Below are 57,671 nucleotides of genomic sequence, written 5' to 3' on the forward strand. Positions count from 1 at the left end.
CTCCATGCAAGGGAAAAATTCGTTCAAGGAGGCAAGTACGATGCAACCAAAAACAATAGTGAAATTTAATGAGGATGTATTTCAAAACTTGAAACGAACGATTAAGAATATGTCGCGAGCTAGTCGCGCCAGAGCTCTAGACCCCCGTTATGCAATGGACATCCCCGAAGATATAGGAATCAAGCTTAATAATGGATGCAATCTTCGGTGCAAACATTGCTATGAATGGAACGAGAACGGCTTCCACTGGGACATGGAGAAAGCGGAGCAGAAGAGAGAAATCGATATAGAAATGATTGATCAGATTCTCGCCTTTTCACGTCCGAAAAAATCAAAGCTTTATTTATGGGGGGGTGAACCTCTATATTACACACAGTTTCATCTGCTGGCTGAACGTCTAGAGAAAGATCTGAGAACAACTACCATTTGTACCAACGCGATTCTGATCGAAGAGAAACTGGACTCCATTCTTAAATTTTCAGATGATCTTGTGCTGCTGATCAGTCTTGAAGGATTCGAGGAGGAAAATGACGCCATACGCGGCAAGGGAACATTCAGGAAAGTGATTCATGCCATCGATTTATTGTTGGAGCTGCAAAGAAAGCAGATCTATCGGGGTAAAATCTCGGTCAGTCTGACGATGAATGACCAAATGATCCCAAAGATGTTTGACTTTATGAAGTTTTTCGAAGAGAAAGGCGTTGATTCCGTCTACTTCGTCTATCCCTGGTATATCTCATCGGAATCGGCAAAAGAGATGGATCACTATTTCCTTGATCATTTCAACTGGCTTCAGCCCTATCAGAGCCAACAATGCAGCTGGCATTCATTTAATTACCGGATTTCACCGGAGAACATACCCCAATTGAGGGAAGAGGTACGAAGAATCTCCGAGCATACTTGGGATATTCGCATTCGCTTCATGCCTGCTCTGGAACAGGATGAAATAGAGTCCTTCGTTAAGGGAGAGCCTCAAACAGGTATGAAGCGAACAGAATGCCTGTCGATCTCGACCAGAATGGATTTTTTACCGAACGGAGACGTCACGCCATGTAAGTTTTTCCCGGAATTCGCAGTCGGAAACATTCGGGATCAAGGGGTTAAAGAGGTTTGGCATGGTGAGCTTTTCGGAAAACACCGGGAAACCGTATCCTGCGGATTGATGCCTATATGTTCGCGCTGTGGTTTGTTATATCACTACGGTCGATAATGGGGTGCTGCATTTTTATGAATTCTTCTTAGAATAGGGTGAATAAGGATTGGAAGCGATCAAAGTGGAGGGTTTATCCAAGGAATTTAAGTATTATACCAAAGAGCTGGGGGTAAAGAACTCACTCAAAAACCTGTTCTACCGTAAAACGTTGACAAGGGAAGCGGTCAAGGAGGTTTCCTTTTCTATTGACGAAGGCGAATTTGTTGCCTTCTTGGGGCCTAATGGCGCAGGCAAAACCACTACATTAAAAATGCTTTCTGGAATTCTTTATCCTACTGACGGTTTTGTTTCCGTGCTGGGGTATAAACCTTACGAAAGGAAGAAAGAGTTTAAGAAGAAGTTCTCGATTGTCATGGGACAAAAAAGTCAATTGTGGTGGGATTTACCCGCCTCCGAATCGATCCTGCTTAATAAGTATATCTACCAAGTAGAGGATGACATTTATAAGAAAACACTGGCTGAACTGGTGGATTTACTGAATACGAAGCATGTAATGAATGTTCAGGTTAGAAGATTATCGCTTGGCGAACGCATGAAGATGGAGCTTATTGCAGCACTCATACATAGGCCGACTCTCCTGTTTCTAGATGAGCCTACCATTGGACTGGATATCGAAACCCAAAAGAGGGTTCGAGATTTCTTGAAATATTATAATGAATATCATAAAACAACGATTGTCCTGACTAGTCATTATATGAAAGATATTGAGGATCTTTGCAACCGAACGTTATTGATTGCCGAAGGTAAATTGATTTATGACGGAAGCTTGAAACAAATCAATGAGGCTTTAAATCAAAACAAAATTATTAAGCTCAAGTTCTCCAAGCATGTTGCACCTGATCAGCTCCAAAATTTTGGTGCGATCCGTTACTCTGATAGTTATCAGGCCACATTGGAAATACCTAGGGAACAAGTAAACATCCGTTCCAGAGAGCTGCTGCACCAGCTTCCGATAGAGGATATTTCTATTGAGGACATTCCAGTTGAGGAGATGATCATTTCTTTATATCAAAGGAACCGTACACCATGAAGGCATATCAAAAATATAATCACGTGTTCAAGCTTGGCTTTCAATCGGCGCTGGAATACCGGATGGATTTTTTATTTTCTTTGGCCGCCGCTTTTTTTCCCATTATGATTCAATATTACATATGGTCGGCCGTGTATGGTAAATCTGATTCTTCGCAGTTCTTCGGCTATTCATACAAGGAAATGATCTTATACACGATAATCGCTGCAGTCGTTACCCGAATTGTAATGACGAATGTGGATCATGAGATGGCAACAGATATAAAGGATGGAAATTTGAATAAGTATCTTGTTCAACCGCTGCATTATTTCAGCTTTCGAATATTTAATTTATTTGGGCAAAAGTTGTTTTTTTATTCCGTCATGATCGTTGTCATCTTTTTCGTACTTATCTTTTTCACCCTATATTATGGAACCCCGCTGCAATTTCAGCGCATTTCACTTTTTTTCATTACCATTTTTCTTGCCTTTTTATTAAATTTCATGATTTCGTACACGATCTCTGCCATTGCTTTCTGGCTTTCGGAAATTTCTTTCTTCTTCGAAATGACAGGCTTGTTAGTTATCATTATCAGCGGCGGTATGTTCCCGATTGATGTGTTCGGTCCTACAATGAATGCGATATTAACGTATCTCCCCTTCAAGTTTACGATTTATTTCCCAACCAACGTGATAAATGGAAAGCTTGATATGGGTGAAATCCTGCAAGGCATCGGATGGCAATGCTTTTGGATTGTCGTGATGTATCTTGTTTCTCGCGTGGTTTGGAATAGGGGGATGAAACGATATCTCGGGTTAGGAGGATAACCTTTGCAGGCATGGTTGGGTACTCTTAAGAATTACTTCATCGTTTATGGCTTGTTCGTAAAAAATTGCTTTATGGCTCAAATGGAATACCGGTTCAACTTTTTTCTCGGTATAGGAGTTGAGATTGCCTATCTGATCTCCAAATTACTGTACGTGCTTGTTGTGTACAAGACGGATCTACACATTGGCGATATATCACCGGACGGCATCCTCATGTTTGTGGGAACCTTTACGCTGATGACAGGCATTTATTCCGGTTTCTTTTTTTATAACTCCCTTAAAATTACGGAGTATGTTAGAGAAGGAACCTTGGACTTGCTGATGGTGAAGCCAATCTCGCTCCAGTTCCTCGTTACTCTGCGATATATCCATTTTGGTACTCCCATTCCAAATGTTCTAGCCGGTATTATTATGATATCCATCGGTTGGGAGGCTATGGGTATCCCGATAACATTCCTTAATCTATTAGGCTACTGTTTATTTATTGCGGTCGCAACAATCCTTACGTATTGTTTGATGTTTTTGCCCGCATTGCTTTCTTTCTGGTTTGTCAATACAGGAGGACTGGCTATGATTTTCTATTCGATCTGGGATGCCAATAATATGCCGATGGCTATTTACGCGCGCTGGGTACGTAGAATTGCTGTCTTTGTACTCCCCTTTATGATTATTACGAATTTTGGGCCATTATGGGTTATGGATAAGTTGAGCGTATACGAACTCGCATGGGGATTAAGTGTCCCGGTCTTCATGCTGGTCTGTTTTCGCTTATTGTGGAAATCGGCCATTAAAAATTACAGCAGTGCAAGCAGCTGATACCGGGAGGAACCCTCATGTTTTCTAGTGTCGAGCTAAGATGTCCTGAGTGCAAATGTGCATTGGATACGGGAGAGTTTGAGCTGCAATGTACCTCCTGTTCGAATGTATATAACCTGCATAACGGAATTCCAATCATGATTCCCGATCGGAGTGACGAACGCAAAGAAGAAGTAAAGCGAATGTTTACGGCAATGAATCAATCCCTCGAAGAGAATGGGTTATCGAGATTCTCTACCTTCATCAACTGGGGCTATGTTCCAATTGGCGACCCATATCCTGTAATGTCTAAGTCAAATTCATTGCGTCTACTGAATGAAATTATGGATAGTGTTGACTTGAATGGCCAAACCGTACTGGAGGTCGCATGCGGCAGAGGTGGAAATATCCATGCATTGTGCAAAACATTCAAGCCTAAAACCATTATCGGTCTTGATTTAACCGAATCTAATATCACCTTTTGCAGTCGAAACAATCGACATGAGCAAGCCTTTTATTGTGTTGGTGATGCCGAAATGCTCCCATTTGCTTCTGGATCTTTTGACATTGTATTGAATATCGAATCGTCCGATCTTTACACGAACATTGAGCATTTTTTAGACGAAGTTCATAGGGTTCTAAAACCAGGTGGGGTGTTCCTCTACGCAGATGATCTGCCGTCAGAGAAATTCAGGAAAGTGAAAGCATACATGCGGGAACTTGGATTTGTGATTCATTTGCACCGTGACATTACAATGAATACCATTCTCTCATGTGAATCGTCGCTTAACACTCGTTTAAAGACGCTGAATGATGTGGCTTCCAGTGATGGTGAGATCATGGCGTCCATGGGTGCCCCCGGCACCGCCCTGGTTGAGGAAATGAAAGATGGTAGACGTTTATACCTGATCCTTCATCTCGTTAAACCACTTTAATCCATATGAACTATGAACATGTAATGAGGATGTGTGCGAATGAAGAAATTGTTACCTATTAACTTGGATACGGGAATCACAACGGACTGTTGGCATTTTATGAAACTCGCTCCTATACTATCTGATGAACGATTTACCCCTTGGTATATAGAAAGGTTTATTGAGCTGGAAATGGGGATCAAGGAAGGCGACCCCCTCGGGGATTTCTGGGTCCAGTATTACCGACTGGAATATATAGACCTTGAGCTTCTATATCAAGGTGTCCTAGAATTCAATAGATTTGACATGTCGGAATCGCTAGATATTGTGGCGGAATCCATGGATAACATTGATCGCGGAGGTTATGTACTGCTGGGCTGTGACAATTATTATGTACGCAAGTCCATGTACTATCAAAAACATCACTGTATGCATGAGTATTTATTGTTTGGTTATAACATGCAGGAGAAAATATTCCACATCCTGTCGATGAAAGAGAATAAATGGACGACAGATACCATTACTTTTGAGGAGATTGAACAAGGAATGCAGTCAGGCTTGAGCTACATGCGTAATGAGTTTGATGGCCACTACCGTTTATTTCGCTTCGATATGCCGGCAACCTCATTTTTTCTTAAGCATCATTTTATTAAGAAACCGAATTTACATAAAGTGCTAGAGTCCATTCAAAATTATTTAACAGGTGGAATAAGGACGGTTGACACAGGATTTGGTACTACCCGTGCATCATCAACCGAATGGATAGGAATCTCAATTTATGATGGGCTAATAAATCGAATATGTGAACTAGTAGAATCGGACCCTTCTTTGCTTATGGAACGCAACATCATACTTGGTATCAAAAAGATCGGTGAGAACAAACGGGGAATGTTATTTCGTATGAAGTATTTGCATGATCATCAATTCATACATTTACCTGATCACGTTGTTGATACGTTCCAACTACTAAGCGAAAGTCTCGACAAATTATTATCTTTGGTTATTGTTTATCATTATCGTCCTGAAAAAGAACACATGAGCTCTATAAAAAAATGGATCCTACAGTCCGAGCAATTGGATAGGGCAGCTATGGAAAGGGCTTTTCAAGTGATCTATGACGGTTTATACAAATCTTTATACCTTGGGGTTAACGGTTCTGTTGCAGAGAGTTTTACATCCCAATAAAACACCTTATAAAAAGGGATACTCGGCCACATTAAATGGGGAGTATCCTTTTTTTTGTATTCTCACCTGCACTCTGTTTTTTTTCGCTGATAAGTGGACAGCACTACACCTCCGACAATGAGTAGAGAGCCTACTAGTTCAACCCCCGTGATTGGCTTGTACAGTAAGACTAATCCCATTACCATAGCGACAAAAGGCTCTAAATTAGATAAAATAGATGCTTTGGACGCATCCACATGGCGTATATTTTGATTCCAAATTAGCGTAGCTATCCCATGAACAACAACGGCTGTTCCAATTAAAAAAGCCCAATCATTTAAATGGAGGCTTATCCGGATGGGATTGTCTAAAATAAATACGAACGGTATCCCTACGACAAAGCCGACTAGATTTGAATACAAAGTAATGGCAAGGGGATTCATTCTTTGAGAAAGTACTCTCGTCATAACAATCATAATGGCAAATGTCACCATAGTTACAACGATCCATAAAAGCCCTTTATCCACATGTATCGTTGAAAAATGTCCTTTCGTTACTACAAAGTAAATACCTATTATGGCAATCGTCGATCCGATCACCATGCGAATCGTAAATTTCTCCTTTAAAAATAAAGCTGCTAACCCCCCTGCTAAAATAGGAGTTGTCGCCAAAATTAGTGCAGACGTTGTCGGATCAGCGGTTTGCAGTCCCTCGAAAAAAGACCATTGATTAATGAATACACCAACAACCCCTAGAACAAACAGTAATATGAAATCTGCTTTATTTATACGCCAAACTTCTTTTTTATTAGCGGCTAGTCCGACTAAAAATATAACAATAAACAATAGTCTCAATTCGGTTAGCATCGTTGGAGAGAAATCTTGAACTAACATTTTTCCAAATACAAAATTGCTCCCCCATACTACAACACATAAAATGAGCCATGAATAAGCCTTAATCATATCATCATTCGCTCCTCGCTCAAATTCCAAAGGTCTATTTTATACGAAGGAGCTTCTCATGTACACTTTTTTGTGTAGAGATAGGATTAACTTAAGCTCATCCATTACGTTGCTGGAAATCGATAAGAAAATCGGCTAATGATTTGCAATGCTCAAACGGTACCGCGTTATAAATGGAAGCACGCAGATGACCTGCATCTCGATGTCCTTTTAAGCCCATAAATCCTTCTTGCTCCAGTTCAACAAGCAACTTATTTTCGATGTCCGGGCTGCATGCACCGAAGGTAATGTTCATCATGGATCTGCTGTCCTTATGAGCCAACCCTCTATAAAAACCGCCGCTATGATCGAGTACATGATAAAGCACATCCGCCTTCTGCTGATTACGCGCGGCCATCCCCGGTAACCCACAGTGATTCAAAATCCACTTCAACACAAGGTTCATCATATATACAGAAAAAACCGGCGGTGTGTTAAACAACGAACGATGTTTGGCATGCACGTTATAACTCAACATATCCGGAATTGACCCGGGAATGCTCTCCAACAAAGAGCGGCGGACGATGACTAGGGTGACGCCAGCCGGCCCTATATTTTTCTGCGCGCCTGCGTAGATCAATGAGAATTTGGATGCTTCTATCGGCCGCGACATGATATCGCTGGACAGATCTGCAAATAGCGGAACCTCCCCGGTATCAGGGAAGCTCTTATATTGGATGCCGCCAATGGTTTCGTTGGAAGTGAGATGGACATAAGCCGAATCCTTCGGAATATCCAGGTTGTTTAAATCAGGCAACCGTTTGAAGCCTTCTTCCTCCCCGCTTGCCAAAACAAGGGTCTTCCCTATTTTCTGCGCTTCTTTCCACGCCTTCCCCGACCATGTTCCGCTGTGTACATATCCCGCTGTTTTCCCTTCGGCCAAAAAATTGAGGGGCACCATAGAAAATTGCAAGCTTGCCCCTCCATGCAGGAATAGTACCTCATAATCGGAAGAAAGGACCAGCAGTTCCTTAATCAATAGCTGTGCTTCATTATGAATAGCTTCGTATGGGGAACTCCGATGGGATATTTCCAGAATCGATGCACCGATCCCATGAAAATTTCGCAATTCTTCCTGCGCTTCATGCAATACCTCCGGCGGCAACGCTCCCGGGCCGGCATTGAAATTATACGTGTACGTCATACATGATCACTCCTGTAAGGAACCGATTTCGCGGGCTTCGTGTTGCATAAGCAACGATTGCCATGATAGTATATCAATCAATGGACGGCCAATTTCGTTGCATATACCATTAATTCAACCAATCCATAAACACTGTAGAAACACTGGAGGTGAAGGAATGCTCAAGGTAAATCGAGATGACGACCGTCCCATCTGGCAGCAGCTTCTTGACCAAGCGATCCATAATATAACAACCGGAAAATGGCCGCCAGGTGAATTGCTGCTCCCATCCCGTGAACTCGCGCCATTGATCGGCGTTTCCCGTTCGACCATACAGATTGTGTACGAGGAGTTATTCAGCCGCGGCTATACCGTCACCTCACGTCGAGGAGGGACAAGGGTTAGCGATTGGACCTATGCGACTCGTCCTTCTGAGGATGCTGCGGAACAAGGACCAGTCCTCCCCGACTTGCCATTATTAGACGGGGCAATCGGCCATTTGCAGAGTTGGTTCGGAGACAAGGCGAATCGCCGAGCAATAGAGATCGATTTCAGCCCCCATGAGCCTTATTTGGACGAACATTTTCAAAAAAATTGGAGACATTCCTTTTTACAGGCCTCCACAGAAACAAACCTGGACAGCTGGGCTTACGGCGACGCCTATGGATATGTGCCGCTGCGAGAACAGATTCAGCGTTATTTGTCACTGGAACGAGGCGTTCATGTAGGCGTCGATCAAATTCTGTTAACCTCAGGCGCACAACATAGCATCGACTTGATGGCCCAAGCCCTTTTGCAGGAAGGAGAAACGGTTTCGGTTGAAGATCCCGGTTTCCCTGCTGCCTGGATGGCCTTGAAGTACCGGCGTATGCAAGTTGTATCTGTCCCGGTTGACGAGTACGGGCTATGCGTAGACCGCGTTCCCCCCGAGTCCAGGCTTGTGTATGTTACTCCTTCGCACCAGTGTGCGGTTGGCGTTATTATGTCGGAGCCTCGCAGGCAGCAATTGCTGCATATGGCTGCCGAGCAGCGATTCTGGATTGTGGAGGATGATTACGACAGCGAATTTCGCTATCGCGGCGACCCGCTTCCCACCTTGTTCAGTCAACGACCGCAGAACACGTTATATATGATGAGTTTTTCCAAAATGATCGCTCCCGGTATTCGGATATCGGCCATCGTCGGTCCCAAAGAGACTATTCGTCAACTCGCCCGAGTCCATGAATTAACCTATCGTCATCTTCCGATTATGGAGCAATTAACGCTCACTCATTTTATCGAGCACGGTCATTTCATGCGGCATATGAGACGCGTTCGAAATGTATATCGGCGCAGGCATGAAGCCATGACGAAGGCCATCATCGCGACAGGTCTGAGCGAGCGCTTCACGCTAAGCGGTGTAGAAACGGGTCTGCACATGCTTCTTGAAGCTGAATCAACGTTTGACGAAGAAGCCGTGACGAGCTTGGCGATGGACAAGGGAATACGGGTTTATCCGCTAAGCAAGTATGGCTTGAACAGCGATCGAAAAGGCTGGGTACTGGGCTTTGCCAAAGTAGATGAAGCCGCTATTGAAGAAGGCATTAAACGTCTGGCGGGGATGCTCCTATAGTACAAGCACCCCCGCTAGAATTCGCTCGTTCTTACCGCCCATTCGCGCTGCCATCCAGCTCCCTCAGCACATGACCCAGTATGCCAACCGCTTGATCGATTTCAGCATGGGTCACGTATAGGCTTGGCATAAATCGGATGACGTGGGTTCCTCCCGGCAGGACAAGCAATCCGTTTAGATGCAGCTGCTGAATGACTGGCGCAACAGGTATCGTAAACTCGATGCCAATGAGCAGTCCTAACCCTCGAACGGTACGGATGACGGGATATGCTTGTAAATCATTTCGCAGCTTATCCTGTGCATAAGCTCCCGCTCTGCTCGCTTGTTCTAACAATCCGTCGTCCAGCAGCGTTTCAATGGTTGCGAGCCCTGCTGCCGTGGGAACGGGCGATCCTCCGAACGTAGACGCATGGCTGCCGGCCGAAAAGGCATCCCTAAGCTTCTCCTTGCCCATCATCGCCCCGATCGGCAACCCGCTAGCCAATCCCTTCGCCAGCGTAAGGATATCCGGCTCGATGCCATAGTGCTCATAGGCAAACATGCTCCCCGTTCTCCCTATTCCGGTTTGCACTTCATCGACGATCAGGAGAATATCCTTTTCTTTGCATAATGCAGCCAGTTCGCTTACGAATTGGGGTTCGGCAAGATGAACGCCGCTCTCTCCCTGCACCAGTTCCAGCATGACAGCAGCTGTTTGCTGCGTGATGCTGCTTCTTACACTCTCAATATCGTTGAACCGCGCATGCACAAACCCTTCCGGCAGCGGAAGATAGCCGTCCTTGACCTTCTCTTGTCCGGTAGCTGTCAAAGTAGCCAGCGTACGTCCATGGAATGATTGTTCAAACGTAATGATCTCGTATCGCTCGTTTCCAAGCACACGCTGGTGATACCTGCGAGCGCATTTGATCGCTGCTTCGTTGGCTTCAGCGCCGCTATTACAGAAAAAAACGAGATCCGCGCAGCTAACGGTCACAAGCTTCTCGGCAAGCTCCTCTTGAGCCGGGATATGAAACAAATTGGACACATGCCATACCTGCTCCAGTTGTTCCTGAACTCGCATCTTGACCCGCTCCGGGACATGTCCCAGATTACAGACGGCGAGGCCTGTCATAAAGTCCAAATAGGATTTTCCTTCATCATCCCACAGTGTCGATTTGCTTCCTTTCACTAGGGTGAGCGGGAATTTAGTGTAGGTAGGAAATAAATAACTTTTACTCAGGCTAACCACCCCTTTCTGACACACCGCGCGCCCCATCTTATTCCATTACTGACCGCGTTCCTGCATCCGTTCATGCTCCCGCAAACTGGATATTTCTATTCCTTTCATCGGAGTTCCCAAATTTTTCGATACGTTCGCGATTAACGCAAAGTCGTCGTAGTGTGTCGTGGCTTCAACAATCGCACGCGCGAATTTCTCAGGGCTATCCGACTTGAAAATACCTGATCCTACAAAGACGCCGTCTGCGCCCAGATGCATCATAAGCGCTGCGTCGGCTGGCGTAGCCACCCCGCCTGCGGCAAAGTTGACCACCGGCAGCTTGCCGGATTCATGAACCTTCAGCAGCAAACTATACGATACGCCAAGCTGCTTCGCTTCGTGGTACAATTCGTCCTTGGATAGGCCTTGCACTTTGCGAATCTGACCGTTGATCAAGCGTAAGTGACGTACCGCTTCCACAATGTTGCCTGTCCCCGGTTCGCCCTTCGTGCGAAGCATGGCGGCTCCTTCCTGAATACGGCGCAGCGCTTCGCCAAGATCTTTGGCTCCGCAGACAAAAGGAACGGTGAATTCGCTTTTACTAATATGGAAAACCTCGTCTGCTGGCGTTAACACTTCGCTTTCGTCGATATAATCGACTCCTAACGCTTCGAGAACTTTGGCCTCCACATAATGACCGATGCGGGCTTTGGCCATCACCGGTATCGATACGACCCTCATCACCTCTTCCATAATGGTTGGATCAGCCATGCGGGCGACCCCGCCAGCTGCCCGAATATCGGAAGGCACACGCTCCAGCGCCATGACGGCTGTCGCTCCAGCCGCTTCCGCAACCTTTGCTTGCTCGGCATTCATCACGTCCATGATGACACCGCCTTTTTGCATGTTCGCCATCCCTCTTTTGACCCGCTCTGTACCTGTATTCATGTTCACGCCTCCTGTTGTTTTTGTTCGATTTGTTGTAGGCCTCGCGCCCGGTATGGCCTCTTATGAACCTTCCCATGGATCACGAGATGTGCTGCTACACCTGCGACAAGTCCCCAAAATGCGCCGCCGACGCCAAGCAAGGTCACATTCGCGGCTGTTGCTAAAAAGGTAATCAATGCGGTCTCACGTCCCTTTGGCTCCGTTAAAGCGTTGGCGAGACTGCCGCCAATGGTGCCAAGCAAGGCCAAGCCCGCTAACGTGGCGATGAAGGTCGCGGGGAGCACTAAAAACAGCGCAGCCAACGTCACGCCGAATATGCCGACCACCGTGTAGAAAATGCCGCAGGCAATGCCTGCGATATAACGCTTTGAAGCCTCCTCGTGCGCGTCCTTTCCTGTGCAAATCGCTGCTGTAATGGCTGCCACATTAAAGGCATGCGAGCCAAATGGCGCTGTAAGAAGCGAGCCCAAACCCGTTACGGTCAAAATCGGATTCGCGCTCGTCTTGAACCCGTCATTCCGCAGCACGAGCATTCCAGGCATGTATTGTCCCGTCAAGGTAATCATAAACAGCGGCAGGGCAACGCCCAATAGAGCATTTACCGAAAATTCCGGAGCGACAAATACCGGTGAGGCAATGGCCAATTGGATATTGCCGAAGTCCGCTTTTCCCGTAAGGATCAAATAAAGAAGTCCGATGACTAAAATACCCACAATGGCGTAACGGGAAGTAAACCGCCTTAACACGATATAAGCGACAAACAGCACAACGACAAGCAACGGGTCCGCTTTCGCTCCTCCAAAGGCTGAAATGCCAAACTGTAGTAAAATACCTGCCAGCAGCCCGGAAGCGATGCCAGGTGGAATAAGCTGGACGAACCGTTCAAACATGCCCGTTAATCCTAGAACAATAAATCCTGCCGCAGAGATCATATAAGCGCCGATAGCTTCCGGGTAAGGGGTTACGGCTAAAGCCGATACGAGAAAAGCCACGCCTGGCGTCGACCAAGCTGTAATAATCGGTTCCCGGTAGCGATAGTTTAGCCATATCCCGGTTACACCCACGCCGATGGAGATCGACCAGATCCATGAAGCGGTCATTTCTGGGCTTAAGCCCGCGACTTTTGCCGCCTGAAACACGAGAATAAAGGTTCCCCCGTAGTTCACAATGACAGATATGAAAGCGGCTATAGTCGGTGATATCCAATCACGGCCGCGCAGCGAAGGTGATGTTGGGTTCATATTCGTTCTCCTGCCTTCCTACTAATCGTCCTGATGAGTTCTACCAGCTCCAGAGCTGCTCCATATTAGTCAAAGGAGATTTCCCGTACGCGCTTGATTTCCGGTATCGCGAATAAGGACTCGATCACATCCTTGGATGCTTTTTTATCGATTTTTAGTATCATGACCGCCGAACCGCCCACCTCGTTTCGCCCCACTTGCATCGTGGCGATATTAACGCCGCTCTCCCCGAGCAATGTTCCAACACGTCCTATGATGCCCGGCTTATCCTGCTGTGAAATCAACAAAACATGACCTTCAGGTGAAATTTCAACCGGGTAGGGACCAATTCGAACAATACGTCCCCCTACGCCGGGTAGAGCTGCCCCTGTTACCCATCTCTCCTCGATGGTTGTCTTTAAACGAATCGTAATCTCGTCGGGCGCGCTCTGGGCTAACAAGGATTTTCGGACCATCAGGTGAACGTCACGAATCTTCGCCAGGTGAATGGCATTGACGACATTGACCTGTTCCGGACCAAGATGGTGAGAAAGTATCCCCTTGAGCACATAAGGGATGAGTGGCGATGTGTCCAGATCCGCAAGCTCGCCTGCGCACTCCACCGTGACTTCACGTATCGCGCCATCGGTCATCTGGGCAAGCGACCTCCCCAGTTGCTCGCACAAGGTAAAGTAGGGCTGTAATTGGTTCAGCAGGTCAGATGGAACGGTTGGCATATTGACGGCATTTTTAAACGGTTCATGTCGCAGGATATGGATGACTTGTCCGGAAACATCGAGGGCTACATTCTCTTGAGCTTCCAAGGTGGACGCGCCGAGGTGCGGGGTAACAATCATCTTCGGATGCCTTAAGAACGGGTGATCCGGCGCCGGAGGCTCATGTTCGAATACATCGAAAGCCGCGCCTGCCACGATCCCTTCGTCGAGCGCCTCCACAAGAGACGCCTCGTCAATAATTCCCCCGCGAGCGCAGTTGATGATTCGCATTCCTCGCTTCATGACATCGAATTGCGGCTTCGCAATCATATGATGGGTTTCCTTCGTTAGCGGCGTATGAACCGTCATAAAATCAGCAGTCCGTATGATTTCATCTACGGCCGCCAGCTTGATCCCCAGTTTGCCCGCCCTTTCTTCCGATAAAAAGGGGTCGTATCCGATAACGGTCATCCCAAACGCTGCTGCGCGTTTGGCCACTTCGATCCCGATACGGCCAAGTCCGAGCACACCGAGTATTTTGTTACGCAATTCAACGCCAAGGAATGATTTGCGGTCCCACAGCCCGGCAACGGTTTTGGCATAAGCTTGCGGAATATGCCGTGCCAGTGCCAGCATCATCGCAAAAGTATGCTCGCACGTCGTGACCGTATTGCCGCCCGGTGCGTTGACCACGATAATGCCCCGGCTCGTTGCGGCATCCAGATCAATGTTGTCCACGCCGACTCCTGCCCGGCCGACGACTTTCAACTGAACCCCGGCCTCCATAATACGCCGTGTGACTTTCGTTTGAGAACGAACGAGCAGCGCATCATAGGAACTTATGATAGCAATGAGCTCCTCTTCGCTCAGCCCCGTTATTTGGGCGACCTCCACATCTTCAGCGCGCATCAGTTGCTGCAATCCATAATCGCTTATCGGATCTGATACCAGAACTTTAAACATGGCCCCTCCTCCTTCTCTATGTATAGGCTGTGCGAAAAGTTGAATAACGTGGTCAAAATCCCGCCTATGACACGGTTTTTCCTGGCTTGAACATTTTTTCTTCCTCAACCGGATTTTCTTTCGCCGTGATATGGGTTGGATCTATTCGATACACCTGAACCGGGCCGCCGAATACGGCTGATCGGTATTTCTCTACATGCTGCTGAGGTAAAGGCCGATTATAGTACCCGGGAACATACTTATAGATCATTTCTTGCAGCATGTGTGTTGCTTCATCCAGATCGATGACAGGCTGTGCCTTGCCAAAAATGATTACACTCATATAAGCGGTGTCCGTCTTAGCTGGCACCGGATCGGTAATCGTCCCATATTCCTCACAAACGGTAAAACAAACCTCCGGATTCACATCCATAATCTGATTGCGTCTCCCGCCCGCAGCTCCATGGAAATAAAGCTTCCCCTTTGTCCAAACAAAATTGAGCGGAACCACATACGGCAGATGTCCGTCGACCATGCCAAGATGTCCAATTCGGGCTTGCCGAAGGAATGCCTCAATTTTGCTCTCGTCCAACACTTCTCTTATCTTGTAACGTACCCCATCCATTTTTCTCACTCCTCTAGTATTGAGTTAGTATTAGGTTAGTTTATCAGCCATTGGAGTGAAACTAAACGTCCATAATCATAGAGTATGAGCAATCCATAATAGATGAGGCTTCAAACTAAAAAACGCAACCTCTGCAGGTTGCGTCGGCTTGCAGACGCCGCTCCGAGATGGAGCTTTGTCTACTGGCTTAAGTTAGCTGAACGGATTCGGTTTTGAAGTGTGCCTAGAAATAGAATCGATGATGACATCCCATTGGGGCTCATAATCAGTAAAATGGCCGGGTTAGTAAAAGTGTCTGAACTTTTATACTTTGGGAGCTTCCATACCCATAGCGGCCCATTCCTCTTTGGCAGGACCATAAACGCCAGGTATTGTTATGCTGGCTTGTCGCATCAAGACTGTCATTTGGCCGCGATGGTGAATCTCATGATTCAGAAAAGAGCTTAAAGTAAACCCGTTTTTCCAAGGCTCTCCGTACAGGTCAACTTCCTGGAGCAAGGTCTCATCCGTCCATTGGGTGCGAATCGCCTCCAGCATGGACTGAACCGCGGTCCGGTAGGTTGAGGCAATTTCGGCGGCCGATGCCGGCGGCTCGGAATGTTCATAAGGCGCATCGAATTTTAGCCCCGTGCGGTGAAGCATCTCCGGAACCGTGGTCACGATATGCCAAGCCAACCTTCCGAGGGTCCGGTACCCGGGCAGGACTTCCTGGTTCAGGGATGCATCGGTCAAGAGATCCAGGAGCTTCTGGGTGCCCTCTGCCTCGTAAGAATACTCTTTAATAAAACTTTGCAACGATGTGTACACCATAATAGCCTCCTTATGACATTTATCAAGCTGGGCATCTGCCCTGCAACTTTACTATGCACCATGACCACTGACAACGTATTGTCAGCGATTAAAACGTATTTTTAAAATCATGTATACAATTCTACAATCCGCCGGGCTTGTCCACTAATTTCCTCAGCAAGGGACCTCGGCTCCAGCACTTGCACATGAGGCCCATAACTAAGGATCATCCCGTTAAGATAAGCATCTGCCGGATGTTCCGACCTTACGAGCAGCGATCCGTCCTCCTCCACCTTCACCTGCTCCGAGCCAAAGTACTCTTCCACCCGGACCCTGACTCTCGGATGAAAGCGGAGCACCATCGTGATATAGGACTGGGCTTCTCTCTGCCCCCATCTGGCATCCAGATCTTCGAGACGCTCCGGTCGGCGGGGAAACACTTCCATATCCATCCGGAGCTGACGGATGCGGGACAGCTTGAACGTCCGGCAAGCTTGTCTAAGCCTGCAATACGCGTACAGGTACCAAGCGCTTCCTTTCCAGGCAAGCCCAATCGGCTCCACGGCCCTCACCCTGGTATCCCCTTCGAAACTGTCATAGGTAAGCCAAACGACGTTCCGCTTTTTGGCGGCCAGTCGAAGCTCTGCCAGCTTTTCCTTGAACTCTTCCACCCTCGTCATCCAAGGATTCACGCCGATAATCAGCTGCTCCCCCTCTTCTTCTATCCGGTTCTGCTCGCTTTTGGCAATCAGCGCGGTGATCTTGGTCAGTAGATCGTCCATTTGCTGATCCTGCAAGGTTGACTGCATTCCTTTCAGGGCCGTCACCATAGACGAGAGATCATCGCAGGTGACGATCTGTCTTTCTATGCGGAATTGATCCATAATTTCAAATCCGCCATCTACCCCGGCAAACGAAGCAATAGGTACTCCGGCGGCATTAATCGCTTCAATATCCCTGTAAATCGTGCGCAGCGACACCTCAAAGCGGTCAGCCATTTCCTGCGCGCCGACCCTCTTACGGCTGAGCAGTAGCATGGTGATACCCAGCAATCGTTGGAGCTTCAATGACGTAGACCTCCCGCAATAAGCCTTTAACAGAATTTTACCAAACTATTCCTGTCCCATAAAGCTTCTTTCGTTCATAAAACCGTGCACGTGCACAGCACATAAAAACCTCGAACCCTGACCACATCCCTACATCAATCGAGCCCTAAAAAACGATCGATATCCGCCAACAGATTCGAGGTATTTGGCTTTTGCTTCACGGCTTCTGCCGCAAGCCTCGGCATCGGGCGCGATGCTATAACTTTGTCGGAGCCGCCAAGCTCGGACAAACGGCCGAAATATTCCTGTTTACCTGATTTCCGGTACAGCGCTTCGTTCAAGGAGAATGCCGCTGTCTGATGTACAGGCGAGTCAGGATCCAGTCGCCACATGGCGTAGCGAATGGCGGCTTGCTCCTGCTCACCGGCGTATTGTACCGCCATACGCTGCAGCTCGTCCATCGCTTCGCCGGTGCTGATTCGTCCCAAGCGAGTCTTTACCTGCAGAAGCTGCACAAGAAGCTTGACCTGCAACCCCCGCCGTTTTAGCCGAATGGCGAGCTTCAAAGACTCTTCAGCAACCTCCGCCGCGCTATCTAAAAGATGGAGCCGCTCCCGTAAGAGGCTCATGAAATAGAGCGCCTCACATTCGAAGAAAGGGATACGAAGCTGCTTGGCTAACCGAGCCGAACGTTCGATCCATCGGCCGGCTTCCTCATACCGATGCTGCTCCATAAGATTGGAGCCTTCGATGCCGAGTACGACGACGGCAATATGCCAATCCTGAATGCGAACCGCTTCTTCAAGGCAGAAGGCGATGCATGATTCCGCTTGCTGGCTGGAGCCGAGCAAATGATAATATTTCCCTAACATGCCCACCCCCATCGCGAAGCCCATTCGCGCCCCGATCGACTTGCTGATCTCCAGCTTCTCGACGATGCGGTCGTAGGCGAGCTCCATATCGTCCGTCTCGAAATAGACCAAAGCCAGTCCGCCCATTGCATCCCCGACGAAAAGCGCATCCCGAATTTGCGTAGCGAGTCCGATTTGTCTATGGAACCAATAGATCGCTTGGTCGTACTCGCATTGATCGTAATGAAGGAAGCCGATCATGCCAAGGAACCGTACATCGTCCTGCGTCTGATTTCCGGTACGGGACAATTCCATTCGATCTAGGAAGTATCGAAACGATTTGTCGTAGCTTGCCATAAAGTAATGCAACACACCTAGCGTTCCGTATGCGAAGCTCAGCCCGTCGTGATCCTCCGTCAGCTTGAAGTGGTAGGACGCCCGTTCCAGATGGAAACTGGCTTCCTCGAATTTACCCAGCAGACGCAAGCAATTGCCAAGTGCGACGTCGCAATAAGACCGCTCATTTATCGTAACCAAGTATCCGTATCGTTCAAGCCATTTCTTGTAAGTGTCTTCCGCTTCGTTCCAATCTCCTGTCACGATCAAAGCGTCGCCGAGTTTCATCAGAACGGGCAGCATCTGCTCGGGAGGCAGCAGGCCGGAGAGCTTCCGGTAATAATTGATTCTCGTCTCATTGGCATAGATCTTCTCCGCCGCCGCGGCTGCCGTTTCATAGTAGGCAATGGCCTCCCGTTCCATCCCCGCAAGCTCGTAGTGAAAAGCGATCTCTCCGGCAACTGCTTCGATCTGCACGCGATAATAGTCGAGCAAGCCTTCCGCGATTTGCCGGTGACACCTGCGTCTCCTGCTCTCATTGACCATATTGTAAGCGGTTTCTTTTATGATGTCATGAGTGAACCCGTAATTACAGCCCCCGGCCTCCTGTAAAATCTTCAATTGCACCAGCCGCTCCGTGAGCGCAAGAATCAGTTCCTCTTCGACGCCCGTTATGATCGCCAATAGCGCTGTGGAGACAGGCCTTCCGACAGCGGCGATAATCGATACAAGCTGGCGGTTGACCGAAGACAGCCTGTTCAGCCGGTTTTCAATAACGGTTTTCGCCACTTTCGACAGACGGAATTCGCCGCCGTTCCCGCTCGCTTGCCATTCCCGCAGCGTTTCCACAATAAACAGCGGATTGCCGCCGGTTTCCACGTATAAATCCGAGGAATGGCGGTCCGTCAGCGCATCGCCGACCGTCACGGCCGCCAAGCGCGCCGTTTCGTCCCGGCTAAGCTGAGCCAGTTCGATTTCGATCAGCTTCCGCTCGGACCGAAGCTCACCCAGAACATGCGCGACGGCTTCGCCTGCATCTTCGTCTGTTCGCATCGTCGCCACCAAGAGCAGTCTGACTTTGGAGCCGCTGCGAATCAGGTAAGAAAGAAGCTGAAGCGTCTCTTCATCGCTCCACTGGATATCGTCAAGGAGAAGCATCAGCGGCTCACTGGCCAGCAGCATTCGTTCGATCGCTTCGTACCATTGGTTCAACTGCCATTTCTCTTGAATCGGAGACGGCTTCGGCAGATCCGGGTATCGCTCCAGCAATTCGGGAAGAAGACGCGCAAGTTCGGACAGCCAAACCGAACCAAGCCCCGGGAGCGGAAGGCTCCGGAGCCAGTTCGTTACCGGCGTATAGGATAGCGATCTGACCGACGGATAACAGCCGGCTAGAGCGGTTTGAATCCCCATGCCTTCCATATAGGCCTTAAACTCCAGGGCCAAACGGGTCTTTCCTATTCCTGCCTCCCCTTTCAATAGAAAAAGAACGTTTCCGCCGGCCGAGATTTGCTTCCAGGCGCTCAACAAGCTTTCCCATTCGCCGATTCTGCCGATCAGCGGGGCTTTGCTTTGCATGTCCGTGGAATTCCGGCTCCCGGTTTTCGTCAGTCTTTCATACAGATGCAGCGTCTCCTCCGAAGGGCCGATCCCGAGTTCGGCTTGCATCATACCGTGCAGCTTCCAGTAAGTTTGCACGACGCCGGCCATGTCTCTATTCAAGGCATGAAGCCGCATCACCGTGCGGTACGTTTCCTCCCTGAGAAGATCCTGAACAAGGAGCTTCTGTGCAAAAAACAAAGCTGCTGCATATTCACGCTGACGTTCCAATATGGAAACAAGCTTGTTCAGCGCGTTCAGGTACAGTTGTACCAGCTCATCCCGCTTTACTGCGAGCCACTCATCACTGAACCCGGAAAGCAGCTCTCCTCTGTACAGCCCTTCCGCTCTGCGCAGCTCGTGAACCGTTGTTCCTTGCGCGGCCTGTTCGAATTCATGCACATCCGAATAGAAGGGCAGTTCGCGATTCAGGCTTATGGATGCGTGTGTAATCTTCAGATAGCGGTCGATTCTCGGAACGGATTGCCGAAGATCGTGGAGCAGCTTCCGCAAATTGGACAATGCTTGCTTCTCGGTGGAATCGGGCCAGAAATGAAATGCGACCTGCCTTCTGCTGGGAGGCGCGTCAAAAGCGAGAATCAAATAGGCCAGCAGCAGCGCGGCCCTTTTCCCGGGTATTTCCGATTGTTCTTCGCCGTCGAGGGTAATTTTCAAACTGCCTAATAACTGAAATCTGCAGCTTGACAACCGGCTCCCCTCCATTCTTCCATCGAATCATTGTCCATTGTATTCTCTTATTTATGCGGAAATTCCTTTCGATTCGATAAGCCGGATAAAAAAAAGATCCTTTGACGGGGTTCAGTCAAGGATCTGGCGAAGTCTTCTATTTCCGAACCTCCAGCATGCGGACGATAGAGGATGCGGCTTCAGCGCGAGTGGACATCGCTTGCGGCGCAAATTTGCCGTCCCGAAATTCACCGGCGTTGAGGATGCCGGTCTCCTCGGCTTTGAAAACGGCGGGCTTCGCCCACTTCGGAATGTCCGCGTCATCAGCAAAACCGGTCTGCCGCTCTTGGTCCATGGAGAAACCGGAGGCGCGAATGACCATCGAGATCATTTCCGCATGGGTAATATTCGCATCAGGCCGGAACGTACCGTCCTCATATCCGTGAATGATGCCGAGCGCCACCGCCTGCCGCACCGCCTTCTCGGCCCAGGTCCCGATTGTGTCCTTATCTTTGAAGCCAAGCGGCGCTCCTTCATCCCCTGGGGGCAGCCCTCTGACGATCATGCTGGCGAATTCGGCTCGAGTAACGTTCCCGTCGGGCCGAAATGTACCGTCCGAATAACCGAAAACGATGCCGAGCGCCACCGCTTTGGCGATTTCCGAGCCCAGCCTATGCCCCGCAATGTCCGTCAGATTCGCCGCATCCGGTTGCGGAGAAGGCGGGCCGTTTGCCGGAGCGGGAGGAGGGTTTGCCGGGGCTGGGGGATTATCGCCCGTCGCGGCGGATACGGTCACGATGCCTATTTTGTAGTACCCTCCATCCTCTGACGTTGCGGTAACCGTAGCTTTGCCTGGCCCCATTCCCGTTACTTTACCTGTAGCGTCCACTTTGGCTATGCGTTCGTCACTGCTCGACCATATGATATCTCGATAAGTAGCATGGGCTGGCGCAACGGTCGCCTGCAGCGTCTCGCTTTGCCCAGCGACCAAATGGAGTGTGGTCCTATTCAAGCTTACTCCGTTGACGTGCACGATACCGACGGCATATAACTTGCTGTCGCCAGATCCCATATATACCGTTCCGTCAGAGCCGACCGCCGATGCGGCGATGATTTGGCCATTGGTTTTGAACTCCCATTTCTTCGTTCCATCCGCTTTAATCGCATAGAGCTTCATATCGGCCGAACCGATATAGACGGTGCCGTCTGCGCCAACCGCAGGTGTAGTTATCATAATGCCATCTGTATCGAATTTCCATTTCTTTGTTCCGTCGGGCTTGATTGCATACATGCCTGAGCCGCCCGAGCCGACATAGATGGTGCCATCTACACCAATCGCTGGCGATGCATAAAGATTACCTCCATAAAGCTCATCATCCAATGGATACTCCCATTTGACCTTCCCATCCGACTTGATCGCATACAGTCTCTTTGCACCGGAAGCGATGTAGACGGTACCATCTGTCCCGATCGCCGGTGAGGATTTCACTTCATCGATTGTAGTCAATTCCCATTTCTTCGTTCCATTCGGGTTGATCGCATAGAGCTTCTTATCGCGGGAACCGACATAGATGGTGCCGTTAGAATCAATGGCGGGTTTGCCGCTCATCCCCCCTCCTGTTTTGAACTCCCATCTTTTCATACCGTCCGGCATGAGCGCATAAAGCTTCCCATCCTCACATTCCACATAGACGGTACCGTCTGCGCCAATAGCCGGCGTTGAGTATATGCCGCCCCCTGCTTCGAACGCCCATTTCCGCTTTCCGTCAGGAGTAATTGCATATAGATGGACGCCCGAGCCGACATACACAGTGCCGTCCGCGCCAATTGCCGGCGAGGAGTACACGGCAGTTTTCGTTGCGAACTCCCATTTCTTCGTTCCCTTTTTATCGACTGCATAAAGCTTCCCATCCACCGATCCAACGTAAACAGTGCCGTCGGCACCGATTGCCGGCGAAGACGAGTTGATCGCTCCCCCTGCTTCAAACACCCATCGTTCCACGCCGTTTGAACTCGGCAAAGTCAGGTTTAGGATAAGGTCCGGGTTGACTTCTGTCTTTACATCCGGATTTAACTTAAAATCAAGTGCCTTAGCGGAGTGAGGCGGAGTGAAACAAGCCAGCAGCAGGGCAATTGAGAAAACAGCGCAAAGCGATTTTTTAACAAGCATAGAGAGCTCCTTTCTTGTTCATGCGCCACATACCGTTTCACTGGTTTTTCAGCAAGATCAAGCGGTTCGCGAACCGCCTTCCTAAGTGATTTTAAAACAGCAAGCGCTTCAAAAGCGCTTCCCCGCCCCCTACCCGTTTTTAAAACTTTTTTAAAACGTTTTTGAAACGCTTTTGAAGCGTTTATCTTGCTACGCTTTTACTTGTTGAGCTCGATCATTAACGAATGGAGGAAAATGATTCATGAAGAAGACACATGTTATTCTGCTGCTTTTCATCACCGCCATGCTTTCTCTAGCTACCGGAGCGTTAGCAGCCAGCAATCTTACCGAGATCAAAGCCTATCTCAATTCAGAGATCAAATTTCGTCTGGATGGCAAGCCTTGGCGCCCTGTCGGCGACAACGGCGAGGAAGTGCTTCCGATCACGTACAACGGAACGACTTATTTGCCGCTTCGGGTAGTTGCCAATGCCTTTGACATTCCGATCGCATGGGAAAGCTCCACGCAAACCGTCAGCATGCGCGAGAGCAGCAACCTCACGTTGTATTCCAAAGAAGTGAAAGTGGATAACTGGAGCGAGAAGTTTTACGATATCGCTGACAAAAAACAGCTTGTTTTCGGAAATCGCCAGTATGACGGGGCTTACGCCTTTACGGCGGAAAACGTAGGGTTGGGCTGGTATGAGGGATCGCCTTACTTAAAATTCAACTTTGGAAAACCATACAATACGTTACATCTGACCCTGTACTCTCCCTCGTCGATGAAGGTCAGGGTGATGAACGGCAGCAATCAGCAATTGACGGAGGAGATCAGTCTCGAGGCCGATCGGGTTACGGAGCTGGATGTAGACCTGCAAGGCAGCCCCTATGCCTTAGTATCGGCTTATGATGCCGCTGTACAAGCCGAAAAGCCGCTACTCTATATCTTGAAGGATAGCTATGTTACGACGGCGGCCATTCCGGTCTCTCTCAAGTAAATCGGGTGTGTTTCAGCCAAAAAAAGAAATGAATAGACAAAAAAGCCATTTCCGTAGAAGTGGCTTTTCTTCATGTTATGGAATATCGAACCTTGCCATAGGCTCTATGTTCAAACCGCGAACCCTAGATGCGGTTATTGAACTTTTATTACACCTATGTTATATTTCACATATGAAATATTTGATATAAGGAGTCCCTCCATGCAAACCTTATCGAATGTCGAATTCATGCTCCTGCAAATCATCGCGGAATATCATCAAGCTTCCGGGTACGATGTTAAGAAGGTAGTCGATCAGCGAGGCTATAGAGAATGGACGAATATCGGGACCACTTCGATCTATGCAGGACTGAAAAAACTTAGCGATAAAGAATGGATCGCATCCTTGGAACCTGATGAGAAGTCCGGCAAGGGACCGACGCCGACACGATTCGCCCTCACTGAAGCTGGTATGCTTAAGCTGCGAAATGAAATTATTGACAGTCTGTCGTCTGCCCGGGAACGTGACCACCGCTTCGATCTCGGTTTGGCCGCTTTGCCCTTTATCGGGAAAGAAGAAGCCATCCTTGCTTTACAGAATCGGCTGGATTTCCTCGGACAAGCCTCGATAAAGATAAGACAAAAGTACGAATCACAAGGCGGCATTAGCTTACCGTTGAACGTAAGGGCGCTGTTCCTGCATCCGATAAGCTTAATTGAGAGCGAGCAAGCTTTCATTGACAGTCTGATTCATGAATTGTTGGAGGGGACAGGTGAATATGGTCAACATCATTGAAGATTTCATTCCTTACCAAGGCGAACATTGCGAAACGACCGCCATCGGCAACTTGCTGCAATATGCGGGAGTCCGCTTGTCTGAATCGATGTTATTCGGACTCGGGCAAGGGCTTGGATTCATATATTGGGATTCGAAGGGAATGGACTTTCCGTTCATCGGAGGAAGGGTAAAGCCCGATGAATTGACCGCTAACCTCGCCGACCGACTCGGCTTGACCGTCAACCTTCAAGAGACCTCGTCCGTCAATAAAGCGTGGCAGAACGTACGGAGTTGCATTGAACGCGGAATTCCGGTTGGACTAAAATTAGATTCCTATTACTTAGATTATTTTAATAACAAAGTGCACTTTGCCGGTCACTATGCGGTACTTTACGGTATAGATGACGAATACGCCTACATGGCGGACACTAGTCAACAGGGCGGGCTGGCGAAGACGAGTTTGACAGGCTTGGCCGCGGCCAGAAACGCAAAGGGACCCATGAGTTCCCGGAATCGTTCCTTTACACTCGAGCCAATCGATGGCTTGCCTCCGCTCGCTCCCGCAATACGCGAATCCTTGACCAAGAATGCGCATGACTACTTGAACCCGCCTATTCGCAATATTGGCAATAAAGGCATTGTTAAAATGAGTGCTGAAATCTTGAAGTGGCCTTCACGCAGCAGCAATTTCGAACATGATTTAGGTCTGACCGCATTGCTGATGGAGCGGGCGGGAACCGGCGGTGCTTTGTTTCGGAATCTGTACAGGGATTTTCTGAGAGAATGCGCGGAGCGGCTGGACGACCCCAGAATCGAACAAGCCCACCATTTGTTTACGGAAATCGCTCCACTGTGGAGTAGTGTCTCTGCTTTGATCGATCATGCAGGAAGAACAAGCGATCACCAAGATCTCGTGCAAGCGTCCAAACTTTTGCTCGAGATTGCGGATAAAGAACGCGCAGCCATGGAGTTATTGTTGTAGAACCCTTACCGTAATGATGACGATCCAGCATTACTCTCGAATCCATGCGAGCCGCCCAATTTGATTGCACTCTTCCGCGAACCAAATCTCACCGCTCGCACTAAGAGCAATACCATGAGGTTCTGCATGCGGGGTTGGAATTTCGTACTCGACTATTTCCCCTCGCGTCGAAATATGACCGATTCGATTAGCTCCCCATTCCGTAAACCACAGATCATCATGTAAGCCGCTGACAATAGCATGCGGCCGGGCGTTCGGAGTGGGGATAAGAAATTCGCGAACCTCTCCTGAGACCGTGATACGCCCAATCTTATTCCCTTGGATTTGAACAAACCACAAAGCTCCATCGGGTCCGCTAGTCATGCCTACGGGCCCGGAATTAAGGGTTGGAATAAGATATTCCTGTATCTCACCCGCTAAAGTGATTCTTCCGATGGCATTTTTTTGATTAAGTGTAAACCATAATGCATCGTCCGGACCCTGGGTTATATATGAGGGGAATGACTTCGGGTCAGCTAGCTCGAACTCCGTAACTTCCCCCGTTTGGCTAAGCCTTCCAATCTTTCCGCAGCCTATCTGAGTAAACCATATGGCACCGTCCGCCCCCTCTGTAATACCAAAGGGAGAAGCGTTCTCTGTCGGAAGCTCGTATTCTATGAAGCGGCCGTCCATCGACATTCTTCCGATTTTATTAGCCTGATATTCGGTAAACCATATGTCGCCCGCCTGATTCTTTATTATTGACATCGCGCCTGCGTTCGGAGTGGGGATGGAGAAGGATACAATCTCGCCATTTTCGTCAATACGCCCGATTCGGTTACCTTTTTGCTCCGTAAACCACATCTCTCCGTCTTTCCCCGCTGTTATTCCGTAAGGGCCGGATGCAGCCTCAAGTATCGAATACTCTCTCATACGAACTCTCATGTCATGCTCCTCTCCCATTCCCTCATCATTTTAGAATTAGGACTTATCATTAGACATCTTCGCCTGTAGCATTTTCTATTTCTTTGATTTGCCGAATTCCTTGCATAATCTGCCCTCTGTCGCATTCTCTCAAAGTATAGAGAACTGGCGCTGAAGGAATATCGAATTTCAGATGAGAGTGAGGAATTTCAGTCAATAGGTTCCCGACCATATGACCATCTGTGCGACGGACGACGTTCCAGAATATTCTGGACCTGTTAGTCTCGGAGCCCCATTTTTCAAGCGAGTTTCGAAAGAGCAAGCATTGACCTATGATGAAGTCATTTTCCTCCACAGGCTCCATAGCAACGAACCCAACCTCCTTTAAACGCTCAAATAATGGAGGCATCAACCTATCCAAATACATCCCGTAAGCCGCATCCTCAATTTCGCGAAAAGCGTTTGTTAGCTCCTCGTACATTGATTCATATAAGGAATGCCAGATGGAATCGATATACCGGTTGCCTTCATTGCCGATCTCTTCGATCGACATGGTATAACGGAATTGGGGTAATTGTTGAGTAGTACGGTCAAGGAAGCAGCAACGAAGAAAGATATAGCATTCATGACGTTTCACAGCAGACAGGAGTACAAAAATCAGATTTATACAAGTGCTGCAAAACTGTGTATATTCAGACGATACCGTTGCTCTAAAGCAATCGATAAAAAGGTTAGACCCGCATAATTCGGAAGAAGTTTCAAAACTTGCAGACCAAGTTTTCACCTATTTGAACAAGATCATCCGCTCCCAGATGCGAGCAATGAGTCACCTCTATCAGTTAGTGGAATTTTTATCATCACCTGCCTAATTATCAGAAATGCTGTTAGTGTAATGATCAGTTCTGAGCATTCTTTTTTGCCTACTTACTCAAGGGAATTTTTTTAATAATAAAGTCTTAGTTTGTAATCCATTGGTTTTAAATTTAAAGTACAAATAATAATCGCCTGTTCTATAACCAACAAGGTATTCGGAAGGTCCGATATCGCTCATCTCATCCGCATCAGGATGACCAAGCTTATCTTTTATTTCTTTTGGAGAGAGCGACAACGGTAATTCAGTTTCAATCGAAAGTACGGAATTATCATGTATGAAAAATTTTGTGGCTGAGTACTTTAAATATTCCGTATGTTCTTTTCCGATTTCGTCGGGCTCTCCTAAATTTTTAATGACATCCTCTTTGGACATACCTAATGGTATATCTATCCCATTTATTTTTCCTTGGGTTGCTATTGAAATGAAATCGTCTGAGATGACCGGTTTTAACTTGCCCTCCTTAAGAGGTAATTCATTATTGGAGTAATTTATTATATCCATTCCCCCCGGGATTTTCGTTTCCTCCCCATTAAGGACTAGCTTTACTGGATAAAGATAGGCTTTGATCCTATCTGCAGCGTATACACTTGAAGCACTAGCCAAAGTTATTCCAGCGACAAGTCCGAGGGTAAACATTCTTTTTTTCATGATTGGGCCGTCCTCCTTAGGGATGTAAATATTGGTATTACCATCCATTTATTTGATTTAGGTACATATTCAACGACTATCTGTTTGTTTTTGTTGCAAAGAATAATCTAGGGCTATCGTTTGGAGCCCTGGGTTCATCCCCCGAGCTCCCGTGCCATCGGTGTGGTTTCCCCGCCCCTTAACCATCGCGGCAAAAATCGGAGCAAACAGTCGCAACTCCTTATTCGGACAAGGTTTCTGACTTAATAAGTCGCTCCTGCCTTCTTTCTCCGGCACTTAAATGAGAACGTTAAAGCTTGACAGGACAATCATTGAGCTCTATGTTTAATAATATACTTAATTAAGGGGGTTATTAATTGATTGCAAAAGACTCACTCAGCCTCGTCTTCGCTGCGCTCGCCGATCCGACACGCCGGAACATCTTGACCAGGCTGTCGCAGAGTCCCGCGACGGTCGGGGAGATTGCGGAGCCCTTCGAGATAAGCGCACCTGCAGTCTCCCAGCACCTCAAAGTACTGGAGCGAGCGGGGCTAATCGACCGCACTACGAACGCGCAATGGCGCACCCTGACGATGCGTACCGAACCGCTCGATGAGGCAGCCGCTTGGGTCGAGAAGCACCGCCGCGAGTGGAACCAGCGCTTGGATGCTCTGGAAGAACACCTCAAAACCATGACCAACAGGGAGGAATAATAAACATGTCTACATCTATACCGGAGTTCACCATCACCCGTACCCTGAATGCCCGGCGCGAGCTTGTGTGGCAAGCCTGGACCGAGGCAAAGCAGCTCGCAGCCTGGTTACCTTCGACACCCTTGGAGTCCATCTCCTTCGATGTCCGCGAAGGTGGAGACTATCACTACACTATGGTCAACAACAAGACAGGCGAAGAGTATCCCACGGGAGGTGTCTTTCTCGAGGTCAAACCGTTCGAGCGGCTCGTCTTCACTTGGGGTCACCCCAATGATCCCAACTCCCCTGTCGTGACCCTAACTCTCACCGAACAGGGAAACCACACGGAGATGACCTTCCATCTGCGCGGAGTAGCCGGTCACCCTGGCGACCGGTTCTTCTATGACGGCTGGTCCAGCACGCTCGATACTTTGGCGACGCACTTGCTTGACCAGAAGCAGTAGACCGAGAGCAAAACAGAGCAGATGCCTTCATGGTTCCTCTCCTCAGACGGCGTTCAATAGAGATTACCGGTCTTTCGTACGCTTAATCGATAGGTGCAAAAGGAAGTGGGATGTCCGATTCTTAATTGAATGGCTGATATCAAAAAACGATATTGACAGTATAATCCTCCTGGTGATATATTGTGTATATACATTATACACAGTTAGGAGTGAATGGTACGATATGCTGGCATTAGAGATAAAAAACTTGAATAAAAAATATGAACATTTTCATTTAAAGGACGTATCGTTTCAACTGGAAAAAGGTTATATTATGGGATTCATCGGAGCTAACGGCGCAGGAAAAACAACTACCATAAAGTCGATTTTGAATTTGATTCGTATGGATAGCGGCGAGATCCGTATTTTGGGTAAGAGCATGGCCGAACACGAGGTCGAATTGAAACAAGAAATGGGCTCTGCATTTGGAGACATCAATTTTTATACGCGCAGTAAAATTAAAACGTTAACGAATGTGATCAAAACGTTCTATCGGAATTGGGATGATGAAACCTATAGGAAGTATCTTAAAAAATTCAACTTGATTGAAGACAAAAAAATAGCCGAATTATCAGCTGGAATGAAAGTAAAATACAGCCTTGCCCTTGCTTTGTCACACGGCGCGAAGCTTCTGATCCTAGATGAACCAACAAGCGGACTTGATCCGGTTGCTCGAGACAATCTGCTGGATATATTCCGGGAACTAGTGAAAGACGGCGAAATCAGCATTCTGTTCTCAACTCATATCACGTCGGACTTGGAAAAGTGTGCAGATTATATTACCTATATCCATAACGGACAAATAGTCAATAGTGCTGAGAAAGAAGATTTTATCGATACGTATCGCTTGTTGAATGGAAAAAAAGAGCAATTGGCTCTGATTAAAGACCGGTTAGTTTCCTACAAAACCAATTCCTTCGGCTTTACAGGCTTGATTCGTACGCAAGACTTTGATCTGTCTTTAGGTATTAAATCCGAAGTGCCTAATCTTGAAGAGATTATGATCTACTTCTCGAAGAAGGAGGATATGTATGCATAATTTATTGATGAAAGAAATAAGGTTAGGCGTAAGTCCGTTCTTTTATGTATTGCCCTTTTTAACAGGTGCCTTGATGTTAATTCCGGGATGGCTATATTTCATTGTCATCCTATACTTTTGTTTTATTACGATACCGAATATGTTCGCAGGATATAAAAGTCAGAACGATTTAATGTTTACAAGCATGCTGCCTGTAACGAAAAAAGACATGGTTAAAGCAAAAGTATCCTTTATTGTAATTCTGGAGTTATTGCATATTGTGGTTGCCGTTATATATGGCATGATTAGTGTTCGCTTGTATCCGGATCTGACCTACTATTTCTTTGAACCAACCTTAGGTTTTTGGGGACTATGTTTCGTCATGCTGGCGATCTTCAATATCATCTTTATATCGATGTATTACAAGACGGCGTATAAATACGGCGCAGCCGCGATTGCATCTATTACAGCAGCTATCCTTTTTGCTGGGGGCGCGGAATGGCTTGGCATACAGAGCTCGTTCGTATTCGATCTATTCAAGGGGACGGGCACTGAAAATTCGGCCATTCAACTATCCCTCTTGCTCATAGGAATTGTTATATTTGCAACATTTACGATTATCGCTTATCATATTGCCAACACACGGTTTGAGAAAGTGGAAATATAATGAACATTGCGATTTCAAACACATCCGAGAAGCCCATCTATCAGCAGCTTTTTGAACAAATCAGCGCTCAAATTCTCAAGGGAGAGCTAGAGAGCGGGTATTGTTTACCGCCCATACGACAAGCTGCCACGGAGCTTCGGGTCAGTGTAATTACCGTAAAAAAAGCTTGGGAAGAGCTCGAACGATGTGATTTGATTTATACCATTACCGGCAAAGGATGTTTTGTTGCCGAACTTTCATCCGATGAAATGCTTCAAAAACGCAATGAAATGATCCTAAGGCAGATGGTTATTGATACTTCCTATTACAAATCCTTTGGCCTCACGTTAGAAGAAGTTTTTGAGCTTTTAAAGGAAGTTTATTGACACGGTGTGGTTATGAACCACTTCTCGCGCGGACGAACCCCGGTGTTCGTCCCCTGTGCTATCCACAACAAAATTATTAATGGAACGATTGATTCGACCTCGTTCTACCTCACGCAATCGGCAGATCGTTCTGCACCACCAGCAAGCTAATAGCTAAATCCAGCGCGCCTGCCGATTCCTCCATGTTCGTAGAAATCCGCCTCTTAATTACTGTATAAACTCATGTTCGTAAATTGCATGAATCCTTTCCAATACGTTTCGTGCCTGATCTGTAAATTTCAATGCTGCAACCCGGCCTTTAAGCAAAAACACGCCGGTCTCATTACGGTGTTTCCCGAAAGCACCTTCATACAGCATGTTGCACCGTGAGTTGGCGGAGAGAAAAACAGCTTCATCACGGGAGTAAGCCAGATGGGCAGGCCGGATTTCTTCCCTTTTTTAAGCGTATTGTTGCCGCCCGGGTCAACACTGCGAACTTTGATATCTTCCTTGGCAAGTTGCGGCCCGATCTCTTGAGTCCACAGCGATAACGCTAACTTTGAGCTAGCGTAAGGTCCAAACAGCCTGCGGAAAGTTTTGGGGCGTTCCAGAATTTCAATATCCAATTCTTTCGTAATTTTTATCGCTGCCGACGAGGTGTTGATCACCGTTTTTAAGCCGCTATTTTTGATGAGTTCCTTTACTTCCATCAATACAATATACGGAACGACCGTCATTAGCTCATAATGCTGTTCGCGTCCTTGATTCGAATACTTCAGTTCGGGAAAAGATCCGCCCGCGTTGTTAAACAAGATATCGATCCGCCGCTCGTTGCTTTTGATTTCTTGTAGAGTTCGTGACTGTTTTCACATAAAATAAGTACAAAAGACCGATAAAGACATGCTTTTATACGATTAATCACACAAATGAGATGGGTCCAACCATAAAATATGCGATTTTGTACGATTATTCATTCAAAATCAATTGCTACCGCCAAAAACCCATAACTTTGTACGATTTTTCATTCAAAATCACACTGAGGTTCAAAATGCTTGGCATCGCTGGAGTAAATCCGAAGCCTGATCCCACTTGCTGTCGAAGCCCTGCCCATGAAGAGGTGGTTCAGTCGCCATACTCCTCTGCTTCGCTCCGTTCGTCTGTGCGGACGAACCCCTAACCATCATCGCTGCCAGTGGTGAGCACTCCCGCGGATGGCCCATTACACCACCCTAATTGAATGTCTGTGTGAGAGGTTTTTGCCATGATGACTCTGCAAAAAAGTATTCGGGAAAGGCACTAACCATCTTCCCCCTCGTGAGCTCGCGCGTCTAACGAAAGAAACGCCACCACGATATGTGCAATATGGGGTGACGTTTCTTTTGTTGTCCGTTCCGAATTGAGCTCGGACCGTGATGCTGCTATCCCTTTAACTTCAAAATCCGAACAAAACGCTTCAATCCGTTTAGTATCAGATAGCTAGTAGATGTCTGGTGTAACTTCGGTCGGAATGAATGGAATCAAGTTAACTTGGAGAATGGTTGATCTCTATCAGTTCCACAATCTTTGTCGCGATATGCTTGCAAAACTCGCTGTCATGCTCCACAAAAAGGATGGTCGGAGAATGCTCCAGCAGCAGTTCTTCAATTTGCATCCGGGAAATAACGTCGACAAAATTCAGCGGTTCGTCCCAAACATGTAAATGAACCTGCTCGCAGAGGCTTTTCGCGATCAGCACCTTCTTCTTCTGACCGCCGCTGAAAGAAGCGATGTCCTTTTCGAATTGCAAACGCGAAAAATCCAATTTCCTCAATATCGATTTGAACAAGCTTTCATCAATTCCGCTGTTTCTGGCGAATTCCGATAAGTTGCCCCGCAAGTGTGAAGTGTCCTGTGAAACATACGATATCTTCAACTGGCTCCCTCTTCGAAACGTGCCGGAATAAGGAATCTCCTCGCCGTAAATCAATTTGAGCAAGCTGGATTTGCCTGAGCCGTTCGGACCGGAGAGCGCAATGCGGTCCCCTCGCTCCACCGTAAAGCTGACGTCGCGGCAAACCTTCTTCTCGCCATAATGAATCGAAACGCGATCAAGCTCGACTAATTGCTGCTTGTGATACGCCATCTGAGAAATTTTCAGGCTTTCCGAGCTTTCAACGTTGGTAAGCAGCAGGGATCTTTCCTCGATCGCGGATTGTTGTCTTTGCTCGATCGATTTGGACCTCTTCATCATTTTGGCAGCCTTGTGACCGATGTACCCTTTATCAACCTTGGAGCCGGAGTTGCGGGTGCCGTTTTTTGTTTTTTCCACTTCATGCGACCAGCTGCTCGTACGCTTGGCCGCTTCGGACAGCCGCTTGATGTCCTTCCTCAGTTTTTCGTTCTCAGCCATTTCAAAGTTGTCCTGACGTTGTTTGTTCTCCCACCAGTCGGAAAAATTTCCTTTCTGGATTTCAATATTGGTTTTGTTGATCGAAAGAACGTGATCCACACAGTTGTCCAAAAACGCCCGGTCGTGCGACACCAAAATAAATCCGTTCTTGCCGCTCAAATATTCACTGACCAGCTTCCGAGCATGTATGTCCAGATGGTTGGTCGGCTCGTCAATGAGCAAAAAACGATTTTCCTTCAAAAACAGGGCCGCCAGCAGCACCTTCGTTTGTTCTCCATTGGACAACGATTCGAACGGTCGGTATAATACGTCCTCCGACACATTCAGCAGCGAAAGCTCGCGAAGAAGCCGCCAGTGCTCAAAGTCCGGATAGATGCCGGCGACGACGTCAATGGTATTGTTTTCTTTATGTTCAACGTGGAATGGGAAGTACTCGAAGCTGACGTTGGCCGAAATCGTACCGCTGTATTCGTACTTTCCCAGCAGCAGATTGAGAAACGTGGTCTTGCCACGGCCGTTTCTCCCCGTAAAGCCCAATTTCCAGTCGGTATCAATTTGAAAGCTAACATTCTCAAAGATGTTGTCATAACTGCCGTCATAAGCAAACGTCAGATTCGTTACCTTGATCAATGACATGCGCCCGTAACCTCCTTTGACAAAATAAAAAGAGCTACAAGAAAGTTACCTTTCTTGTAGCTCAAAAAATACGGCACATCCAAACCCGTGCAGGGAATGAAAAGGATATATTTTCTGAGTGAAAAGAATAAGGTAACTCTCTTGCCAAATAAAGAACAAAACAAATTTTGCTTTATTCTTTAAAAAATGGCAAGAAATATTACATTATCCTCTTCACTCCAATCGTTAAGTGTGTCATACGATTTTAGCATACCCGCTTCTACATTGCAATAGGAGGGATCGATCCTCTGACCTCATCTCTGCCAGCGATGCGCTTTCCTGCTATGGTCAGTTGCACTGCCCCAACTGAATTTTCGCGTGTGTATTCTTGCTATTACTAACGTTGATATATTGCTCTCCCCATTCGCCCAATTGGTCTAATATCGGCTTCAGCGATTTTCCGAATTCACTTATTTCGTAAATAACTTTCGGCGGCACCTGATTATATATGGTTCGATTAATGATTCCCGCTTCTTCCAATTCCCGAAGCTGCTGCGTCAGCATCTTTTGGGATAGATTAGGAATCGCTTTTTTGAATTGGCTCGATCTCATAGGCCCGCAATTTAGATAGCACAGAATCAATAGCTTCCATTTCCCCCCAATTACCTCCAATGTCGCTTCTGCAGGGATATTATAGAACTGAATCGATTGATCTTCCATAGATATCCACCCTCCAAATCGTTTTTAGGTACTTTACCGTATCTATAGCACTTAAAGGTTCTATAAGAACAAAAAAGTGCGTTCTTCCTAAATTTCACAACATCAGACATAATGCAATTGTAACATACGAAAAAGGAAGGTGACACAGTGTGAACGTTTTAACTGTTGTATCGCACCCCAGGGTGAAATCTCTTACGTTTGCTGTCGCAGACAGATTTACTCAAGGCCTCATTGATGCAGGTCATCAGACAGAGATTCTGGACTTGCACCGCCACGGATTCAATCCTGTGCTGTGGGATACAGATGAACCTGATTGGTCATCTGAGCAAAAGAGCTTTTCGCTTGAAGTAGAGGTAGAAATGGAACGCATGCGGAAACATGATGCTCTTGCCTATATCTTTCCCGTATGGTGGTATAGTTTGCCGGCTATGCTCAAGGGGTATATTGATCGGGTATGGAATAATGGTTTTGCGTATGGCTCCAATAAATTGCACCATCGACAGGTGCTGTGGATCGGTCTCGCAGCCGATTCGAGGGAAGGCATGGCAAAAAGACAATATGATGCTATGATGAGCCATCAACTGAACGTCGCCATAGCTGGGTATTGCGGGATTGAAAACAGTAAGGTTGAAATTTTGTACAACACCTTGGATGCAAACACGGAAATACACGAACAGTTGCTCCTGCAAGCATATGAGCTCGGATTGAATTATAATGATGCAAATCACTTCCGCCATGCGTCTCGTGGATAATTTATGACCTGCTTCACTTTGGAGCTTCGATCTTCGGCATCGACTCTGTCGGCACGAACGCCGAGCTGATAAAAGGAAGGAAGATCAACAGATAGGAAAAGACGCTGGCACCTTCCACTGTTTTTGCAGACAGCTCGGCAAGCGCCGCGATCCTGGTCAAAGCCAGCGTGAACAGGATGAGTATGCCGGCTACGACAAGCCGGGACATTACACCCGCCGACGATCGGATGCCCATTATGAGTGCTGCGAGAATAATGACAATAATCGAAATGGCGTTGGATACCACCGAAGTTAGCACATGCCCCCACAACACGGTGGAACGAGAAATCGGCATAGAGTTGGAAGCAATTGCTTTTTCATCTCGCTCCCCCTTTACTTTGTTTTACCCTTCCCCTTGTTCATGGCCTTGTTAACTTCTTGGTCAACCGATTCTTGATAGATGTCCGTATAAGTTTTTGAATCCTTGATTAAATCGTCGCAGAAAGACGCTACGTCTTTGCCCGTCACTTCGAGCACGCCTTTCCCCAAGGCCGCGCCTTCTTCAAAAAGATCGACAATCCCCGAGAGCAAACCCGTCCCGTCAGTTAACTCAACAGGGCCGACCTTAAAGAAATATTTTTGAATTTCTTTATACACAATCCGATAATCTTGCGGGAGCGCTTTGACACGCGCCACGTGAGCGCGCCACTCTTTTTTGCCCTTGATGATATCTTGTATGCTCATTTTATCTTCCTCCTACTTACCTAATTTTTTTGCGATATTATTGTTGAGTTGCTCGCGCCACTTGTCGCGGTACGACTTTGCCCCTTCTTCGCCGGCCAGCGCTGAACAGAAGCCTTTGATATCGTCACCCAGAACCTCTTGGACGCTCTGACCGTCCGCCGCCGTTTCTTCGAGTAGGCCAAGCACACCGTCAAGAATGGGCATGAGGTTGCGACCGGTGAAATCGGAGTGCGGCCATAGATGGGTATTAATTTTTTCCCAGGCCGCTTGATAATCAGCTGGCAGCTTTTTGGCTCGCGATTCAAAAGCTTTCATTTCTTTAGTCATGTCGCTTCCTGTGATTTTCTCCCAAAAATTCATTGTTTGTTCTCCTTTAACTCATTTATTTTTGATGACACGAACTCCCATTTTCCCCAGAACCTTTGCAGTTCCTCACGCCCCGCATCGTTTAGCGTAAAAAACTTTCTCGGCGGCCCCATATCGGAGGGCTTCTTGGTGATCTCTACCAGCTTATTTTTTTCAAGACGGATCAGAATCGTATACACCGTTCCCTCTACGACATCCTGGAAGCCCAGGGCGTTCAGTTGCCGCGTGATTTCGTAACCATAGGTTTCTTGGCGGCTTATAATTTCAAGGACACAGCCCTCGAGCACGCCTTTAAGCATTTCCGTTAAGTTATCCAGCATCTTCACCCCTGCTATTCTGTATTACTAACTACTGCTATATAGTATTACGTAGTAGTCGGTTTGTCAACAGCGTTTGTTCTTCTCTCAGCAATCAGCTTGGCGACATCGGACTCATACCTGTAGCGGCCTGCCTCAGTAATAATCCTTCTTATCTTATATCGTTATGTCCCCGCAGCTATCCCTGTATGAAAAATAAGAAAGCCCCGACGATTCCTTGATGAAACCAGGAACCTCGGGGCGCGCTTCTCCGGCGTGTCATTCTCCTCCTAGATCTGCTGTTGAACGATTTTTCATACAAAGGAGATGAATTCAACCGCAAAACATCCGTTTTGTTCGATTTTTCGTTCAAAATCAATTGCTATCGCCAGAGTATCGATAATTTTGTACGATTTTTCACACAAATTAGATGAATCCAACCGTAAAATATGTTTTTTGTTCGATGTTTCGTTCAAAATCACGCTGAAGTACAAAAAAGCTCGGCTTCGCTGGAGTAAATGGCCGAATCCTGATCCCACTTGCTGACGAAGCCTTGCCCTCGATGACGATCTTAGCCGTGGATTCAGACGCCGTACTCCTCCGCTCGTTCCCGCAATACGCAAGTCCTTGACCATGAATGCACATAGCTATTTAAACCCGCCCATTCGCAATATTGGCAATAAAGGCATTGTTAAAATGAGCGATGAAATCTTGAAGTGGCCTTATGCTTTGAAATAAGTACTTGTTTGTTGAGCGACCACGATCAGGTTCGAGCATAATATCAACATACAAAAAAACCTTCAACACTCGGAATGTTGTGTTTGAAGGCTTTTTGTGTGACGGAGCTGTAGGGTCGGTAACGAGTTCAATACGAACCGGGGGCCATTTTATATATTGCTTTTACCTTGAAACAATTTTTTATCAAAAAATAAAAGAACGATGAAGAGAATAATTCCTACTAACAATATCGATGCTGTCGTAATAAACGTAAGCATGGTAGCCGTGTTCTCCATCTTATAGTACACGAGCATACTGAGCGGCATAAGGCCGCCGCCAATCAGACTGGACCAAACATGTAATTTAGCTGTTTTTTTCATGCCGATTTCTTTAAATACATAATAAAAAATACCATATGCAAAAAGAGTTAACCAACCGACAACTAGAATATGAGCGTGACCCGGGACCATGGCATAGTCCTTTCTCCCCGCTATATCCGATCCAAGCAAGGCACCGATCAAAGCATATACTGCCGAAATACGCATGAGCCATTTACTATAAACTACCATTATATTCTCGCTCCTTTATGGAAATTTATACCTTAGGCAATGTAATCGCTACATGAGTTCCACCACCAAGCTCACTTGACACTTGAATGCTGCCCTCATGTAATTCAACAATTTGTTTAACAATCGTCAACCCAAGACCTGTACCTTCTTTCGTTCGAGAAGCATCTGCTCGGTAGAATCGATCGAACACATGTGGAAGCTCATCTTCTCTAATACCTATCCCGGTATCTTTGAATTGAATGGCCACGTAAGGGCCACAGTCTTCCAGCTCAATTTGTATGGAGCCGTTGGGTTTATTATATTTTAAGGCATTAGTAAACAAGTTGTCCCACACCGTCTCTAATAAACTTCGATCACCCTGGTAAAGTACAGGAGATAGTTTATAGTAGAGCTCAATCCCTCTCTCTTCGATTCGCCATAGATATTTCTGCGACAAGCTTTTGAGCTGCTCATCGAGCGAGAAGAACTCCCACTTCAATCTGCGGCTTGACTGATCTAATGACGTGAGAAGCAACAGCTGCTTCGTCAAAACCGAGAGTCGTTTGGCTTCTGTTTGAATGACTGAAGAATAAGCAAATCGTTCTTCTTCTCTAATCGTCTGAGCGTTTAATAAATCCGCATACCCTTGGATATTGAGAAGAGGAGATTGGAAATCGTGCGACACGTTGCTAATGAACTCTTTACGTGACTGATCGTTCTCCTGCAATTGCTTCGTCATTTCATTAAAGCTCTCGGCAAGCTGTCCAATCTCATCTTTTCGATCAATCTCAAGCATATGATTGTACTTTCCCTCCGAAATTTGCTTCGTCGCTTCCGTAAGCTGCGTAATCGGACGAATCAGCCGTTTGGCAACGATGAGCATCGCGAGAAGACTAATGGCAGCCATCGATACAATCATCCCTGCAAAAATAATGTGCACCTCGGTAACAAGCAGTTCAATATTCGGTCGCAGGAATAACCCATAGCTCTCGCCTTCGTATTTAAACGGTACGCCTACTGTGTTTGCAAGCTCATTGGCAAACATTCCGCTCATAAAGATGTAGCTAGGGAATTCTATCATGCCATGATAGATATTCCCGCTAAATACAGATAGTTTTGTTGATTCCGGCAAATCCTTTACCACAAATTCACTCCCGAAAAATTGGGAATAGCCAGATTCGCTTGCCACATAGAACTGATAGCCGACCTGACCCAGCGTGGACAAATAATGCTCCAGATTCACATGTTTATTCGTTTCTATATACTGAGTAATTTCTTGAGCAATCGCAACATGCTTCTGATCATTGAGCTCCTCAGTGACCTGATAATAGTACATATTCGCCATGAAGAAGGCGACCATCGTACTCAACAATATCGTGATCATGGTCGTGACGAAAAATTGCCGGTAAAGTGTTTTCACGAAGGTTGAACCTCTAGCTTATAACCAAGACCACGGATCGTGCTGATTTCGATGTTAGCACCCAGACGGGCTAAGCGTTCGCGAACTCGCATCATATGCGTATTCAACGTATAATCATCACCTTCATAGTCATGCCCCCAGATTTGCTCCATAATCGTGCTCCGCTCAACGACATGATTCAAACGGCTTGCTAATAAAGCGAGTAGTTCAAATTCCTTTAACGGCATAATAACCGATTTCTCACCCGTCGACACTTCGAATATTTTACGGTTAATAGTCACGTTACCTACTTGAAGGATCGATTGGTTTTCTTTTTCAAACCTTCTTAATATGACGGCGATGCGAAATAGTAATTCCTCTGGTTCGAACGGTTTTACAACATAATCCTCCGATCCTGCTAGGAATCCTTTTGATTTGTCTTCTAACTCGCCTTTTGCAGTCAAGAGGAGAACAGGAATACCGTAATCTTGACTTAAAATTTTTGTTAATTCTATGCCATCCATACCAGGCATCATCACGTCAACTACGGCCAAATCAGGCACTTCCTTCTCCAGCATATCCAGAGCTTCCGCTGCGTCACTTGCTTTGAGCACTCGGTATCCTTGACGTGTTAGATGAATGCTTACAAGCTGTAAGATGTTCTTGTCATCATCGATCACAATGATTTTCAACTGAACCCCCCCTCCCAATCAAGACTATACAGAGCCAGCCCGCTCTGCACAAGGTTCCGTTACTACTTCTTATCCTTTTCGAAGAACAGGATTAATGATGGCAATAACATTCCACGAACTAAGAACGTATCCATGAGAATACCGATGGCGACAATGAAGCCGAAAACGAACAGGTCTGCGATGGGCATCGTCATCAATGCTGCGAAAGTTGCCGCCAATATGATACCAGCCGATGAAATGACGCCACCCGTGTTACGAATCGCAACTTCTAATGCTTCCTTCACTTTACGTGCTTTACGTTCCTCTAAGAATCGTGACACTAGAATAATGTTATAGTCGATTCCAAGAGCGACTAAGAAAATAAAGGCATATACAGGAACACGCGTACTTACCGCATCGTACCCGAAGAATACCTCAATTAGGAAAATACCGAGTCCTAATGCAGATACGAATGAGATCAGAATCGTAGCCATCATGTAGGCTGACATTTTAAACGATTTGGTCAGCACGAACAATAATACGAGGATCAGTAGCGTTTCAAGTACAACGATTACCCATATATCGCGCTGATTAACATCACGTTCATCAACTAGCTTCGGTGTAACGCCACCATAATGAATTTCTCCAGATAAGTTAACCTCCGCTAGCAAGTCATCACTACGATTACGCAGCTCCTTGACCAAATCGATCGCTTCTACGGAATAAGGATTAACATCAAGCGTCATGCTATATTTTAGAGCCTTGGCATCCTCTGTTTTATTATTCAGCCTAACAGACGCAACGCCTTCCTCGTTAAGCAATCTCGAACTAATCGCTTCGATTTGATTTTCAGCTATGGGTTCATCGCTTGTTACTAAAATCGAGGTGGGTGCTAATTCCCCTTTATTATAGTTGGCTTCCACAATTTCATACCCTACACGAGAGGGCAAGTGCTTTTGGAAATGATTTCACTGTATCGAATTCATAATTGATGTTAAAAATATTCAATGCTGTCACAAGCATAATAATCCCTATAAGTCCGCCTGATAGTCCTGGCTTGTTGACTACAAATTTTGCAACAGGACCCCAGAAGCCATGCTTCACTTCCTCGGATTTGCCAAACTTAGGTACCTTTGGCCAGAAGGATTTGCGACCGAACAATGTGAATAAAGCGGGTAAAAGTGTGATCGATGCTAACATGATAATGGCCATCGTCATACCAAAAATAGGTGCGAAATTCTGATAATCGCGGAAGTTCGCAAAGAATAAAATGAGCATGGCCGCAAAAATAGTACCGCCTGCAATAAATACGGGCTTACCTGTAGCACGCATCGCATGCTTCATTGCATCATACTTGCTTTCGTAATGATTCAACTCCTCACGGAAGCGCGAGAATACGAACAGGGAATAGTCAATAACAGCTGCGAACAGCAAAATACTCATAATCGACGTGGTCGAGTTATTGATTTCTAATCCGCCTGCACCCATTAATCCAATGATCTGGTTGGTAACTTGATATACAATCGCTGTCGCTAATAATGGAATGAGCGCTAATAAAGGTGAACGGTAGATAATGATTAGAAGCAATAAAATAATTCCAATCGTTGCCAGTATTAGTACGAAATCTGCTCGCTCAAAGAGCTTTAACGTATCGCCTACAATACCGGCAGGGCCTGTTATATAAAATTGCGTATTCGTAAGTCCTTGCGCCGCCTGATTTCCGATCTCGGCAACTTTATCCACCGTTTCGCCCATCTGACGACTGTCAGCACCAGCGTCTAACACCATCGGAATAATCATCGTTGATTTATCTTCTGATTTAAAAGATTCTACCGCCTGAGGCGGCAGGTTAGCGATATTAACAATGTCGTCTATGCCAGCTACATTAGCAGCAATAATGGTATCCATGATCACGGCTACTTCGTCTACCTTGATTTCCCCGTTATCATTATGAAAGACGAGGATCCCAGGTGTTCCTTGATTGTTCGGAAAATACTTTTCGAGCTTTTCGTTAGCTATGATGGACGGTGCCTCGTTAGGCAATGACTGAAAGTTCGTTACTTTGTAGTCGTTTAATTTGGGTCCAGCACTTAAACCAATCATAAGAACAAGCCAAACAATAATTGTAATCCACATGCCCCGCTTTGTCGAAACCCGATCGGTTATGGATTGTAATAAAGTATTCATTATTCCCTCCTTGAGTTCTAATTCATCCATACGAATGAACTTTCTAGCTGACGTTTCACATTATATTCTCCCCGTATAAACTCAAAATAAACTTTTGATAGTTTCGAAGTCTGCTCCAGAAACTTCCTTCTGGTATTCATAATAAAAAAGCCGACCCTATTGGATCGGCTTTCCTTGCCGACGAGTGTATGCCATTTTCCCGGATGCAGCCCTCAAACTTGTCAATAACTCACTTACTCTTGTGCAAGAGGACCAACCCGAAGCGTTCGCGAATGAACTTATCCACTTTATGAACTCGCGGCAGTGATGGTTGAAAGGTGGTTTGATCCCTGTATCATAAACGGGGGTCAGTCCAAGGCGGTGGAGCTCTTAATGTTGGTAGTATGCGAAAAAAACTGACGATAAATAAAAAGAAGTGCACAAGCAAAGATGATCCCGTAAGCATAGAACTCCAATTCGTAACCCATCCAGTAAAAAGTTGTGCCTACTACCGGGCCGATCGTCATCCATACGTAACGAAAGAAATTATAAACCCCTGTAGATGTAGCTCGGTATAAAGGCATTACATTTGCAAGAAGCGTTGTTTGCAAAGGAAGCGATACTCCGAGAAAAATGCCGAATACAGATATACTAACGGTTAGAATCGGTAAGGATACCGATGCGGCGATCGCAAACAAAAACACGGATGCCATATTGAACGAGGACAGTACCACCAGCAGTTTTTTCGTTTCATAATGCTCCTGAATACGTCCGCCTATCAAACTTCCGATGACGATACAAATTGAAATGGGAAGGAACATCAACCCGGTCTGACTGGGGGTCAGTGCATACAGGTCGTCAAGGATATTGGGGAGCAATACTAATAGGGAATAAAACACCGAATATTGTACTGAGCCAAGCACCACTATGCCTAGTCCGATCCGATGAGTCAGCACAGCGGACAATTGTCGAAAACGGAATCGGTCGCTCCCGCCTTGTACTGTTCTTGTTTCTGGCAGACTGAAGAACAGGACTATCCAAAGCGCCAAGCTAATTCCGAGAAGAAACCAGAATAAACCGTTAATCCCATAATATTGTCCGATAAAACCGCCGAATATGGGACCGAGACCCGGTCCCAGCGCGACAAGCATTTGATAGATACCCATAGATCGTCCGCGCATTTTGCCTTCAAACAAATCGCCGATTATCGTAATGGCAGCTACGGAGCCAACCGCAACTCCAATTGCCTGAAGCGCGCGAAAAATGATAAGAATTGGAACTGTGTACGACAATGCCGCTCCAACAGTCGCGAACAAATAAAACATAAACCCGATCAGCAGTATTCGGCGTCGACCATATTTATCGATTAGAGGACCATATATCAGCTGCATAAATGCAAAAAAGATGGGATAAATGGAAACCGTCAAATTAACGGCATTTTGCGAGGCATGAAATTGCTCCGCTATTTCCGGAAGCAAGGGCGTATAGATCGTTTGGGTAAACGGACCGAAGAATGCTGCCGTGGAAACTAAAAACACCAGAAATTTTTTGCTCATACTTCATCCTCCGTAAGCCTATTTATTTACAACAAAGATCATACATAATATACTAACAAAATATAAGTACGCACTTTTTCGTTCAATACTTACCAGAAGGAGAGTATAGTTATGGCAGTCTCTGATGCTATATATGAACTGAACGGCAAAAAATATCAATGTCCCATCGAGCTTTCGGTCTCCCTGTTTGCCGGTAGATGGAAAACAACGATACTCTGCAAGCTGCTGGATGGAAAGAAAAGATACGGGGAACTCAAAAAGTTGATCAATGGCATTAATCATAAAATGCTTGCTGAACAATTACGTGATCTAGAGGATGCGGGGATCATCAAAAGGCATGTCTATCCCGTTGTCCCCCCAAAGGTTGAATATGAATTAACCGCTCTGGGCGAGGGATTAAAACCGGCAATCGAACATTTGCAGCAATGGGGCAAACAATTCCGATTGACGATTGAGGATTGACAAAGCACGATCCGATACAATATATACATAGCGGCAGTTCGAAGCGAGTATCATACTTCGAACTGCCGCTTTTTCTGTCGAAAAAAAACGGTTGTAAGCGAGACATTGCTTCCCTTTTGGTAAGTATTAAACGAAAAAGTGCGTACTTATTTTTATAAAGTTTATTATGTATGATAAGTTTCGTACTTCACTTTAAGGGAGGGAGGCTGAAAGATATATGCTGTACGAGGACACGGTATGGATTGAACTGATACGAGTGACGTAGCAAATGAGCCGCTATTCGAAAAAAACGAAATCGACAAACATACGTACAGGAGTGATCTCTATGAAAACGTTAGTCATTGTGTCTCACCCGAACCTGACCTCATCCCGCATTAATCAAGCATGGGTTGAAGCGTTGCAAAAGCACGATGATCTTACTATTCATCAGTTATATAAGGCCTATCCCGATGAAACGATTGATATAGCCCGTGAACAGAAGCTTCTGGAAGCGCATGACCGTATCATTTTTCAATATCCTCTCTATTGGTACAGCACCCCGCCCTTGCTCAAGAAATGGTTTGATGTTGTTCTTCAGTACGGCTGGGCTTATGGCCCCGGTGGGGATAACATGCAGGGTAAAGAAATCGGAGCAGCCATTTCCACGTATGGTTCGACGGCATCTTATCAGCCAGGCGGAGCCAACCGTTTTACAATTGAGGAGATCTTGAGACCCATCGAAGCGCTTAGTCATTTTATTAGCGCCACCTACCTGCCGCCCTTCTCGTTCAGCGATGTATCTAACGTGACCGATGAACAATTAGAGCAGAGCATAATCGATTACGTGAATCATATTAGATCCGTAACGTCTGTAGCCTAATAGCAATAAATAATAGATTTCATACCCTCAACACTTAATTCTTCTGGTGTCTTGAGGGTATATTACTATCGGCAGATCATGATGGGGGAGGCTGGACGGACATGAACCTTTCGAGACGGGCGCGCCAGCAAAGTAATGCTCCGTGGTGAAATTCGATACCGGACTAGTAAAGGCTACAAAGCGTCACAGTCACTTCCTGTGGGCAGTCTGCCCCTAGGCAAACCACTATAAAAACAGAAAACCACGCCCTATGGACGTGGTTTGAATTGTTTATTTGGTGGAGCCTAGGGGGATCGAACCCCTGACCTCATCGCTGCCAGCGATGCGCTCTCCCAGCTGAGCTAAGGCCCCGTATTTGGCGACAAGAATGATAATACCACGTACCCGCTGGCTTGTCAACGATTGGCGGAAAATTAATTATTTCCGCCATCTCCGCCGACTTGATGCTTAGTTAACAAGCCGCTAAGCTCCTTCATAAACATGTTGATATCCTTGAATTGCCGATAGACCGAGGCAAAGCGAATATAGGCTACCTCATCCACCGGATACAGCTCCGTCATGACGATCTCACCGATCGCTCGGCTATCGACTTCGGCGTGGGCCGTATTGCGTACTTGTTTCTCGACCTCGGATACAATCATCTCCAGCCGTTCCAGAGAAACCGGACGTTTCTCACAGGCGCGGATCAGGCCGCGCAGCATCTTCTCCCGGCTGAATTCCTCGCGGCTTCCGTCTTTCTTGATGACGACCAGCGGGGTCTCCTCGACCATTTCAAAAGTCGTAAAGCGTTTGGCGCACTTCTCGCATTCACGACGGCGGCGTATCGATTTGTCTTCGTTAGCGGAACGGGAATCAAGCACCTTCGTTCCGGAATAAGCGCAAAAAGGACATTTCATGTACGTTCGTTCTTCCTTTCTCTTTTCCAAAGACTCCCTTACATGAAGAGCATTCAAACGAGCATAATAGGGTTACTAACCGACAAGGAGGTGAACAGACATGGGTGCAGGTCAATCCCGCAGCAGCAACGTTCTGGTCGTGCCACAAGCTAACGCAGCGCTGGATCAACTGAAATACGAGGTAGCCCAAGAACTGGGGATCGCTATTCCTCAAGATGGTTACTACGGTAACATGGCTACTCGTGATACTGGTGCAATCGGTGGTCACATTACGCGCCGCTTGGTCCAAATTGCCGAGCAATCGCTTGCCGGTCAATTCAAATAATACCACGTTTTGCTGTAAACGAGAAGAAGTGCCGGCATTCTTCCCGCAAGGGCAGCTTGTCCGGCGCTTCTTCTGCGAGCTCCTTACTTCCATTCTTCGCTGTATAACTTACTATATTTGGTATAATAATAGATGACGCGCTGAAGATAATGCCTGGTTTCTCCATAGGGAATTTGCTGTGCACCCTCCAGACTTCCGTCCCATTGTTGGTCCTGAAGCCATCTGCTTACCTTTCCGTGTCCCGCATTGTAGCCTGCAATCATGGCATACATATTGCCGTCGAACTGCTTGTTCATCCAGTTCAAATACCAGGAGCCCAGCTCAATACTTACGGCCGGCTGATCCAGACGGGATCTGTAGCCATCGTCGAAGGGGGCTTTGTCGATGATCCAGGACGAGGTATCCGGCATAAGCTGCATCAGGCCGTAAGCGCCTTTCTTGGATTCAAGATCTGGCCTATAATTAGTTTCCACACGAATAATGGCGGCGATGAGAAACGGATCAAGCTCGTATTTCTTGGCATATCGGCGGATCTCGTCCTCATATTCTATGCTGTAGATCAGTCGGCCAATGAAAGTACTGCTTAAGAACAGAAAAACAAGAAAGGTCACCAGCAAAGCGGCGAATACCCGTTTCTTGCGCCAAAATTTCATGAAAGCCCCCTTTCCTTCCAGAACGCATCGATCTGCCCTTCCGTTTCCTCTAGAGAGCCCGTATTGGTAATAACGATATCGGCCATGCGCTTTTTGTCCTCGATGGACATCTGGGCATTCAAGCGTTTTTCCGCCTCCTCCGGACTCATGCCGTCTCTGGCGATCAGCCTGGCAAGCTGAACCTCCCGAGGCACATAAACGACCATGACCTCCTCAACCATCCCCTGCAGCCCTGACTCATATAAAAGCGGGATGTCGACGACGACCAGCTTGTCCGGATGGTCTTCCTGATACCTGCTCATCCTCTCCCGCATCGTAGCGCGGATAGGCGGATGCAGCAGACCTTCCAGATCGCGCAGCGCTTCCGGATCGCCGAATACCTTCTCTCCGAGCTTCTTCCGATTGAGCGAGCCGTCCTGCAGCAAGAGGTCCGCGCCGAAGCGCTCGATCACTTGGGCCAGCACGGGCGTATTCGGCTCTACCACCTCTCGGGCGATACGGTCCGCATCCACGAGCAACGCTCCGCGGCGGACCAGCATCGCAGCAACCGTACTTTTCCCGCTGGCAATTCCTCCAGTTAATCCGATATTCATAGCGTACTCCCTATTTAAGTTAAGTTCATGTATGAGTTAGAACAGTTTCATGATGCCCATAATAATAAGAACAAATCCGGGTATTACGGACAGCGGACGCATCCACGAGAAGCCAGCATACCGAAATCCGGTGCGTAAGCCCATGCTCAAAAATATACCGCTGGCCAGGGCGATGACCGCAGCCGTCAGCCATGGCGTAAAGCCAAGCAGAGCCGCACCGACCCCTGCGCCAAAAGCATCCAGGGACAGCGCCATTCCGAGCAAGGTTGCCTCATACGCGGAAATAATGCCTGATCGATCCATATCCGCGATCGACGGTTTTCGAAGGATTTGGATAACAAGCCCGAACCGCCTGAGCTCGATATAGATGATTTCCTTCGTACTCACAGGCACCTGAACCGGCTTCAAGGCTTCCCCCGGCTCCGGACGAGCTTCGGATTCGGCTTCATCCGAGCCCGCTTCTTCCTTATGCTGCTGATACAGTTGATACCAGGCCCATAATCCGATGCCGACCAGGATAAACGCTCCTATATTTTGGGCCAGCCCCGGATGCACCCATTCGCTCATCCAAGCGCCGATCTGCATGGAAATAAAAATTACCAATCCCGAGCAGCACGAAATAATTGCGATGGATAATAAGGGGATCCGGATCTTGCGGAGCCCGTACGTCACCCCTACGCCAAAACCGTCCAAGCTAACCGCCAAGGCCAATAACAACAGTGAAACAACCGGCAGCATATGCCTTTCCCTCCCAGCAAATGAAACGGCGTACCGACCTACTGGAGGCAGTCGCGCGTCTCCACGATGTTATACGCACAGCCTGCTCCGTAACAAAAAGGGCAGCGGGCTGGGCGGCTCATGGCTTACTATATGGGAGTTCTAGGCTCTTGGTGCATTAATTTTGGTTACGTCGCGTGCGTCCCGGCTTTTGGCAATGGGGGCAGAAATGCGTTCCGCGTCCCGCTACGACGGTTTTCTCGATAGGCCCGCCACAAGTATGACAAGGCTCTCCTTTGCGACCGTACATGCGCAGCTGATGCTGAAACATGCCCATTTCGCCTTGACCGTTCACGTACGATTTAATCGACGAGCCGCCCACAGCCACCGCATCGCGGAGCGTGGACACAATCGCTTCATGAAGCTTGGCCCATTCCTTGGCCGTAAGCGTATTGGCCTCGCGTTCCGGATGGATACCCGCCAGATACAGGGACTCATCCACATAAATATTCCCGATCCCCACGATATATTCCTGGTTCAGCAGCAGCGGCTTAATCTTTGTCGTCCGTTTGCCCAGTCTGTCACGGAAAGCCTGCAAGGTGAAAGCTTCGTCGAGCGGCTCCAAACCGAGCTTGACCAGCGGTTTTTCATTCAAATCCTGATCTTTGTCGAAGATATGCATCGTACCGAACTGGCGCACATCTTTATAGCGGAGCTCGCTTCCATCCGTAAAATAAAAGATAACATGCGTATGCAGCTCCACCGGCTCTCCCGATTGATATACCCCATAACGCCCCTCCATACGGAGATGAGAGACCAGCGTGTAATGATCGAACATCAGACGGAGAAATTTGCCGCGGCGCTCCACCGAGCGGATCGTTTCCCCTTCCAGCAGGGCAGCAAACATCTGGATATCGTCAGGCCGTTGAATAATGCGCGGCAGCAGCACCGCGACACGTTCTACGGTCTTGCCCACGACCAACTGCTGCAGGGTTCGGCGGACCGTTTCCACCTCGGGTAATTCTGGCACAACATTCCATCCTTTCTTAACGGCAAGGGAAGACAGCCGGCCTTCCTAGACCAGCAGGTCTGTTCCCTTACTTCGCTTCGTACCAATTGGCTCCATCGTCGACCTCCACCTTAAGAGGCACATCAAGCTTCAGCGCCGATTCCATGACCTCGGCGACCATCGTTTTCATGAGCTCGACCTCATCGTCCGGCACCTCGAATACCAATTCGTCATGCACCTGCAGCAGCATCCGGCTGCGGACGCCTTCGCTAGCCATACGCTGATCCAGTTGAACCATAGCCAGCTTGATGATATCGGCAGCCGTCCCTTGGATCGGCGTATTCATTGCGGTTCGCTCGGCGAAGGAGCGGAGATTGAAATTCGACGCCGTAATTTCCGGCAAATACCGGCGGCGGTTCAGCAGAGTTGTGACGTAACCGTCCTGCCGGGCCATGGAAACAATATCATCCATATACTTGCGAACTCCCTGGAAGACGGCGAAATACTGCTCGATAAACCGTGCCGCATCCTTCCGGGTGATATGCAGATTCTGGGATAACCCGTAATCGCTAATCCCGTACACAATCCCGAAGTTAACCGCCTTGGCTTGACGGCGCATGTTCGAATCCACGTCCTCCGCCGACACGCCGAACACATCCATAGCGGTCTTCGTATGAATGTCCATATTATCGCGGAAAGCCTCGATCAGCTTCTCATCCTGGGAGATGTGCGCCAGCACTCTCAGCTCAATCTGCGAATAGTCGGCAGTCACGATTCGCCAGCCCGGCTGCGATGGCACGAATACTTTGCGGATCTTGCGCCCTTCCTCCAGCCGGATCGGAATGTTCTGCAGATTCGGATATTGGCTGCTGAGCCGTCCGGTTGCTGCAATGGTTTGCCGGTAATACGTGTGAACCTTGCTCGTATCCGGCCGCACCTCCTTCAGCAGCCCTTCCACATAAGTGGACTGCAGCTTGGCCAATGTCCGGTAAAGAAGAATATGCCCGATCATCGGGTGATAAGGCTCCAGCTTCTCCAGCACCTCGGCATCGGTCGAATAGCCGGTCTTTGTTTTTTTCACGACAGGCAGCTGCAGCTTATCGAACAGAATCTCACCAAGCTGCTTGGGCGAGTTGATGTTAAACTCCATGCCCACGGCTTCGTAAACATTCTGCATGATCTCTTCAATACGTCGATTAAGCTCGGCGCCATATTCCCTGAGTTCTCCGGTATCCACTTGGATGCCCTTCCGCTCCATCGAAGCCAGCACGAGCGCAAGCGGAAGCTCCAGCTCAAAGAACAGCTCACTCATGGAGCTTGCCTCAAGGGCTTCCTGGAGCTTTGGAGTTAACCGATGCACCGCCTCCGCCTTGCGGCCCATGAACGCACATAGCGAATCCTGATCAGGCAGCTTGAACTTGGCTCCTTTGCCGAAAAGCTCTTCGTCAGCAGGCAATGCCGGCAGGCCGTAACGCGAGGTTAAGCCGCTGAGCGTCAGTGCAGATTCTGTAGGATCAAGCAGATAGCCGGCTAGCAGCACATCGAAGTCCACGCCATTCAGCTCTATGCCCTTCCAATACAGCGCGAGGACTGCCCGATGGAGATCATAGATGGACACAGCTTTATCCTCGCTGGCAAGCCATTCGCGTAGGGGTGCCGCTGCGGTACTCACGAGAGCCTCGAAAGGCACGTAGTAAACCTTGGCCCTCAGGTCCGTATGGACGTCAGCGGCCTGCTCCATCTCCTTATCCTGTACGAAAAATGCAAGGCCGAGCAGCTCCGACGAATGCGGGTTTTCGCCGATAACCTCTACATGCAGCGCCTTGACGGACGGAAGCACTCCGATGAGCTTGTCTAGTACTTCAGCCTCTGCCGTCCATATACATTCGGCATAGGTTGTGTCAGCCTCTTGAGCTTCGCCCCCAAGAGTATCCAAGGAACCGCTTCCGGTTCCGTACAAGCCGAGCCGTTCCAGCAGCGACTTAAATTCCAGCTTGCGGAAGGTATCGCCCAGCAGTCCTTTGTCATAACCGCTGTATCCCAGCTCCGAGAGAGGAAAATCAATCGGAACCTCGCGGTGAATCGTCGCCAGCTCCTTGCTCATGCGTGCATCCTCGGCATGCGCGGCGACCTTCTCCCCCATCTTACCTTTGATGCTGCCGGCGTTCTCAAGCACTTGCTCAACGGACCCATACTCGTGAAGCAGCTTCAATGCCGTCTTCTCGCCGACGCCCGGAATACCGGGAATATTATCGCTGGCATCCCCCATCAGACCTTTCAGATCGATGATTTGATGAGGCTGAAGACCGTATTTTTCTTGGATATGCGCCGGATCAAACATTTCAATTTCACTGATCCCTTTGCGCGTTAAAGCGATATTCACCTTGTCTGAAGCCAGTTGAAGCATATCCTTGTCACCGGTAACGACGATAGCCTCATACTCTTCGCTTTCATCTACAAGCTTTGTAACTGTCCCGATAATATCGTCCGCTTCAAAGCCGTCGAGCTCGAATTGCTTAATTCCAAAGGAAGCGATGAGCTCGCGCAAAAGCGGGAATTGCTCGGAAAGCTCAGGCGGAGTCTTCTCTCTTGTTCCTTTATATTGGGCATAGCCCTCATGTCGGAAGGTTTGCTTGCCAGCATCGAATGCTACCAGAAAATGCGAGGGCTCATAATCCTCCATTAGCTTTAACAGCATAGTAGTAAATCCGTATACGGCGTTCGTATGCAGCCCCTTCGAGTTGCTGAGCAGCGGAAGGGCAAAAAAAGCGCGATAAGCAATACCGTTCCCGTCAATAACGATTAACTTCGATCTGGACAACGACAACACCCCATTCGTACAAACTTTCCTGCTACCTCCATGATAGCATAGGAGCAGGAAAGAAAAAAACATCGCAAAAAAGAAGCGGAAAGAGGGGTGACCCGCCTGCCAACCGCATATTAATGAAAGAACTCGATCCTTTCCGCGCATGTGATTCAGAATGCCGATGCGCCAGTGAATCGGAGGGATGAACGTGAATGAAGCGAAGCCGCTGAGCGGCAAGCAAGTCATTTTCTTTGATGTCAATCAAACACTCGTGTTGCAGGGACTGAGCTTCGAGGCTTGCTTTCGGGAGGTTTGGGGGGCGTATGCGGCACGATGGGAAGCGGCTGCGGGGGAAAGCGACAAATTGTGGGAGGCATATATTACCCGTTGGCATCAGCGCAAAAAAGCCCGGGCTACGTTCAAGCAGCTCGATGAACTGCAGCAGCAATGCCTGCGCGAAGCTTTTCTCGAGCGCCGGATCCCTGTGTCAGGCGCGATGGTGAACAGCTTTTTGCAGGAGGTGCTGCAGCTGCAAATTTCGGCCAAGACGATGCCGCCGCGTACGCAGGAAACGCTCTCGCTGCTTGCCCCGCGCTATACCTTGGCTATCATAAGCAATAGCCCCCGGGTAGAGGTTCTCCTATTGCTCGAACGCTTTGGGCTTCAGACCTTCTTCCCGCCGGAACGCATCTATACAGCCTTGAAGCCTGCGGACAAGAAGCCTGCTCCTGTACTGTTCAAGTCGGCCTTGCATGCACTCAGGCTCACACCTCGTCACGCGGTCATGGTAGGTAACTCCTGGAGGCATGACGTATGCGGGGCAGTGAAGGCCGGGATGGATGCCATCTGGCTCCACGAGAGCGGAGATCCGGCGCTCGAGTCTCCCAAGATTAACCGGCAAAGGCTAGGCAAGCGTCAAGTTTATCTTATCAAACGAATAGAGCAAATGCTGGGCTTGTTTTCCTAGGCTAGGTAATGCCAGACGTTCCTTGCCAGCACGCAGCGCCGCATTCCCCTGCTTGGTCACAGAATACAACGCTGCCTCGATGCGCTTTTGATTTCTTCTTCAGCCGCGCCGCAGTCAGTGAGATTTGCTCCGGCGTGACATGCCTTCCCGATTCGCAGACCACCAAGGACAACGACAGCGTTACCCCGTCGCTATCTACTTTATTGCCGTGACGGTCCTCGACATAGGTCCAGCTCTCGACCTCGTAGAAGGCCGATACTCCTGCATCGAAACGCCTGATCATTTCCTGGCACAGCCTCTCCGAATCCGGGCAAGCCGTAATCGCGATAAAATCATCACCGCCGATATGACCGACAAAATCGTAAGGCGACCCCATCATCTGAATAGAGTACTGGATACAATCGGCCGTAAATTGAATCAATTGATCTCCCTTGTGAAAACCATAGCGATCATTGTACCATTTGAAAAAATCCAAATCCGCATAAATGACGGAAAATCGGCCTTCGCTAGCCAGTCGCCTCTTAATCTCCCGGTTGATTTGTAGATTCCCGGGCAAACCTGTTAAAGGATTCGCCACTTTGGCATTTTCCATCTTGGCGTTCGTGATGCATTCCAGAATCGTTCTTACGGATGCCATTCCATGCATTTGCCCGTTTGAGGTAATGATGACCAGATCGTACAAATGACCGCTGTCCCGGCTTGTCGCAAGCTTCGAGACGAGTTCGACCGGCTTCCCCTCATCCACGATCAAGGGATCGTCGTCCATCAATTGATCGATTGGCCTGTTCCAGAATAATGAGTATCCATACTGGCCTGCCAGCTGCTGGAACAGCCGTTCTCTCATGATGAGACCTACGGGTCTCCCTTCCTTCACTACGACTGCACCCTGGGCCTCCACTCGGCTCTTAAAATAATTCGCTACAAGCGAGATCGGCGTCCCCGCTTCGAAGGTCGGGCTGGGCGCCGCCAGCTCGCCGATCGTCAGGATATGTCCCGTCCAATCCAGCATACTTCGATGCTCGACGATTTGACGCCGGATGTCCTGCGGTATATCGATTGGTTTCTCTGCGGATGGTCTCCCCAGCAAATAGCCTTGACCGTAATGAACCCCCATTCTTGTCAGCTTCATGAGTTCGTCAGGCGACTCGATTCCTTCAGCTATCAGATAGATGCCCAACTTGTCTGCAAAAGTAACCAGCGTCTCCAAAATATATTCCTTGGACTTGCTTCGGTGCATGCCGGCAATAAGCGACTTGTCTGCCTTAATATAATCGGGACCGAGCTCCGCTATGGCCTGAAGAGAGGAATACCCGGCTCCCGCATCATCGATGGCAATCCGATATCCCTGCTGTCTGTAGTGATCCAGCACTCTTTTAGCTGACGCAAAATCCTCAATCGAGCTCCTCTCCGTAATCTCAAACACGACGTTTGAAGGCCTCAAGCCGCGGGCGGTCAGGAGCTCCAAGGTCTTGCCCGGAGCAAATAACGGATCATTCAGTATTTCAGCCGATACGTTAATAAACAATAATTGCTTCTCATGGTTAAGTCTGACCCCTTCGATCGCTTTGGCACGGGCCAGCCGATCGAGCGGATACAGCAGTCCTTCCTGTTCCGCAATAGAAAACATAGGCAGCGGCGAACGAAACCTGCTATCCTCGGGTCCCCGGGTCAGAGCTTCGTAACCGGCAATTTCCCCATCCCGCAAAGAAACGATCGGCTGGTACACGGAGCGTATCGACTGTTGTTGAATAATATGCTCAAGCTCCTCCCGAAGAAGCGTGAGCTCATCGGTTGATTCCTTCCACCCTCGTTGTGCTGCCATATGCATCCTCACTTTTCTTCGTTTGGCGACCGCTACTTATTACCTACTTTAGCATAGGACTTTCAACCCCGTGTTAACTCCGCATGCATTTATGTAAATGTGTTGTAAACATTTTTTATGGCTTTGAGGAATGTCAGGGAAACCCTGCTTTACTCAGCTTCAGAGTCTGACTGTCTGTCTGACCGACTGTCTTACTGTCTTACTGTCTTACTGTCTTACTGTCTTACTGTCTTACTGTCTTACTGTATTACCGTCTAACCGTCTGTTTCTCTGATTGTCTAACTGTTTACTTGCTTTTTCAGCCCCTTTGAGGAATTATCCCCATCGCTCAGTAGGCAAAATATAAAAGGAAAGATTGATAGAAAAGCAAATATATGTTATATTATATAGGAACAAATGTTCTTATTTTTTCCAACAATGTCGTAAAGGAACGGGGGGACGTGCATGGAAAAGAACGCTATGGACTTTGATTATTTCCGCCGGTTTTATGCAGACGAAGCAGCCTGCGAGAACACCCTGTTCTCAGCCAAGTGGCCCAACGGTTTTACGTGTAGCTTGTGCGGGCATCAGCATGCCTACCGGATCCGTACGCGGCGGTTGCCGCTATTCGAATGCAGACACTGTGCGTTCCAAGAATCTTTGATTGCCGGAACTGTGATGGAAGGCAGTAAAACAGCTCTAAGCAAATGGTTTATGGCCATCTTTCTTGTATCGGATACTTCTTGCAGCATAAATGCCCGTCAACTCAGCTCTATCATTGAGGTCACCTACAAAACCGCATGGCTCATCCTGCACAAGCTTCGTCATGCCATAACCCTATCCAATGACCAGAAGCTATTAGCGGGCATTGTTCGAGTCAATGTCGCCTCGTATGGCCGTCCCCGGTATTGCAGCAGCGTTCAGCATCCTCGTCAGCAGCTGCTTTTTATCGGCGCAGCCCTGGATGATAGCGGCGATCCTGTTCATCTTAAGATAAAGAAAGTGCCTGCTGAGCATTCGAATGGCAACTCCGTTCGCTCCAGTGGTAAAGAACACTTCAACAAGAGCTGTATCTCCCCCAGGCAAACCGAATCCGAGTTCGTGACGGCCCCATTCAGCCCGAAGCGTTTTCGCGATTTGCATGCAATCGCCCTTATAGCCGGTAGTTGGCTTAATCGAACCTTTCATGGTATCGGCCCTAAGCATCTGCAGGCATATCTGGAAGAATTCACTTACCGGTACATGCTTTCCAGATCAGACCGCTCTCCCTTTTCATCGCTCTTGAATCTAATGGCCGCTTCGCCTCGAACCACTTATTTCCGGATCGTCCATCCGGGCTTCTTTTCCACAGGCATGGCTTCTCCTGCTGGATAAGCTTTGTTTTTTCTTGAACCCACATAACGATATCCTGAACGGCGCTATTTAGCAGGAACTAGCCAGGTGCTACTTTCTTTCAGAGAAAGCTAATTCGATTATCGTTCTTCTATGAGGTCATATGAGCGTTCATTCAGCGGGTCACATTAGTGTTCTTTCATTGGGTCATATAAGCGAATCTTTCACTGGGCACATTAGCGTTCTTTCGTTGGGTCATATTAGCCATCATTCATTGGTTATATCCGTGTTCATTCATTGCTCACATTAGCGTCATTCATTGGTTACATTTGTGTTCATTCATTGGCTCACCTTAGCGATCATTCATTGGTTACATTTGTGTTCATTCTTTGGCTCACCTTAGCGTTCTGTCATTGGGTCACATTAGCATTCTTTCATTGGAAACTTTAGCATTCTTTTATTTGTCATGAACTTATGGGACCACAGGACTTTTGTGGGGGTCAGCATATTTTTGTCGATTCATATTTCTGGGGTTTGTTTAGCAAACTTTCTTTGGGCGGTCGTACCTGGATAGGAAGGGAAACTTCCGAGGACAGCTTATGGTAAGAAAGCCGTATAAGCGGTATAAATAGTCAGTCGAAGTCGAGTCCTTTCCTGAGCGATCGGGATAATCTCCAAAGGAAGTGCAAACCGACCTTACGGTCAGCCGAGCACTCAAAATCAAGCATGCTCAAAACTTAGCATCCAAGCAGCAACAGCCGTTTCTTCATAGACCGGATTGCCAACGACCCGGCCCAGCTTAATCAAATCCAGGGAGCTCAATGAACTTAATCAACTCAATCAGCCCAGGCAGCCCAGGCAGCCCAGGCAGCTCAGGTCAGGTCAGGTTAAGTTAGGTCAGCACAGCACAGCTCAACTCCCCTCTCCTCTCAGCTCATACAAAAGAACAGCTCTCCAAAATCCAAGAGAGCTGTTCTTCTAAAACAGAGTCTAAATATTCAAGTCCTTGCGCTTGCCTGTCACCATGTAAATCACACTTTCGCCTATGTTGGTTGTATGGTCGGCAACCCGCTCCAGATATAAAGCCGACATCATAAGCTGGGACAGCTCACGGTTGCGCGATACATCGACGTTCATCAAGCCGTTAATCTCATCGACGATAGCGCTGTATTGCTTATCTACCTCGTCATCGCGCTCAGCCAGAGA

53 protein-coding genes, 1 tRNA gene and 4 pseudogenes (2 of these 58 only partly in view) are annotated in these 57,671 nt (G+C 47.7%); 23 read left to right on the forward strand and 35 right to left on the reverse strand.

Annotated features, from left to right (window positions below; genetic code table 11):
• The 7 genes in view from GSF01_RS02965 to GSF01_RS02995 are tightly spaced (at most 49 nt apart) and all read left to right on the forward strand, a layout consistent with a single transcriptional unit that may run on beyond the window.
• On the forward strand, positions 1-69 hold the end of the coding sequence (locus GSF01_RS02965; RefSeq protein WP_159881528.1) for a hypothetical protein. The gene continues 1,041 nt to the left of window position 1, outside the view; the window shows 69 of its 1,110 coding nt (coding positions 1,042-1,110); the start codon falls outside the window, past its left edge; it ends in the stop codon at positions 67-69.
• A complete protein-coding gene (locus GSF01_RS02970) occupies positions 41-1,210 on the forward strand; it encodes a radical SAM protein (protein ID WP_159881529.1) in 1,170 nt (389 codons plus the stop codon). Before GSF01_RS02965 ends, GSF01_RS02970 begins: the two co-directional genes overlap by 29 nt.
• A gap of 49 nt (positions 1,211-1,259) precedes the next feature.
• Positions 1,260-2,243, forward strand: coding sequence for an ABC transporter ATP-binding protein (locus GSF01_RS02975; RefSeq protein ID WP_159881530.1), 984 nt, complete (start codon positions 1,260-1,262; stop codon positions 2,241-2,243).
• Positions 2,240-3,049 (forward strand): ABC transporter permease, encoded by an 810-nt coding sequence (locus GSF01_RS02980; RefSeq protein WP_159881531.1) that lies wholly within the window; start codon positions 2,240-2,242, stop codon positions 3,047-3,049. The genes GSF01_RS02975 and GSF01_RS02980 overlap by 4 nt, the downstream gene beginning before the upstream one ends.
• 3 nt (positions 3,050-3,052) lie before the next feature.
• Positions 3,053-3,865 (forward strand): ABC transporter permease, encoded by an 813-nt coding sequence (locus GSF01_RS02985; RefSeq protein WP_235941238.1) that lies wholly within the window; start codon positions 3,053-3,055, stop codon positions 3,863-3,865.
• 17 nt (positions 3,866-3,882) lie between these two features.
• Positions 3,883-4,779, forward strand: coding sequence for a class I SAM-dependent methyltransferase (locus GSF01_RS02990; protein ID WP_159881532.1), 897 nt, complete (start codon positions 3,883-3,885; stop codon positions 4,777-4,779).
• 39 nt (positions 4,780-4,818) lie between these two features.
• On the forward strand, positions 4,819-5,943 hold the full coding sequence (locus GSF01_RS02995) for a hypothetical protein (RefSeq protein ID WP_159881533.1): 1,125 nt from the start codon (positions 4,819-4,821) through the stop codon (positions 5,941-5,943).
• Between the two features lie 62 nt (positions 5,944-6,005).
• Here GSF01_RS02995 and GSF01_RS03000 read toward each other — a convergent pair whose 3' ends face one another.
• Complete coding sequence (locus tag GSF01_RS03000) at positions 6,006-6,884, reverse strand: DMT family transporter (protein ID WP_159881534.1); 879 nt, start codon at positions 6,882-6,884, stop codon at positions 6,006-6,008.
• A 97-nt stretch (positions 6,885-6,981) separates the two neighbouring features.
• A complete protein-coding gene (gene serC, locus GSF01_RS03005; protein WP_159881535.1) occupies positions 6,982-8,067 on the reverse strand; it encodes a 3-phosphoserine/phosphohydroxythreonine transaminase in 1,086 nt (361 codons plus the stop codon).
• Positions 8,068-8,224: 157 nt separating this feature from the next.
• On the opposite strand from serC, the gene pdxR reads away from it, so the two are divergent.
• Positions 8,225-9,658, forward strand: coding sequence for a MocR-like pyridoxine biosynthesis transcription factor PdxR (gene pdxR, locus GSF01_RS03010; protein WP_159881536.1), 1,434 nt, complete (start codon positions 8,225-8,227; stop codon positions 9,656-9,658).
• Positions 9,659-9,689: 31 nt separating this feature from the next.
• On the opposite strand, the gene GSF01_RS03015 is transcribed toward pdxR, so the two are convergent.
• From GSF01_RS03015 to GSF01_RS03055, 9 genes are all read right to left on the reverse strand, one after another.
• Complete coding sequence (locus GSF01_RS03015; RefSeq protein WP_159881537.1) at positions 9,690-10,913, reverse strand: acetylornithine transaminase; 1,224 nt, start codon at positions 10,911-10,913, stop codon at positions 9,690-9,692.
• Between the two features lie 9 nt (positions 10,914-10,922).
• The gene (gene pdxS / locus GSF01_RS03020) at positions 10,923-11,804 is read right to left on the reverse strand and encodes a pyridoxal 5'-phosphate synthase lyase subunit PdxS (protein WP_159881538.1); all 882 of its coding nucleotides are present in this window, start codon (positions 11,802-11,804) and stop codon (positions 10,923-10,925) included.
• 2 nt (positions 11,805-11,806) lie between these two features.
• Positions 11,807-13,045, reverse strand: coding sequence for a benzoate/H(+) symporter BenE family transporter (locus GSF01_RS03025; protein WP_159881539.1), 1,239 nt, complete (start codon positions 13,043-13,045; stop codon positions 11,807-11,809).
• Positions 13,046-13,110: 65 nt separating this feature from the next.
• Positions 13,111-14,703, reverse strand: coding sequence for a phosphoglycerate dehydrogenase (gene serA, locus GSF01_RS03030; protein ID WP_159881540.1), 1,593 nt, complete (start codon positions 14,701-14,703; stop codon positions 13,111-13,113).
• Positions 14,704-14,767: 64 nt separating this feature from the next.
• On the reverse strand, positions 14,768-15,307 hold the full coding sequence (locus tag GSF01_RS03035) for a pyridoxamine 5'-phosphate oxidase family protein (protein ID WP_159881541.1): 540 nt from the start codon (positions 15,305-15,307) through the stop codon (positions 14,768-14,770).
• A gap of 303 nt (positions 15,308-15,610) precedes the next feature.
• Entirely contained in the window at positions 15,611-16,114 is a 504-nt protein-coding gene (locus GSF01_RS03040; RefSeq protein WP_159881632.1) for a DinB family protein, read from the reverse strand.
• 110 nt (positions 16,115-16,224) lie between these two features.
• The gene (locus tag GSF01_RS03045; protein ID WP_159881542.1) at positions 16,225-17,163 is read right to left on the reverse strand and encodes a helix-turn-helix transcriptional regulator; all 939 of its coding nucleotides are present in this window, start codon (positions 17,161-17,163) and stop codon (positions 16,225-16,227) included.
• Positions 17,164-17,297: 134 nt separating this feature from the next.
• Positions 17,298-20,636, reverse strand: coding sequence for an AAA family ATPase (locus GSF01_RS03050; RefSeq protein ID WP_159881543.1), 3,339 nt, complete (start codon positions 20,634-20,636; stop codon positions 17,298-17,300).
• Between the two features lie 136 nt (positions 20,637-20,772).
• Entirely contained in the window at positions 20,773-22,617 is a 1,845-nt protein-coding gene (locus GSF01_RS03055) for an outer membrane protein assembly factor BamB family protein (protein ID WP_159881544.1), read from the reverse strand.
• Between the two features lie 409 nt (positions 22,618-23,026).
• Between GSF01_RS03055 and GSF01_RS03060 the strand changes: the two genes are divergently transcribed.
• The 3 genes from GSF01_RS03060 (at position 23,027) to GSF01_RS03070 (ending at position 25,499) form a co-directional block, all read left to right on the forward strand.
• Complete coding sequence (locus GSF01_RS03060; protein WP_159881545.1) at positions 23,027-23,761, forward strand: stalk domain-containing protein; 735 nt, start codon at positions 23,027-23,029, stop codon at positions 23,759-23,761.
• Between the two features lie 201 nt (positions 23,762-23,962).
• A complete protein-coding gene (locus GSF01_RS03065) occupies positions 23,963-24,535 on the forward strand; it encodes a PadR family transcriptional regulator (RefSeq protein ID WP_159881546.1) in 573 nt (190 codons plus the stop codon).
• Positions 24,519-25,499 (forward strand): BtrH N-terminal domain-containing protein, encoded by a 981-nt coding sequence (locus tag GSF01_RS03070; protein WP_159881547.1) that lies wholly within the window; start codon positions 24,519-24,521, stop codon positions 25,497-25,499. The genes GSF01_RS03065 and GSF01_RS03070 overlap by 17 nt, the downstream gene beginning before the upstream one ends.
• A 30-nt stretch (positions 25,500-25,529) precedes the next feature.
• Here GSF01_RS03070 and GSF01_RS03075 read toward each other — a convergent pair whose 3' ends face one another.
• The 3 genes from GSF01_RS03075 to GSF01_RS03085 all read right to left on the reverse strand — a co-directional run bounded on the left by GSF01_RS03075 (position 25,530) and on the right by GSF01_RS03085 (position 27,924).
• Positions 25,530-26,423 (reverse strand): Vgb family protein, encoded by an 894-nt coding sequence (locus GSF01_RS03075; RefSeq protein WP_159881548.1) that lies wholly within the window; start codon positions 26,421-26,423, stop codon positions 25,530-25,532.
• A gap of 49 nt (positions 26,424-26,472) precedes the next feature.
• Positions 26,473-27,186, reverse strand: a complete 714-nt coding sequence (locus tag GSF01_RS03080; protein WP_235941239.1) for a DUF6022 family protein — start codon at positions 27,184-27,186, stop codon at positions 26,473-26,475.
• Positions 27,187-27,330: 144 nt separating this feature from the next.
• Positions 27,331-27,924, reverse strand: coding sequence for a DUF4309 domain-containing protein (locus tag GSF01_RS03085; protein ID WP_159881549.1), 594 nt, complete (start codon positions 27,922-27,924; stop codon positions 27,331-27,333).
• Positions 27,925-28,280: 356 nt separating this feature from the next.
• Between GSF01_RS03085 and GSF01_RS03090 the strand changes: the two genes are divergently transcribed.
• The 5 genes from GSF01_RS03090 to GSF01_RS03110 all read left to right on the forward strand — a co-directional run bounded on the left by GSF01_RS03090 (position 28,281) and on the right by GSF01_RS03110 (position 31,148).
• Entirely contained in the window at positions 28,281-28,616 is a 336-nt protein-coding gene (locus GSF01_RS03090) for an ArsR/SmtB family transcription factor (protein WP_159881550.1), read from the forward strand.
• A gap of 5 nt (positions 28,617-28,621) precedes the next feature.
• The gene (locus GSF01_RS03095; protein ID WP_159881551.1) at positions 28,622-29,059 is read left to right on the forward strand and encodes an SRPBCC family protein; all 438 of its coding nucleotides are present in this window, start codon (positions 28,622-28,624) and stop codon (positions 29,057-29,059) included.
• 223 nt (positions 29,060-29,282) lie between these two features.
• Complete coding sequence (locus GSF01_RS03100; RefSeq protein ID WP_159881552.1) at positions 29,283-30,137, forward strand: ABC transporter ATP-binding protein; 855 nt, start codon at positions 29,283-29,285, stop codon at positions 30,135-30,137.
• Positions 30,130-30,783, forward strand: a complete 654-nt coding sequence (locus tag GSF01_RS03105; protein ID WP_159881553.1) for an ABC-2 transporter permease — start codon at positions 30,130-30,132, stop codon at positions 30,781-30,783. The genes GSF01_RS03100 and GSF01_RS03105 overlap by 8 nt, the downstream gene beginning before the upstream one ends.
• Entirely contained in the window at positions 30,783-31,148 is a 366-nt protein-coding gene (locus GSF01_RS03110; protein ID WP_159881554.1) for a GntR family transcriptional regulator, read from the forward strand. The genes GSF01_RS03105 and GSF01_RS03110 overlap by 1 nt, the downstream gene beginning before the upstream one ends.
• A gap of 207 nt (positions 31,149-31,355) precedes the next feature.
• Here GSF01_RS03110 and GSF01_RS03115 read toward each other — a convergent pair.
• The 3 genes and pseudogenes from GSF01_RS03115 to GSF01_RS03125 form a co-directional block, all read right to left on the reverse strand.
• Positions 31,356-31,981 (reverse strand): annotated as a pseudogene (locus GSF01_RS03115) (SDR family NAD(P)-dependent oxidoreductase); the annotation flags it as partial.
• Between the two features lie 668 nt (positions 31,982-32,649).
• Positions 32,650-34,152, reverse strand: a complete 1,503-nt coding sequence (locus GSF01_RS03120) for an Lsa family ABC-F type ribosomal protection protein (protein ID WP_159881555.1) — start codon at positions 34,150-34,152, stop codon at positions 32,650-32,652.
• Between the two features lie 327 nt (positions 34,153-34,479).
• Complete coding sequence (locus GSF01_RS03125) at positions 34,480-34,851, reverse strand: winged helix-turn-helix transcriptional regulator (protein WP_159881556.1); 372 nt, start codon at positions 34,849-34,851, stop codon at positions 34,480-34,482.
• Positions 34,852-35,000: 149 nt separating this feature from the next.
• On the opposite strand from GSF01_RS03125, the gene GSF01_RS03130 reads away from it, so the two are divergent.
• Positions 35,001-35,603 (forward strand): NAD(P)H oxidoreductase, encoded by a 603-nt coding sequence (locus GSF01_RS03130; RefSeq protein ID WP_159881557.1) that lies wholly within the window; start codon positions 35,001-35,003, stop codon positions 35,601-35,603.
• Between the two features lie 34 nt (positions 35,604-35,637).
• Here GSF01_RS03130 and GSF01_RS03135 read toward each other — a convergent pair.
• From GSF01_RS03135 to GSF01_RS03150, 4 genes and pseudogenes are all read right to left on the reverse strand, one after another.
• A pseudogene (locus GSF01_RS03135) lies at positions 35,638-35,943 on the reverse strand (ABC transporter permease); the annotation flags it as partial.
• Positions 35,944-35,975: 32 nt separating this feature from the next.
• Positions 35,976-36,326, reverse strand: a complete 351-nt coding sequence (locus GSF01_RS03140; RefSeq protein WP_159881558.1) for a DUF1048 domain-containing protein — start codon at positions 36,324-36,326, stop codon at positions 35,976-35,978.
• Between the two features lie 12 nt (positions 36,327-36,338).
• Complete coding sequence (locus tag GSF01_RS03145) at positions 36,339-36,686, reverse strand: DUF1048 domain-containing protein (protein ID WP_159881559.1); 348 nt, start codon at positions 36,684-36,686, stop codon at positions 36,339-36,341.
• Positions 36,683-37,012: a PadR family transcriptional regulator gene (locus GSF01_RS03150; protein ID WP_159881560.1), complete on the reverse strand. Its 330-nt coding sequence runs from the start codon at positions 37,010-37,012 to the stop codon at positions 36,683-36,685. Before GSF01_RS03150 ends, GSF01_RS03145 begins: the two co-directional genes overlap by 4 nt.
• Before the next feature lie 573 nt (positions 37,013-37,585).
• Between GSF01_RS03150 and GSF01_RS03155 the strand changes: the two are divergent.
• Positions 37,586-37,711: pseudogene (locus GSF01_RS03155) on the forward strand (DUF4872 domain-containing protein); the annotation flags it as partial.
• Between the two features lie 164 nt (positions 37,712-37,875).
• Here GSF01_RS03155 and GSF01_RS03160 read toward each other — a convergent pair.
• The 5 genes and pseudogenes from GSF01_RS03160 to GSF01_RS03180 all read right to left on the reverse strand — a co-directional run bounded on the left by GSF01_RS03160 (position 37,876) and on the right by GSF01_RS03180 (position 44,045).
• A complete protein-coding gene (locus GSF01_RS03160; RefSeq protein WP_159881561.1) occupies positions 37,876-38,274 on the reverse strand; it encodes a hypothetical protein in 399 nt (132 codons plus the stop codon).
• 25 nt (positions 38,275-38,299) lie between these two features.
• The gene (locus GSF01_RS03165) at positions 38,300-39,673 is read right to left on the reverse strand and encodes a sensor histidine kinase (protein WP_159881562.1); all 1,374 of its coding nucleotides are present in this window, start codon (positions 39,671-39,673) and stop codon (positions 38,300-38,302) included.
• Positions 39,670-40,344, reverse strand: coding sequence for a response regulator transcription factor (locus GSF01_RS03170; protein WP_159881563.1), 675 nt, complete (start codon positions 40,342-40,344; stop codon positions 39,670-39,672). The genes GSF01_RS03165 and GSF01_RS03170 overlap by 4 nt, the downstream gene beginning before the upstream one ends.
• Before the next feature lie 62 nt (positions 40,345-40,406).
• Positions 40,407-42,510, reverse strand: a pseudogene (locus tag GSF01_RS03175) (MMPL family transporter).
• Positions 42,511-42,857: 347 nt separating this feature from the next.
• On the reverse strand, positions 42,858-44,045 hold the full coding sequence (locus GSF01_RS03180) for an MFS transporter (RefSeq protein ID WP_159881564.1): 1,188 nt from the start codon (positions 44,043-44,045) through the stop codon (positions 42,858-42,860).
• A gap of 111 nt (positions 44,046-44,156) precedes the next feature.
• On the opposite strand from GSF01_RS03180, the gene GSF01_RS03185 reads away from it, so the two are divergent.
• Complete coding sequence (locus tag GSF01_RS03185; protein WP_159881565.1) at positions 44,157-44,507, forward strand: winged helix-turn-helix transcriptional regulator; 351 nt, start codon at positions 44,157-44,159, stop codon at positions 44,505-44,507.
• A gap of 325 nt (positions 44,508-44,832) precedes the next feature.
• Positions 44,833-45,366 (forward strand): NAD(P)H-dependent oxidoreductase, encoded by a 534-nt coding sequence (locus GSF01_RS03190; RefSeq protein ID WP_159881566.1) that lies wholly within the window; start codon positions 44,833-44,835, stop codon positions 45,364-45,366.
• 275 nt (positions 45,367-45,641) lie between these two features.
• On the opposite strand, the gene GSF01_RS03195 is transcribed toward GSF01_RS03190, so the two are convergent.
• Together GSF01_RS03195 and nrdR are read right to left on the reverse strand one after the other, a co-directional pair.
• A tRNA-Ala gene (locus GSF01_RS03195) sits at positions 45,642-45,717 on the reverse strand.
• A 62-nt stretch (positions 45,718-45,779) separates the two neighbouring features.
• A complete protein-coding gene (gene nrdR / locus GSF01_RS03200) occupies positions 45,780-46,262 on the reverse strand; it encodes a transcriptional regulator NrdR (RefSeq protein WP_159881567.1) in 483 nt (160 codons plus the stop codon).
• 100 nt (positions 46,263-46,362) lie between these two features.
• Between nrdR and GSF01_RS03205 the strand changes: the two genes are divergently transcribed.
• A complete protein-coding gene (locus GSF01_RS03205) occupies positions 46,363-46,587 on the forward strand; it encodes an alpha/beta-type small acid-soluble spore protein (RefSeq protein WP_014369103.1) in 225 nt (74 codons plus the stop codon).
• A gap of 83 nt (positions 46,588-46,670) precedes the next feature.
• Here the strand turns inward: GSF01_RS03205 and GSF01_RS03210 are convergent, their stop codons facing one another.
• The 5 genes from GSF01_RS03210 to polA form a co-directional block, all read right to left on the reverse strand.
• Positions 46,671-47,240 carry a lytic transglycosylase domain-containing protein gene (locus GSF01_RS03210; protein WP_159881568.1) on the reverse strand — a complete coding sequence of 190 codons (570 nt, stop codon included), beginning with the start codon at positions 47,238-47,240 and terminating at the stop codon, positions 46,671-46,673.
• The gene (coaE, locus tag GSF01_RS03215; protein ID WP_159881569.1) at positions 47,237-47,833 is read right to left on the reverse strand and encodes a dephospho-CoA kinase; all 597 of its coding nucleotides are present in this window, start codon (positions 47,831-47,833) and stop codon (positions 47,237-47,239) included. The genes GSF01_RS03210 and coaE overlap by 4 nt, the downstream gene beginning before the upstream one ends.
• A 36-nt stretch (positions 47,834-47,869) precedes the next feature.
• Positions 47,870-48,571, reverse strand: coding sequence for a sporulation membrane protein YtaF (gene ytaF, locus GSF01_RS03220; protein ID WP_159881570.1), 702 nt, complete (start codon positions 48,569-48,571; stop codon positions 47,870-47,872).
• 157 nt (positions 48,572-48,728) lie between these two features.
• Positions 48,729-49,580, reverse strand: a complete 852-nt coding sequence (gene mutM, locus GSF01_RS03225) for a DNA-formamidopyrimidine glycosylase (RefSeq protein ID WP_159881571.1) — start codon at positions 49,578-49,580, stop codon at positions 48,729-48,731.
• Between the two features lie 67 nt (positions 49,581-49,647).
• The gene (gene polA, locus GSF01_RS03230; RefSeq protein WP_159881634.1) at positions 49,648-52,452 is read right to left on the reverse strand and encodes a DNA polymerase I; all 2,805 of its coding nucleotides are present in this window, start codon (positions 52,450-52,452) and stop codon (positions 49,648-49,650) included.
• A gap of 121 nt (positions 52,453-52,573) precedes the next feature.
• On the opposite strand from polA, the gene GSF01_RS03235 reads away from it, so the two are divergent.
• Positions 52,574-53,332, forward strand: a complete 759-nt coding sequence (locus GSF01_RS03235; RefSeq protein WP_159881572.1) for an HAD family hydrolase — start codon at positions 52,574-52,576, stop codon at positions 53,330-53,332.
• Position 53,333: 1 nt separating this feature from the next.
• Here GSF01_RS03235 and GSF01_RS03240 read toward each other — a convergent pair whose 3' ends face one another.
• Positions 53,334-55,154 carry a bifunctional diguanylate cyclase/phosphodiesterase gene (locus tag GSF01_RS03240; protein WP_159881573.1) on the reverse strand — a complete coding sequence of 607 codons (1,821 nt, stop codon included), beginning with the start codon at positions 55,152-55,154 and terminating at the stop codon, positions 53,334-53,336.
• Positions 55,155-55,598: 444 nt separating this feature from the next.
• Between GSF01_RS03240 and GSF01_RS03245 the strand changes: the two genes are divergently transcribed.
• Complete coding sequence (locus tag GSF01_RS03245) at positions 55,599-56,507, forward strand: transposase (RefSeq protein ID WP_159881574.1); 909 nt, start codon at positions 55,599-55,601, stop codon at positions 56,505-56,507.
• A gap of 948 nt (positions 56,508-57,455) precedes the next feature.
• Here the strand turns inward: GSF01_RS03245 and phoU are convergent.
• On the reverse strand, positions 57,456-57,671 hold the end of the coding sequence (gene phoU, locus GSF01_RS03250) for a phosphate signaling complex protein PhoU (RefSeq protein WP_159881575.1). Its footprint extends 444 nt past the window's final position; only the last 216 of its 660 coding nucleotides appear in the window; its start codon lies off the right edge, out of view — the gene reads right to left on this strand; the stop codon is at positions 57,456-57,458.

It is taken from the genome of Paenibacillus puerhi (genome assembly GCF_009846885.1).
Lineage (GTDB): Bacteria > Bacillota > Bacilli > Paenibacillales > NBRC-103111 > Paenibacillus_G > Paenibacillus_G puerhi.

Bases quoted from the DNA above. Each gene is read 5' to 3' on its own strand.
- GSF01_RS02970 (WP_159881529.1), top strand. From the start codon at position 41: ATGCAACCAAAAACAATAGTGAAATTTAATGAGGATGTATTTCAAAAC.
- GSF01_RS02980 (WP_159881531.1), top strand. From the start codon at position 2,240: ATGAAGGCATATCAAAAATATAATCACGTGTTCAAGCTTGGCTTTCAA.
- GSF01_RS02990 (WP_159881532.1), top strand. From the start codon at position 3,883: ATGTTTTCTAGTGTCGAGCTAAGATGTCCTGAGTGCAAATGTGCATTG.
- GSF01_RS02995 (WP_159881533.1), top strand. From the start codon at position 4,819: ATGAAGAAATTGTTACCTATTAACTTGGATACGGGAATCACAACGGAC.
- GSF01_RS03000 (WP_159881534.1), bottom strand. From the start codon at position 6,884: ATGATTAAGGCTTATTCATGGCTCATTTTATGTGTTGTAGTATGGGGG.
- serC (WP_159881535.1), bottom strand. From the start codon at position 8,067: ATGACGTACACGTATAATTTCAATGCCGGCCCGGGAGCGTTGCCGCCG.
- pdxR (WP_159881536.1), top strand. From the start codon at position 8,225: ATGCTCAAGGTAAATCGAGATGACGACCGTCCCATCTGGCAGCAGCTT.
- GSF01_RS03015 (WP_159881537.1), bottom strand. From the start codon at position 10,913: ATGGGGCGCGCGGTGTGTCAGAAAGGGGTGGTTAGCCTGAGTAAAAGT.
- pdxS (WP_159881538.1), bottom strand. From the start codon at position 11,804: ATGAATACAGGTACAGAGCGGGTCAAAAGAGGGATGGCGAACATGCAA.
- GSF01_RS03025 (WP_159881539.1), bottom strand. From the start codon at position 13,045: ATGAACCCAACATCACCTTCGCTGCGCGGCCGTGATTGGATATCACCG.
- serA (WP_159881540.1), bottom strand. From the start codon at position 14,703: ATGTTTAAAGTTCTGGTATCAGATCCGATAAGCGATTATGGATTGCAG.
- GSF01_RS03035 (WP_159881541.1), bottom strand. From the start codon at position 15,307: ATGGATGGGGTACGTTACAAGATAAGAGAAGTGTTGGACGAGAGCAAA.
- GSF01_RS03060 (WP_159881545.1), top strand. From the start codon at position 23,027: ATGAAGAAGACACATGTTATTCTGCTGCTTTTCATCACCGCCATGCTT.
- GSF01_RS03065 (WP_159881546.1), top strand. From the start codon at position 23,963: ATGCAAACCTTATCGAATGTCGAATTCATGCTCCTGCAAATCATCGCG.
- GSF01_RS03070 (WP_159881547.1), top strand. From the start codon at position 24,519: ATGGTCAACATCATTGAAGATTTCATTCCTTACCAAGGCGAACATTGC.
- GSF01_RS03075 (WP_159881548.1), bottom strand. From the start codon at position 26,423: ATGAGAGTTCGTATGAGAGAGTATTCGATACTTGAGGCTGCATCCGGC.
- GSF01_RS03085 (WP_159881549.1), bottom strand. From the start codon at position 27,924: ATGAAAAAAAGAATGTTTACCCTCGGACTTGTCGCTGGAATAACTTTG.
- GSF01_RS03095 (WP_159881551.1), top strand. From the start codon at position 28,622: ATGTCTACATCTATACCGGAGTTCACCATCACCCGTACCCTGAATGCC.
- GSF01_RS03100 (WP_159881552.1), top strand. From the start codon at position 29,283: ATGCTGGCATTAGAGATAAAAAACTTGAATAAAAAATATGAACATTTT.
- GSF01_RS03105 (WP_159881553.1), top strand. From the start codon at position 30,130: ATGCATAATTTATTGATGAAAGAAATAAGGTTAGGCGTAAGTCCGTTC.
- GSF01_RS03110 (WP_159881554.1), top strand. From the start codon at position 30,783: ATGAACATTGCGATTTCAAACACATCCGAGAAGCCCATCTATCAGCAG.
- GSF01_RS03120 (WP_159881555.1), bottom strand. From the start codon at position 34,152: ATGTCATTGATCAAGGTAACGAATCTGACGTTTGCTTATGACGGCAGT.
- GSF01_RS03125 (WP_159881556.1), bottom strand. From the start codon at position 34,851: ATGGAAGATCAATCGATTCAGTTCTATAATATCCCTGCAGAAGCGACA.
- GSF01_RS03140 (WP_159881558.1), bottom strand. From the start codon at position 36,326: ATGAGCATACAAGATATCATCAAGGGCAAAAAAGAGTGGCGCGCTCAC.
- GSF01_RS03145 (WP_159881559.1), bottom strand. From the start codon at position 36,686: ATGAATTTTTGGGAGAAAATCACAGGAAGCGACATGACTAAAGAAATG.
- GSF01_RS03150 (WP_159881560.1), bottom strand. From the start codon at position 37,012: ATGCTGGATAACTTAACGGAAATGCTTAAAGGCGTGCTCGAGGGCTGT.
- GSF01_RS03160 (WP_159881561.1), bottom strand. From the start codon at position 38,274: ATGGTAGTTTATAGTAAATGGCTCATGCGTATTTCGGCAGTATATGCT.
- GSF01_RS03180 (WP_159881564.1), bottom strand. From the start codon at position 44,045: ATGAGCAAAAAATTTCTGGTGTTTTTAGTTTCCACGGCAGCATTCTTC.
- GSF01_RS03185 (WP_159881565.1), top strand. From the start codon at position 44,157: ATGGCAGTCTCTGATGCTATATATGAACTGAACGGCAAAAAATATCAA.
- GSF01_RS03190 (WP_159881566.1), top strand. From the start codon at position 44,833: ATGAAAACGTTAGTCATTGTGTCTCACCCGAACCTGACCTCATCCCGC.
- nrdR (WP_159881567.1), bottom strand. From the start codon at position 46,262: ATGAAATGTCCTTTTTGCGCTTATTCCGGAACGAAGGTGCTTGATTCC.
- GSF01_RS03205 (WP_014369103.1), top strand. From the start codon at position 46,363: ATGGGTGCAGGTCAATCCCGCAGCAGCAACGTTCTGGTCGTGCCACAA.
- GSF01_RS03210 (WP_159881568.1), bottom strand. From the start codon at position 47,240: ATGAAATTTTGGCGCAAGAAACGGGTATTCGCCGCTTTGCTGGTGACC.
- coaE (WP_159881569.1), bottom strand. From the start codon at position 47,833: ATGAATATCGGATTAACTGGAGGAATTGCCAGCGGGAAAAGTACGGTT.
- ytaF (WP_159881570.1), bottom strand. From the start codon at position 48,571: ATGCTGCCGGTTGTTTCACTGTTGTTATTGGCCTTGGCGGTTAGCTTG.
- polA (WP_159881634.1), bottom strand. From the start codon at position 52,452: ATGTTTTTTTCTTTCCTGCTCCTATGCTATCATGGAGGTAGCAGGAAA.
- GSF01_RS03240 (WP_159881573.1), bottom strand. From the start codon at position 55,154: ATGGCAGCACAACGAGGGTGGAAGGAATCAACCGATGAGCTCACGCTT.
- GSF01_RS03245 (WP_159881574.1), top strand. From the start codon at position 55,599: ATGGAAAAGAACGCTATGGACTTTGATTATTTCCGCCGGTTTTATGCA.